Source organism: Brachybacterium squillarum M-6-3 (genome assembly GCF_000225825.1).
In the GTDB taxonomy this organism is placed as follows: Bacteria; Actinomycetota; Actinomycetes; order Actinomycetales; family Dermabacteraceae; genus Brachybacterium; species Brachybacterium squillarum.
This window is the reverse complement of record NZ_AGBX01000007.1, coordinates 56,617-114,287: the sequence shown is the minus strand read 5'-3', so window position 1 is coordinate 114,287 and position 57,671 is coordinate 56,617. Positions and strand designations below refer to the sequence as shown.

48 protein-coding genes and 1 tRNA gene (2 of these 49 only partly in view) are annotated in these 57,671 nt (G+C 73.1%); 10 read left to right on the top strand and 39 right to left on the bottom strand.

Annotated elements, in window-relative coordinates:
- Positions 1 to 630, bottom strand: partial view of a site-specific tyrosine recombinase XerD gene (locus OM98_RS10065; protein ID WP_010534497.1) — the 5' portion only. Its footprint begins 360 nt before the window's first position; 630 of the gene's 990 nt are visible here — the first part of the coding sequence; its start codon is at positions 628 to 630; its stop codon lies off the left edge, out of view.
- Entirely contained in the window at positions 627 to 1,589 is a 963-nt protein-coding gene (locus tag OM98_RS10060) for a heme o synthase (RefSeq protein ID WP_010534496.1), read from the bottom strand. Before OM98_RS10060 ends, OM98_RS10065 begins: the two co-directional genes overlap by 4 nt.
- A 359-nt stretch (positions 1,590 to 1,948) precedes the next feature.
- Between OM98_RS10060 and tkt the strand changes: the two genes are divergently transcribed.
- From tkt to pgl, 4 genes are all read left to right on the top strand, one after another.
- Positions 1,949 to 4,048 (top strand): transketolase, encoded by a 2,100-nt coding sequence (gene tkt / locus OM98_RS10055; protein ID WP_010534495.1) that lies wholly within the window; start codon positions 1,949 to 1,951, stop codon positions 4,046 to 4,048.
- Positions 4,049 to 4,142: 94 nt separating this feature from the next.
- Positions 4,143 to 5,255: a transaldolase gene (gene tal / locus OM98_RS10050; RefSeq protein ID WP_010534494.1), complete on the top strand. Its 1,113-nt coding sequence runs from the start codon at positions 4,143 to 4,145 to the stop codon at positions 5,253 to 5,255.
- A 73-nt stretch (positions 5,256 to 5,328) separates the two neighbouring features.
- Positions 5,329 to 6,891 (top strand): glucose-6-phosphate dehydrogenase, encoded by a 1,563-nt coding sequence (gene zwf / locus OM98_RS10045; RefSeq protein WP_010534493.1) that lies wholly within the window; start codon positions 5,329 to 5,331, stop codon positions 6,889 to 6,891.
- On the top strand, positions 6,888 to 8,600 hold the full coding sequence (pgl, locus tag OM98_RS10040; RefSeq protein WP_010534492.1) for a 6-phosphogluconolactonase: 1,713 nt from the start codon (positions 6,888 to 6,890) through the stop codon (positions 8,598 to 8,600). Before zwf ends, pgl begins: the two co-directional genes overlap by 4 nt.
- 172 nt (positions 8,601 to 8,772) lie before the next feature.
- Here pgl and secG read toward each other — a convergent pair whose 3' ends face one another.
- From secG to uvrA, 9 genes are all read right to left on the bottom strand, one after another.
- A complete protein-coding gene (gene secG, locus OM98_RS10035) occupies positions 8,773 to 9,021 on the bottom strand; it encodes a preprotein translocase subunit SecG (protein ID WP_010534491.1) in 249 nt (82 codons plus the stop codon).
- A gap of 179 nt (positions 9,022 to 9,200) precedes the next feature.
- Positions 9,201 to 9,977 (bottom strand): triose-phosphate isomerase, encoded by a 777-nt coding sequence (gene tpiA / locus OM98_RS10030; protein WP_010534490.1) that lies wholly within the window; start codon positions 9,975 to 9,977, stop codon positions 9,201 to 9,203.
- Positions 9,974 to 11,176: a phosphoglycerate kinase gene (locus OM98_RS10025; protein ID WP_010534489.1), complete on the bottom strand. Its 1,203-nt coding sequence runs from the start codon at positions 11,174 to 11,176 to the stop codon at positions 9,974 to 9,976. The genes tpiA and OM98_RS10025 overlap by 4 nt, the downstream gene beginning before the upstream one ends.
- Positions 11,177 to 11,323: 147 nt before the next feature.
- The gene (gap, locus tag OM98_RS10020; RefSeq protein ID WP_010534488.1) at positions 11,324 to 12,328 is read right to left on the bottom strand and encodes a type I glyceraldehyde-3-phosphate dehydrogenase; all 1,005 of its coding nucleotides are present in this window, start codon (positions 12,326 to 12,328) and stop codon (positions 11,324 to 11,326) included.
- A gap of 106 nt (positions 12,329 to 12,434) precedes the next feature.
- Positions 12,435 to 13,433, bottom strand: a complete 999-nt coding sequence (whiA, locus tag OM98_RS10015) for a DNA-binding protein WhiA (RefSeq protein ID WP_029362869.1) — start codon at positions 13,431 to 13,433, stop codon at positions 12,435 to 12,437.
- On the bottom strand, positions 13,417 to 14,529 hold the full coding sequence (locus OM98_RS10010) for a gluconeogenesis factor YvcK family protein (protein WP_010534486.1): 1,113 nt from the start codon (positions 14,527 to 14,529) through the stop codon (positions 13,417 to 13,419). The genes whiA and OM98_RS10010 overlap by 17 nt, the downstream gene beginning before the upstream one ends.
- Positions 14,526 to 15,431 carry an RNase adapter RapZ gene (gene rapZ / locus OM98_RS10005; protein ID WP_010534485.1) on the bottom strand — a complete coding sequence of 302 codons (906 nt, stop codon included), beginning with the start codon at positions 15,429 to 15,431 and terminating at the stop codon, positions 14,526 to 14,528. The genes OM98_RS10010 and rapZ overlap by 4 nt, the downstream gene beginning before the upstream one ends.
- Complete coding sequence (uvrC, locus tag OM98_RS10000) at positions 15,428 to 17,404, bottom strand: excinuclease ABC subunit UvrC (RefSeq protein WP_010534484.1); 1,977 nt, start codon at positions 17,402 to 17,404, stop codon at positions 15,428 to 15,430. The genes rapZ and uvrC overlap by 4 nt, the downstream gene beginning before the upstream one ends.
- 12 nt (positions 17,405 to 17,416) lie before the next feature.
- Positions 17,417 to 20,290 carry an excinuclease ABC subunit UvrA gene (gene uvrA / locus OM98_RS09995; protein WP_010534483.1) on the bottom strand — a complete coding sequence of 958 codons (2,874 nt, stop codon included), beginning with the start codon at positions 20,288 to 20,290 and terminating at the stop codon, positions 17,417 to 17,419.
- A 65-nt stretch (positions 20,291 to 20,355) separates the two neighbouring features.
- Between uvrA and OM98_RS09990 the strand changes: the two genes are divergently transcribed.
- The 3 genes from OM98_RS09990 (at position 20,356) to OM98_RS09980 (ending at position 23,367) form a co-directional block, all read left to right on the top strand.
- Positions 20,356 to 21,093, top strand: a complete 738-nt coding sequence (locus tag OM98_RS09990; RefSeq protein ID WP_010534482.1) for an MBL fold metallo-hydrolase — start codon at positions 20,356 to 20,358, stop codon at positions 21,091 to 21,093.
- Positions 21,090 to 22,838, top strand: coding sequence for a bifunctional 3'-5' exonuclease/DNA polymerase (locus OM98_RS09985; protein WP_010534481.1), 1,749 nt, complete (start codon positions 21,090 to 21,092; stop codon positions 22,836 to 22,838). Before OM98_RS09990 ends, OM98_RS09985 begins: the two co-directional genes overlap by 4 nt.
- Before the next feature lie 127 nt (positions 22,839 to 22,965).
- Positions 22,966 to 23,367, top strand: coding sequence for a roadblock/LC7 domain-containing protein (locus OM98_RS09980; protein ID WP_010534480.1), 402 nt, complete (start codon positions 22,966 to 22,968; stop codon positions 23,365 to 23,367).
- On the opposite strand, the gene OM98_RS15900 is transcribed toward OM98_RS09980, so the two are convergent.
- From OM98_RS15900 to coaE, 4 genes are all read right to left on the bottom strand, one after another.
- Positions 23,368 to 23,514, bottom strand: coding sequence for a hypothetical protein (locus OM98_RS15900; RefSeq protein WP_175285976.1), 147 nt, complete (start codon positions 23,512 to 23,514; stop codon positions 23,368 to 23,370).
- Positions 23,511 to 23,936: a hypothetical protein gene (locus OM98_RS09975; protein ID WP_139017686.1), complete on the bottom strand. Its 426-nt coding sequence runs from the start codon at positions 23,934 to 23,936 to the stop codon at positions 23,511 to 23,513. Before OM98_RS09975 ends, OM98_RS15900 begins: the two co-directional genes overlap by 4 nt.
- A 20-nt stretch (positions 23,937 to 23,956) precedes the next feature.
- The gene (uvrB, locus tag OM98_RS09970) at positions 23,957 to 26,062 is read right to left on the bottom strand and encodes an excinuclease ABC subunit UvrB (RefSeq protein WP_010534478.1); all 2,106 of its coding nucleotides are present in this window, start codon (positions 26,060 to 26,062) and stop codon (positions 23,957 to 23,959) included.
- A gap of 116 nt (positions 26,063 to 26,178) precedes the next feature.
- Positions 26,179 to 26,799, bottom strand: a complete 621-nt coding sequence (coaE, locus tag OM98_RS09965) for a dephospho-CoA kinase (protein ID WP_010534477.1) — start codon at positions 26,797 to 26,799, stop codon at positions 26,179 to 26,181.
- 80 nt (positions 26,800 to 26,879) lie between these two features.
- On the opposite strand from coaE, the gene OM98_RS09960 reads away from it, so the two are divergent.
- Entirely contained in the window at positions 26,880 to 27,806 is a 927-nt protein-coding gene (locus OM98_RS09960) for a trimeric intracellular cation channel family protein (RefSeq protein ID WP_010534476.1), read from the top strand.
- On the opposite strand, the gene OM98_RS09955 is transcribed toward OM98_RS09960, so the two are convergent.
- The 8 genes from OM98_RS09955 to polA form a co-directional block, all read right to left on the bottom strand.
- The gene (locus OM98_RS09955; protein ID WP_010534475.1) at positions 27,791 to 28,435 is read right to left on the bottom strand and encodes a dihydrofolate reductase family protein; all 645 of its coding nucleotides are present in this window, start codon (positions 28,433 to 28,435) and stop codon (positions 27,791 to 27,793) included. The two genes, OM98_RS09960 and OM98_RS09955, sit on opposite strands and share 16 nt — an antisense overlap.
- A gap of 65 nt (positions 28,436 to 28,500) precedes the next feature.
- Positions 28,501 to 29,277, bottom strand: a complete 777-nt coding sequence (aroD, locus tag OM98_RS09950) for a type I 3-dehydroquinate dehydratase (protein ID WP_010534474.1) — start codon at positions 29,275 to 29,277, stop codon at positions 28,501 to 28,503.
- The gene (gene aroB, locus OM98_RS09945; protein WP_010534473.1) at positions 29,274 to 30,368 is read right to left on the bottom strand and encodes a 3-dehydroquinate synthase; all 1,095 of its coding nucleotides are present in this window, start codon (positions 30,366 to 30,368) and stop codon (positions 29,274 to 29,276) included. Before aroB ends, aroD begins: the two co-directional genes overlap by 4 nt.
- Positions 30,365 to 30,949, bottom strand: a complete 585-nt coding sequence (locus OM98_RS09940; protein WP_010534472.1) for a shikimate kinase — start codon at positions 30,947 to 30,949, stop codon at positions 30,365 to 30,367. Before OM98_RS09940 ends, aroB begins: the two co-directional genes overlap by 4 nt.
- Positions 30,946 to 32,196 (bottom strand): chorismate synthase, encoded by a 1,251-nt coding sequence (gene aroC / locus OM98_RS09935; RefSeq protein ID WP_010534471.1) that lies wholly within the window; start codon positions 32,194 to 32,196, stop codon positions 30,946 to 30,948. Before aroC ends, OM98_RS09940 begins: the two co-directional genes overlap by 4 nt.
- A gap of 95 nt (positions 32,197 to 32,291) precedes the next feature.
- The gene (locus OM98_RS09930) at positions 32,292 to 33,122 is read right to left on the bottom strand and encodes an HAD-IIA family hydrolase (RefSeq protein ID WP_010534470.1); all 831 of its coding nucleotides are present in this window, start codon (positions 33,120 to 33,122) and stop codon (positions 32,292 to 32,294) included.
- A gap of 152 nt (positions 33,123 to 33,274) precedes the next feature.
- Entirely contained in the window at positions 33,275 to 34,759 is a 1,485-nt protein-coding gene (gene rpsA, locus OM98_RS09925; RefSeq protein ID WP_010534469.1) for a 30S ribosomal protein S1, read from the bottom strand.
- A gap of 266 nt (positions 34,760 to 35,025) precedes the next feature.
- The gene (gene polA, locus OM98_RS09920) at positions 35,026 to 37,716 is read right to left on the bottom strand and encodes a DNA polymerase I (protein WP_010534468.1); all 2,691 of its coding nucleotides are present in this window, start codon (positions 37,714 to 37,716) and stop codon (positions 35,026 to 35,028) included.
- A gap of 57 nt (positions 37,717 to 37,773) precedes the next feature.
- Here polA and OM98_RS09915 point away from each other — a divergent pair, with 57 nt between their 5' ends.
- Positions 37,774 to 38,280, top strand: coding sequence for a PaaI family thioesterase (locus OM98_RS09915; protein WP_010534467.1), 507 nt, complete (start codon positions 37,774 to 37,776; stop codon positions 38,278 to 38,280).
- A 32-nt stretch (positions 38,281 to 38,312) separates the two neighbouring features.
- Here OM98_RS09915 and OM98_RS09910 read toward each other — a convergent pair whose 3' ends face one another.
- Positions 38,313 to 39,662 carry a type 1 periplasmic-binding domain-containing protein gene (locus OM98_RS09910; RefSeq protein ID WP_010534466.1) on the bottom strand — a complete coding sequence of 450 codons (1,350 nt, stop codon included), beginning with the start codon at positions 39,660 to 39,662 and terminating at the stop codon, positions 38,313 to 38,315.
- Entirely contained in the window at positions 39,659 to 40,300 is a 642-nt protein-coding gene (locus tag OM98_RS09905) for an ANTAR domain-containing response regulator (protein WP_139017685.1), read from the bottom strand. The genes OM98_RS09910 and OM98_RS09905 overlap by 4 nt, the downstream gene beginning before the upstream one ends.
- 133 nt (positions 40,301 to 40,433) lie before the next feature.
- Between OM98_RS09905 and OM98_RS09900 the strand changes: the two genes are divergently transcribed.
- Positions 40,434 to 40,516 (top strand) — tRNA-Leu (locus OM98_RS09900).
- Between the two features lie 182 nt (positions 40,517 to 40,698).
- Here the strand turns inward: OM98_RS09900 and OM98_RS09895 are convergent.
- From OM98_RS09895 to metK, 14 genes are all read right to left on the bottom strand, one after another.
- The gene (locus tag OM98_RS09895; protein ID WP_010534464.1) at positions 40,699 to 41,652 is read right to left on the bottom strand and encodes a hypothetical protein; all 954 of its coding nucleotides are present in this window, start codon (positions 41,650 to 41,652) and stop codon (positions 40,699 to 40,701) included.
- Between the two features lie 518 nt (positions 41,653 to 42,170).
- A complete protein-coding gene (pyk, locus tag OM98_RS09890; RefSeq protein WP_010534463.1) occupies positions 42,171 to 43,640 on the bottom strand; it encodes a pyruvate kinase in 1,470 nt (489 codons plus the stop codon).
- 116 nt (positions 43,641 to 43,756) lie between these two features.
- A complete protein-coding gene (locus OM98_RS09885; protein WP_010534462.1) occupies positions 43,757 to 45,235 on the bottom strand; it encodes a glutamate synthase subunit beta in 1,479 nt (492 codons plus the stop codon).
- Positions 45,228 to 49,808: a glutamate synthase large subunit gene (gene gltB / locus OM98_RS09880; RefSeq protein WP_010534461.1), complete on the bottom strand. Its 4,581-nt coding sequence runs from the start codon at positions 49,806 to 49,808 to the stop codon at positions 45,228 to 45,230. The genes OM98_RS09885 and gltB overlap by 8 nt, the downstream gene beginning before the upstream one ends.
- A gap of 92 nt (positions 49,809 to 49,900) precedes the next feature.
- Positions 49,901 to 50,860 carry a prolipoprotein diacylglyceryl transferase gene (gene lgt / locus OM98_RS09875; protein ID WP_010534460.1) on the bottom strand — a complete coding sequence of 320 codons (960 nt, stop codon included), beginning with the start codon at positions 50,858 to 50,860 and terminating at the stop codon, positions 49,901 to 49,903.
- A complete protein-coding gene (gene trpA, locus OM98_RS09870; RefSeq protein ID WP_010534459.1) occupies positions 50,857 to 51,705 on the bottom strand; it encodes a tryptophan synthase subunit alpha in 849 nt (282 codons plus the stop codon). The genes lgt and trpA overlap by 4 nt, the downstream gene beginning before the upstream one ends.
- Positions 51,702 to 53,072 (bottom strand): tryptophan synthase subunit beta, encoded by a 1,371-nt coding sequence (trpB, locus tag OM98_RS09865; RefSeq protein WP_010534458.1) that lies wholly within the window; start codon positions 53,070 to 53,072, stop codon positions 51,702 to 51,704. The genes trpA and trpB overlap by 4 nt, the downstream gene beginning before the upstream one ends.
- Positions 53,069 to 53,896 (bottom strand): indole-3-glycerol phosphate synthase TrpC, encoded by an 828-nt coding sequence (gene trpC / locus OM98_RS09860; protein ID WP_010534457.1) that lies wholly within the window; start codon positions 53,894 to 53,896, stop codon positions 53,069 to 53,071. The genes trpB and trpC overlap by 4 nt, the downstream gene beginning before the upstream one ends.
- 40 nt (positions 53,897 to 53,936) lie before the next feature.
- On the bottom strand, positions 53,937 to 54,407 hold the full coding sequence (locus OM98_RS09855; RefSeq protein ID WP_010534456.1) for a DUF2752 domain-containing protein: 471 nt from the start codon (positions 54,405 to 54,407) through the stop codon (positions 53,937 to 53,939).
- Positions 54,404 to 54,643 carry an HGxxPAAW family protein gene (locus OM98_RS09850; RefSeq protein ID WP_010534455.1) on the bottom strand — a complete coding sequence of 80 codons (240 nt, stop codon included), beginning with the start codon at positions 54,641 to 54,643 and terminating at the stop codon, positions 54,404 to 54,406. Before OM98_RS09850 ends, OM98_RS09855 begins: the two co-directional genes overlap by 4 nt.
- A gap of 94 nt (positions 54,644 to 54,737) precedes the next feature.
- Complete coding sequence (locus tag OM98_RS09845) at positions 54,738 to 55,421, bottom strand: Trp biosynthesis-associated membrane protein (RefSeq protein ID WP_010534454.1); 684 nt, start codon at positions 55,419 to 55,421, stop codon at positions 54,738 to 54,740.
- Complete coding sequence (locus OM98_RS09840) at positions 55,418 to 57,004, bottom strand: anthranilate synthase component I (RefSeq protein WP_010534453.1); 1,587 nt, start codon at positions 57,002 to 57,004, stop codon at positions 55,418 to 55,420. The genes OM98_RS09845 and OM98_RS09840 overlap by 4 nt, the downstream gene beginning before the upstream one ends.
- Complete coding sequence (hisI, locus tag OM98_RS09835) at positions 57,001 to 57,384, bottom strand: phosphoribosyl-AMP cyclohydrolase (protein WP_010534452.1); 384 nt, start codon at positions 57,382 to 57,384, stop codon at positions 57,001 to 57,003. The genes OM98_RS09840 and hisI overlap by 4 nt, the downstream gene beginning before the upstream one ends.
- Positions 57,381 to 57,671, bottom strand: the 3' portion of a protein-coding gene (gene metK / locus OM98_RS09830) for a methionine adenosyltransferase (RefSeq protein ID WP_010534451.1). 918 nt of this gene lie beyond the right edge of the window; 291 of the gene's 1,209 nt are visible here — the last part of the coding sequence; its start codon lies beyond the right edge, outside the window; its stop codon occupies positions 57,381 to 57,383. The genes hisI and metK overlap by 4 nt, the downstream gene beginning before the upstream one ends.

Genomic DNA, 57,671 nt, shown 5'->3' with positions numbered 1-57,671 from the left:
GCCGCCGACGGGCACCACGCGGTGCTTGTCGCCCTTGCCGCGCAGCACGGCGGAGCGCTGCTCGCGGTCGACGTCGTCCACGTCCAGGCCCACGGCCTCGGAGATGCGGGCGCCGAGCCCGTAGAGGATCTCCAGCAGTGCCCGGTCGCGCAGGGCCCGCTCGGCGGCGTCGCGGCCGGTTCCGGGCCTGCCGGCGGCCTCCAGCAGGGCGGTGACCTCGGCGATCGGCAGCGGATGCGGGAGCCGCCGGGGCAGGGCGGGGCTCGGCACCACCCGGGTGGGGTCGCCGGTGTCCGAGGCGCGCTCGGCGTCGAGGAAGCCGTGCAGGCCGCGCACCGCGGCCATCGCGCGGGCGGCGGAGGAGACCGCCAGGGCCGCTCCCCCGTCCTCACCGCTGCGCAGCACCTGCAGGAAGGAGGCGGCGGTGGCCGGGTCCACGGAGCCGACCGCCACGCCGGCGGCCTCGAGGTGGCGCAGGTAGCGCACGAGGTCGCGGCGGTAGGCGGCCAGGGTGTTGGCGGAGAGCCCGCGCTCGATCCGCAGATGGGAGAGGTACTGCTCGAGCAGGCGCCGCGCGGTGGGGGCGAGCTGTTCCGCGGGGTCGGCGGCGGCCTCGCCGCGGCCGCTCACAGCTGCACGAAGGGGTCGATCGCGAGGGCGACGAAGAGGATCGTGAGGTAGGTGATGGAGCCGTGGAACACGGTCATCGGGGCGAGCTGCTTGCCGGTCAGGCCGCGGCGGCTGCGCAGGGCGTAGCGCACCACCAGGAAGCCGAACCAGGCGCCGGCGCCGACGGCGGCGAGGCCGTACACCCAGCCGGTGTGGCCCAGCGGGATGATCGCGAGGCTCGCGGCGATCATCGCGGCGGTGTGGCCGAGCATCTGCATGGCGACGCTGCGGCGGGAGGCGACCACGGGGAGCATCGGCACCCCGGCCTCGGCGTAGTCCTTGGTGAACTTCTCGGCGAGCGGCCAGTAGTGCGGCGGGGTCCAGAAGAAGATCACCAGGAACAGCAGCACGGCGGTCCAGGAGACGGTTCCGGTCACGGCCGACCAGCCGATCAGCACGGGCATGCAGCCGGCCACGCCGCCCCAGACGATGTTCTGGGAGGTGCGGCGCTTGAGGATCATCGTGTAGAAGACGACGTACAGCAGGATCGCGGCGACCGCGAGCACGGCGGAGACCACGTTGACCAGCAGGCCCAGCCACACGGCGGACAGCGCGGAGATCGCGATGCCGAAGATCAGCCCTGCGCGGGGCGAGATCTCGCCGGTCACCAGCGGACGGTTGCGGGTCCGCTTCATCTTCGCGTCGATGTCGCGGTCCAGGTACATGTTCAGCGCGTTGGCGCCGCCCGCGGCGAGGTAGCCGCCCACCATCGTGGTGAGGATCAGCACCGGGGAGGGGAAACCGCCCGCGGCCAGGAACATGGTGGGGATCGTGGTGATCAGCAGCAGCTCGATGATGCGCGGCTTGGTCAGCGCGAGATAGTTGCGCAGCACGCGGCGCGGGGAGCGCTCGGGGGCGGGAGCGGTGCTCGGGGAGCCCTCGTGGATCGCGGATCCTCGGGCGTCCTGGGTGGAGGTCACCGCCCACCGTCCTTCCTGACGAGGTCGCGACCGTGCGCCGCGTCGAACAGCGCCATCCTACGGGGTCCCAGGTCCCGGCACCGGCAGCGGCGGCGCCCCGCGGGGGTGAGACCTCGCACCCCGCTTGCGACCCGCACCGCCCCGGACGGCGCGGGAGGGGGACGGCGCGTCCGCTTCGCCCACCGCGAACAGGGCGGCGGAGCGTGGACGTGCCCGGCGGAACGTCCCGGGGAGGACTAGGGTGGTCGTGTCACTTCGCGCCCCGCGCCCACGCCGCGTCCTGCGCGGCGGGCGCGCCGGGCGGAGACGGCCGACCCCGCGGCGACCTCGCCGCCACCCGCCGAAAGGAATCACGACCCGTGACCGACACCTTCAAGGCCCCCGAGGGCTGGACCGATCTCGACAAGCGTGCGGTGGACACCGTGCGCGTGCTCGCCGCCGACGCGGTGGAGAAGGTCGGCAACGGCCACCCCGGCACCGCGGTCAGCCTCGCTCCCGCCGCGTACCTGCTCTACCAGGACATCATGCGCCACGACCCGACCGCCCCCCGGTGGATCGGCCGTGACCGCTTCGTGCTCTCCGCCGGCCACTCGAGTTTGACCCAGTACATCCAGCTGTACCTGGGCGGCTGGGGCCTGGAGCTGGAGGACATCGAGGCGCTGCGCACCTGGGGCTCGAAGACCCCCGGCCATCCCGAGAACTTCCACACCACCGGCGTGGAGATCACCACCGGCCCGCTGGGCCAGGGCGTCGCCTCGGCCGTGGGCATGGCGATGGCCCAGCGCCGCGAGCGCGGCCTGCTGGACCCGGAGGCCGCCGAGGGCACCAGCCCCTTCGACCACTTCACCTACGTGATCGTCTCCGACGGCGACCTCCAGGAGGGCGTGAGCAGCGAGGCCAGCTCCCTGGCCGGCACCCAGCAGCTCGGCAACCTCATCGTCATCTGGGACGACAACGAGATCTCCATCGAGGGCGACACCTCGATCGCCTTCACCGAGGACACCGCCGCTCGCTACGCCGCCTACGGCTGGGACGTGCGCGAGGTCGACTGGACGGGCGGCGGCACCGAGTACGTCGAGGACGTCGCCGCGCTGAAGCAGGCCATCGTCGAGGGCCAGCAGGTCACCGACAAGCCCACCTTCATCCGCCTGCGCACCGTCATCGGCTGGCCCACCCCCGAGGTGGCCGGCAGCCACTCCGTGCACGGCGCCGCCCTGGGCGCCGAGGCCGTCGCCGGGCTGAAGAAGGAGCTCGGCTTCGACCCCGAGGCCACCTTCGAGGTCTCCGACGAGGTCATCGCCCACACCCGCGCCCTCGCCGAGCGCGCCGCGACCGCCCGCAACGAGTGGGAGCAGCGGTACAACGCCTGGCGCGAGGCCAACCCCGAGAACGCGGCCCTGCTGGACCGGCTCGAGAACCGCGAGCTGCCCGAGGGCTTCGCCGACGCCTTCCCGACCTTCGAGGCCGACGCCAAGGGCATCGCCACCCGCGCCGCCTCCGGCAAGGTGCTCGAGGCCCTCGCCCCCGTGATGCCCGAGCTGTGGGGCGGCAGCGCCGACCTCGCCGGCTCGAACAACACCACCATGAAGGGCGAGCCCTCCTTCCTGCCCTCGGAGCACGGCTCCGACATGTTCCCGGGCAACCCCTACGGCCGCACCCTGCACTTCGGCATCCGCGAGCACGCGATGGGCTCCATCGTCTCCGGCATCGCCCTGCACGGCCTGACCCGCCCCTACGGCGGCACCTTCTTCCAGTTCGCCGACTACATGCGCGGCGCGGTCCGCCTCGCGGCGCTGATGAAGGTCCCCGCCACCTACGTGTGGACCCACGACTCCATCGGCCTCGGCGAGGACGGCCCGACCCACCAGCCGGTCGAGCACCTCGCGGCCTACCGCGCGATCCCGAACCTGTCGATCGTGCGCCCGGCCGACGCCAACGAGACCGCCGTGGCCTGGCGCGCCACCCTCGAGCGCGACGCCGGGCCGGTCGGCCTGGTCCTGTCCCGCCAGGCGCTGCCCACCTTCGACCGCGAGGAGTACGCCTCCGCCGAGGGCCTCACCCGCGGTGGCTACGTGATGAAGGACGCCGCCTCCGGCGAGCCCGAGCTGATCCTCATCGCCACCGGCTCCGAGGTGCAGTACGCCGCCGAGGCGCAGCAGCAGCTCGAGTCCGAGGGCGTCGCCACCCGCCTGGTCTCCATGCCGTCCCTCGAGTGGTTCGAGGAGCAGGACGAGGCCTACCGCGAGTCCGTGCTGCCCTCCTCGGTGACCGCCCGCGTCACCGTCGAGGCCGGCATCGCGATGCCTTGGTTCCGCCTGCTCGGGGTGCACGGCCGCGCCGTGTCCCTGGAGCACTACGGCGCCTCCGCGGACGCGAAGACCCTCTTCCGCGAGTTCGGCTTCACCGCCGAGGCCGTGGTCGAGGCCGCCCGCGACTCCCTGGCCGCCTCGCGCGCCTGATCCGCCTCCGGGGCGGGGCCGCGTCCGCGCGGCCCCGCCCCGGTCCCCCTCCGCTCGACGCAGGGCGCTCCCGCGCCCGGAAGGACGAATCCCCATGACGAGCAACCCCCGCACCCAGGCCCTCTCCGACGCCGGCGTCTCCATCTGGCTCGACGACCTCTCCCGCTCCCGCCTGCAGACCGGCAACCTCGCCGAGCTGATCGAGAGCCGCAACGTGGTCGGCGTGACCACCAACCCCTCGATCTTCCAGGCGGCCATCTCCGGCGCCGAGGACTACGACGCGGACATCGCCGCCCTCGCCGCCGAGGGCAAGGACGTCGACGCCGTGATCGAGAAGCTCACCACCGACGACGTGCGCGCCGCCGCCGAGCTGTTCTCGGACATCTACGCCTCCTCGGGCGGCTTCGATGGCCGGGTCTCCATCGAGGTCGACCCGCGCCTGGCCCACGAGACCGACGAGACCATCGAGCAGGCGAAGCACCTGCACGAGATCGTCGGCCGCGAGAACGTGATGATCAAGATCCCCGCCACCGAGGAGGGCCTGCCGGCCATCACCGCGGTGATCGCCGAAGGCATCAGCGTCAACGTCACCCTGATCTTCTCCGCCGCCCGTTACCAGCAGGTGATCGAGGCCTACCTGACCGGTCTCGAGCAGGCCGCGGAGGCCGGCAAGGACCTCTCCACCATCCACTCGGTGGCCTCCTTCTTCGTCTCGCGCGTCGACTCCGAGATCGACAAGCGCCTGGCCGAGCTGGGCGGCGAGGCCGAGACCATGCGCGGCTCCGCCGGCGTCGCCAACGCCGAGGCCGCCTTCGGCGAGTACCTGGTGGCCTTCTCCTCCGAGCGCTTCGCGGCGCTGAAGGCCCAGGGCGCGAACGTGCAGCGTCCGCTGTGGGCCTCGACCGGGGTGAAGAACCCCGAGTACCCGGACACCCTCTACGTGGACCGCCTGGTCGCCGACCCGAGCGTGAACACCATGCCGGAGAAGACCCTGGACGCGGTCGCCGACCACTCGGAGCCCGGCACCCCGCTGTCGGCCGAGACCGCCGAGAGCGGCGAGGCCGTGCTCGGACGTCTCGCGGAGGCCGGCATCGACCTGGCCGACGTGTTCGCCCTCCTCGAGCGCGAGGGCGTCGAGAAGTTCGAGCAGGCCTGGGAGGAGCTGATCTCCACGGTCTCCGCCTCGGTGGAGTCCGCCCGCTCCTGATCCCCACCCCGAGCACGGTCCGCCTCCCGCGGCGGGCCGTGCTCTCCACGTCCGAGTCCAGGAAGGGACCATCGTGACCGAATCCTCTGCGCCCAGCCCGGGGCGCGACGCGTCGGAGGGCGACAACCCGCTGCGCGACCCCCGCGACCGCCGCCTGCCGCTGGTTGCCGGACCCAGCTCGATGGTGATGTTCGGCGTCACCGGCGACCTGGCCCGCAAGAAGCTGCTGCCGGCCATCTACGACCTCACCCACCGAGGGCTGCTGCCGCCGAGCTTCGGCCTGGTCGGCTACGGCCGTCGGGACTGGTCCGACGAGGACTTCGCCGAGTACGTGCGGAAGAACGTCGAGGAGTTCTGCCGCACCGGCTTCTCCGAGAGCGTCTTCGAGCAGCTCCGCGGCGGTCTGCGCTTCGTCACCGGCACCTTCGACGACCCGGAGGCCTTCGAGCGCCTCACCGAGGTGGTCGGCGAGCTGGACCGCACCCGCGGCACCGGCGGCAACCACGCCTTCTACCTCTCGATCCCGCCGGACGCCTTCCCGCTGGTCTGCGAGCAGCTGGCGAACTCAGGCCTGAACACCCCGCGCGACGGCTCCTGGCGCCGCGTGGTCATCGAGAAGCCCTTCGGCCACGACCTGGAGTCGGCCAAGGAGCTCAACGACGTGGTGGAGAAGGTGTTCCGCCCCGAGGACGTCTTCCGCATCGACCACTACCTGGGCAAGGAGACGGTGCAGAACATCCTCGCGCTGCGCTTCGCCAACCAGCTGTACGAGCCGATCTGGAACGCCAACTACGTCGACCACGTGCAGATCACGATGGCCGAGGACATCGGCATCGGCTCCCGCGCCGGCTACTACGACGGCATCGGCACCGCGCGCGACGTGATCCAGAACCACCTGCTGCAGCTGATGGCGCTGACCGCGATGGAGGAGCCGGTCTCCTTCCGCGCCTCCGACCTGCGCGCCGAGAAGGAGAAGGTGCTGGCGGCGATCGAGCTGCCCGAGGACCTCTCCCTGCACACCGCGCGCGGCCAGTACGTCGGCGGCTGGCAGGGCGGCGAGGAGGTGCGCCCCTACCTCGAGGAGGACGGCATCCCCGCCGATTCCACCACCGAGACCTTCGCCGCGATGCGCCTGGACGTGGCCAACCGCCGCTGGGCCGGGGTGCCCTTCTATCTGCGGGCCGGTAAGCGCCTGGGCCGCCGCGTCACCGAGATCGCGGTGGTCTTCAAGCGGGCGCCGTTCCTGCCGTTCCGCTCCACGGACACGGCGGACCTGGGCCAGAACGCCATCGTGATCCGGGTGCAGCCCGACGAGGGCGTCACCATCCGCTTCGGCTCCAAGGTGCCCGGCACCCAGATGGAGGTGCGGGACGTGACGATGGACTTCGCCTACGGCATGAACTTCACCGAGGAGTCCCCCGAGGCCTACGAGCGCCTGATCCTGGACATGCTGCTGGGCGACCCGCCGCTGTTCCCCCGCCAGAAGGAGGTCGAGCTCAGCTGGCAGGTGCTCGACCCGATCACCGCCTACTGGGCCGAGAACCTGGACCCGGCCCCCTACCGTCCGGGCACCTGGGGCCCGGACACCGCCCACGAGATGCTCGCCCGCGACGGACGTACCTGGAGGCGACCGTGATCACCACCCTGACCGACACCACCGCCTCGGCGCTGGCCAAGAAGATGAACGAGATGCGGGAGACCTTCGGGGCGACCACGCTCGGCAGGGTCCTGACCCTCATCATCGTGGCCACCGGGGACGACATCGACGAGCCGCTGAAGGCCGCCGTGCAGGCCAGCCACGAGCACCCCGCCCGGGTGATCGTGGTGGACGCCGAGCCCGACGCCGAGGAGTCCGGCCTGGACGGGGAGATCCGGGTGGGCCGCGACGCGGGCGCCGGCGAGATCATCATCCTGCGGGCCCGCGGCGAGTCGATGTCCGCCCTGGACACCCTCGTGATGCCGATGCTGCTGCCCGATGCCCCGATCGTCACCTGGTGGCCGGAGCACGCCCCCTCCTCCCCCGCGCACGACGTGCTGGGGACGATGGCGCAGCGCCGCATCACCGACGCGGCCGCCTGCTCCGAGCCGCTGGCGACGCTGAAGCGGCTGCGCCGCGGCTACGTCTCCGGCGACTCGGATCTGGCCTGGTCGCGGCTGACCAACTGGCGCGGCCTGGTGGCGAGCCTCTACGAGATCCCGCCGGTCGCGACCCCCACCTCCGTCGAGGTGATGGGCGCCGAGGGCGACCCCTCCGTGGTGCTGATGGCCGCCTGGCTGCAGTCCGCGCTGGGCTCCGAGGTCTCCATCGAGGCCCCCACCGGGGACGAGGCGGGCCGCCCCGGCCTGCTCGGGGTGCGCCTGCACCGCCCTGACGGCGTGATCGGCCTGCACCGCAACGGCGAGGACACCGTCGAGCTGACCCTGCCCGGGGACGACTCGGGCCAGCACGTCACCATGCCGCAGCGCTCCCTGTACGAGCTGCTGGCGGAGGAGCTGCGCCGTCTGGATCCCGACCAGGTGTACAGCGAGGTCCTCACCCACGCCTTCAGCGGCATCGACGACGCCGCCACCTACGCCACCGGCAAGCCCGAGCCCACCGACGTGGTGGGCGCGGACGCGCAGGCCGTCGCGGCCACCGCCGCGGCGGATGCCGCCCGGGAGCTGGCCGCGGCGCTCGAGGAGCGTCCCGCCGCGCACCTGGTGGTCACCGGCGGCAGCGTCGGCACGGCCGCCGCGGCGGCCCTGCCCGCGGCGCTGGCGGAGGCCGGGGTGGACGTGTCCCGCCTGCACCTGTGGTGGGGCGACGAGCGCTTCGTCGGCGCCGACGACGCCGACCGCAACGAGGTGCAGGTGCGCAAGTCCCTGGTGGAGCCGCTCACCGCGGCCGGGCTGCCCGCCCGCAACCTGCACGTGATGCCCTCCACCGCGGACGGCATGTCGCTCGCGGACGCCGCCGCCTGGTACGGCCAGCAGCTCGACGCGGCCGGGGGCGACGCCCCCTTCCGCACCCGCGGCGAGGCCTTCTTCGACGTGCTGTGGCTGGGCATGGGCCCGGACGGGCACGTGGCCTCCCTGTTCCCAGAGCACCCGGCGCAGCGCACCTTCGGCGTCAGCGCCGTGGCCGTCGAGGACTCGCCGAAGCCGCCGCCGGAGCGGATCTCCCTGACCTGGCCGGTGCTGAACTCGGCCCGGCACGTGGGGCTGCTGGTGGCGGGCGCCGAGAAGGCCGAGGCCGCCGCCAACGGGCACCGGGAGATCGATCCCTGGTCGGTGCCGGCCTCCTCCGTGCGCGGCCTGGAGTCCACCACCTGGTACCTGGACGAGGCGGCCGCTCAGCAGTCCTGAGCACCACGGGCCGCCTCGGGATCCTCTCCCGGGGCGGCCCGCCCCCCGCCGTCCCGTGCCGCCCCGGGCGAGGATGCACGAAGGGCCGGACACCTCACGGTGTCCGGCCCTTCTGCTGTGCCGTGCCGGCTGTGCGCCGTGCCGCACGTGCCCAGCGGCGGCGCTCAGCGGCTCACAGGAAGCGTTCGAGGACGCCCAGTCCCACGCAGCTGGCGCCCCAGATCAGCGCCATGGTGACGGTGAGGCGGTTGAGGTTCCGCTCGGCGACGCCGGAGGCGCTCGCGGAGGAGGAGACGCCGCCGCCGAACATGTCCGAGAGGCCGCCGCCGCGCCCCTTGTGCAGCAGGACGAGCAGCACCAGCAGCAGGCTCGTCACGGCGAGCACCACCTGCAGGATGATCTTCAGCAGGGCGAGGTCCACGTCTGCGGTCACCTTCCACCAGGGGTCACGATTCTGAATCAGGATTCGGGGTCCGACGGCGCGTCGGACGCGCGCCTCAGGATACGGGACGGGCCGGGCCCCGTGGGGACCCGGCCCGTGCCCGGGGCACCGCCTGTGTCGGCTGTCTCAGCCGAGGCGCCGGCGGTGCCGGGGATCGATCAGGCGGCCCGGTAGCCGACGATCTTGGCGAACTCCTCGGCCTTCAGCGAGGCGCCGCCCACGAGGGCGCCGTCCACGTCGGGGCGCTCCATCAGCTCGGCCACGTTGGAGGACTTCACGGAGCCGCCGTAGAGCACGCGGACCGCGTCGGCGGCCTGGTCGCCGTGGGCGGTGCGCACCCAGTCGCGGACCGCGGCGCAGACCTCCTGCGCGTCGTCCGGGGTGGCGACCTCACCGGTGCCGATGGCCCACACGGGCTCGTAGGCGATCACGAGGCCGCCCACCTGCTCGGCGGTGAGGCCCTCCAGGCCGCCCTCGACCTGCGCGAGGGTGTACTCGACCTGCTTGCCGGCCTTGCGCTCGTCCAGGCCCTCGCCCACGCAGAGGATGGGGGTGAGACCGGCGGCCAGGGCGGCGTTCACCTTGGCGTTGGTGACCTGCTCGGTCTCGCCGTGGTACTCGCGACGCTCCGAGTGGCCGACGGCCACGTAGGTGCAGCCCAGCGCGGTGAGCATCGGGCCGGAGACCTCGCCGGTGTAGGCGCCGGACTCGTGGGCCGAGAGGTCCTGGCCACCGTAGGCGATCGGCAGCTTGCCGGCGTCGACGGCGGTCTGCACGGTGCGGATGTTCACGAACGGCGGCAGCACGGCCGCCTCGACGCCGCCGAGGTCCTTGCCCTTCAGCTGCCCGCCGAGGTCCTCGACCAGGGCCAGGCTCTGCTTCCAGTCGAGATTCATCTTCCAGTTGCCCGCCATCAGGGGGGTACGGTCGCTCACTTGGTGCCTTCCTCGAGGATTGCGATGCCCGGCAGCTCCTTGCCCTCGATCAGCTCGAGGCTCGCACCGCCGCCGGTGGAGATGTGCGAGAACGCGTCCTCGTCGAAACCGAGAGCGCGCACGGCCGCGGCGGAGTCCCCGCCGCCGACCACGGTGTAGCCCTTCGCGTCCGCGAGGGATTCGGCCACCGCGAGGGTGCCCTTGGCGAAGGCCTCGAACTCGAAGACGCCCATGGGGCCGTTCCAGAACACGGTGGCCGCATCGGCGATCTTCTCACCGAACAGCTTCGCGGTCTCCGGACCGATGTCCAGGCCCTCCTGGTCCGCGGGGATGCCGTCGGCGGGCACGATGGTGGCCGGGGCGTCGGGCGCGAAGTCGGGCGCGACGACCGTGTCCACGGGCAGCACCAGCTCCACGCCGTTCTTCTCGGCCCGGTCGAGGTACTCGGCGACGACGTCGACCTTCTCCTCGTCCAGCAGGGACTTGCCGACCTCGAGGCCGCGCGCCTTCTGGAAGGTGTAGGCCATGCCGCCGCCGATGAGGATGCGGTCGGCCTTGCCCAGCAGGTTGTCGATCACGGCGAGCTTGTCGGCGACCTTCGCGCCGCCGAGGACCACCACGAAGGGCCGCTCGGGACTCTCGGTGACCTTGCGCAGGGACTCGACCTCGCGGCGCACCAGCTCCCCGGCCGCGGAGGGCAGCAGGGTGGCCAGCTCGTAGACGGAGGCCTGCTTGCGGTGCACGACACCGAAGCCGTCGGAGACGAAGGCGTCGCCGAAGCGGGCCAGGGCCTGCGCGAACACGAGCCGCTCGGCATCGGCCTTGGCGGTCTCCCCGGGGTTGAAGCGGAGGTTCTCGAGGATGGCGACCTGGCCTTCCTCGAGGTCGTTGACGACGTCCTGGGCGCTCTCGCCGACGGTGTCGGTGGCGAAGGCGACGTCCTGGCCGAGCAGCTCGGACAGGCGGCGCACCACGGGCTTGAGGGAGTACTTGTCCTCGGGGGCGCCCTTGGGGCGGCCGAGATGCGAGATGACCACGACCTTCGCGCCGGCCTCGGTGAGGCGGGTGAGGGTCGGCAGGGCCGCGCGGATGCGGCCGTCGTCGGTGATGGTGGAGCCGTCCAGCGGCACGTTGAGGTCGGCGCGGACGATCACGCGCTTGCCGCGCAGGTCGCCGAGGGACTCGATGGTCTTGAGCACGGGTGCTTCCTTCGATTCGGGGCTCATCGCCCGGGGATCGGGACGAATCGGGCCCGGGGACGGGCGGAGCCCGCCGGTCGCCGACCTGTGAGGGGGCGAGCGGCGGGCTCCGGGGTGGTCCGTGTCGTCAGGGTGACGACGGGCGGATCAGAGGGACTTGCCGACGAGCGCGGAGAGCTCGACGAGGCGGTTGGAGAAGCCCCACTCGTTGTCGTACCACGCGAAGATCTTGACCATGTTGCCGTTCACCTTGGTGAGCTGCGCGTCGAAGATCGAGGAGTGCGGGTCGCCCTGGATGTCCTTGGAGACGATCGGGTCCTCGGTGTAGCGCAGGATCCCCTTCAGCGGGCCCTCGGCGGCCTTCTTCACCGCGGCGTTGACCTCCTCCGCGGTGACCTCGCGGGAGGCCTCGAAGGTGAGGTCGGTGATGGAGCCGGTGGGGACCGGCACGCGCAGCGAGTAGCCGTCCAGCTTGCCCTTGAGCTCCGGCAGCACCAGGGCGACGGCCTTGGCGGCGCCGGTGGTGGTGGGGACGATGTTCAGCGCGGCGGCGCGGGCACGACGGGGGTCCTTGTGGGGGCCGTCCTGCAGCACCTGGTCCGAGGTGTAGGCGTGGATGGTGGTCATCAGGCCCTTGACGATGCCGAACTCGTCGTTCAGCACCTTCGCGACCGGCGCCAGGGAGTTCGTGGTGCAGGAGGCGTTGGAGATGATGTTGTGGGCGGAGGGGTCGTAGTCGCCCTCGTTCACACCGATGACGAAGGTCGCGTCCTCGTTCTTCGCCGGGGCGGAGATGATGACCTTCTTGGCGCCGGCCTCGAGGTGGGCCTTGGCCTTCTCGGCGTCGGTGAAGATGCCGGTGGACTCGATGACGACGTCCGCGCCGATCTCGCCCCAGGGCAGCTTGGCCGGGTCGCGCTCGGCGAAGGCCTTGAAGGTGTTGTCGCCGATGGTGATCGACTCGTCGTCGTGGGAGACGTCGTCGGGAAGCACGCCACCGATGGAGTCGTACTTGATGAGGTTCGCGAGGGTCGCGTTGTCGGTGAGGTCGTTGACGCCGACGATCTCGATGTCAGCACCCTGCTCGAGGGCGGCGCGCACGAAGTTGCGCCCGATACGACCGAATCCGTTGATTCCGACCTTAGTGGTCACGGTTCCTCCTTGTTCCGCAGCTGATCTGCGAAGTATGGACAGGTGGCGCGCACGCCGTCGTACGCTCGGAGGACGCCGGTCGGAACCGACGACCATGTGGATACTATCAATGACCGCCGTCGGGCGACGGGGGCAATTGGTCCTCGTCCACTCCGTGGTCAGTGCCCGGGATGCCGAGATCGCTCGCCTGCTTGTCGGCCATGGCCAGCAGGCGGCGGATCCGCCCCGCCACCGCGTCCTTGGTCATCGGCGGATCGGCCAGCCGGCCCAGCTCCTCGAGGCTCGCCTGGCGGTGCTCCAGCCGCAGGGTCCCGGCGGTGCGCAGGTGCTCGGGGACCTCGTCGCCGAGGATCTCCAGGGCCCGCTCCACCCGCTGCCCGGCCGCGACGGCCGCGCGGGCCGAGCGCCGCAGGTTGGCGTCGTCGAAGTTCGCCAGCCGGTGCGCGGTGGCCTTGACCTCGCGGCGGGTGCGGCGCTCCTCCCAGGTCATCACGGCCTGATGGGCGCCCATGCGGGTGAGCAGCGCGGAGATCGCGTCGCCGTCGCGCAGCACCACCCGGTCGGCGCCGCGGGCCTCGCGGGCCTTGGAGGCGACGCCGAGGCGGCGGGCCGCGCCGACCATCGCGAGCGCCACCTCGGGGCCGGGGCAGGACAGCTCGAGCGCCGCGGAGCGGCCGGGCTCGGTGAGGGAGCCGCGGGCCAGGAAGGCGCCGCGCCAGGCGGCCTCGGCGTCCACGGCGGCGCCGCCGACCACGGCCGGGGGCATGCCGCGCACGGGCCGGCCGCGGGCGTCCAGCAGGCCGGTCTGGCGGGCCAGCATCCCGCCCTCGCGCTCGACGCGCACCAGGTAGTGGGTGGAGCGGCGGATCCCGGAGGGGGCGAGCACGGCCAGCTCGGCGCGGTGGCCGTACATCTCGGCGATGATCGCGTGCAGACGGCGGGCCACGGCGGCGGAGTCCAGCTCGGCCTCGACCACCACCTTCCCGGCGACCAGGTGCAGGCCCCCGGCGAAGCGGAGGATCGCGGAGGCCTCGGCCTTGCGGGCGGAGGGCCGGGTGATCTCCAGGTGGCTGAGCTCCTCCTTGGCGTCAGCGGTCAGCGCCATCGGGGTCCTCCTCGGTCTCGGGCGTCCCTGCCGCGGCGGGGGTAATGCGGGTGGTGGGCGCCGTGGGGGTGCCGCGCCCGGGCAGGACGTCCCCGAGGACGTCCGCGAACAGGTCGCGGTAGGCGGCGGCGAGGCGCACCGGGTCGTGGTTGGGGGTGCCGTCGCCGGTGGAGACCTGGCGCAGCAGGGCGCGGATCCCGCGGGCCTGGGCGGCCTCGGACAGGGCGAGGGCGTCGTCGAGCACGGTGGGGTCGGCGACCAGCGCGTCGAACCGGATGCCGGGGGCGTGGTCCACGAGCACGTCGAGCATGTCCAGGCTGCTCATGCCCTCGGACTCCTGCTGGCCCACGGAGAGGTTGGTGGTCACGCACAGCCGGGCGGGCCCCCCGCGCAGGGCGTCGGCGATCTCGGGGATCATCAGGTGCGGCAGCACGGAGGTGTACCAGGAGCCGGGGCCGACGATCACCCAGTCGGCGCGGCCGATCGCCTCGATCACCTCGGGGGCGACCCGGGGGTGGGGCGGGTCCAGCCGCAGCTGCTCCACCCGGCCCTCGGCGGTGGCGACCTGCCACTGGCCGCGCACGGTGCGCAGGCCCTCGGAGGCGGTGCGCACGTCGGCCTCGATGTCCAGCGGCTCCAGGGCCATCGGCAGCACGCGGCCGCGGGCGCCGAGCAGCTCCCCCATCTGGTCCAGGCCCTCGATGGGGTCCTCGAGGATCTGCCACAGGGCGACGATCAGCAGGTTGCCGAGGGCGTGGCCGTCCAGCTGGCCGGAGGTGTCGAAGCGGTGCTGGATCACCTCGCCCCAGATGGAGCCCCACTCGGAGTCCTCGCAGAGGGCGGCCAGCGCCATCCGCAGGTCTCCGGGCGGGAGCACGGGCATCTCGGTGCGGATGCGGCCGGAGGAGCCGCCGTTGTCGGCGACGGTGACCACGGCGGTGATCTCGTCGGCCAGCAGGCGCAGGGCGCGCAGGTTCGCGGCGAGACCGTGGCCGCCGCCGAGGGCGACCACGCGCAGCGGGGCGGGACCGGCATCGCGGGCCCGGCGGCGGCCGGGGCGGGGATGCGGGGTGCGGGAGCGGTCGGCGAGGCTCATTCGCGCCCCAGGTCCCGGTGGCGGATCCGTACGGCGTGTCCGGCGTGCCGGAGCTGCTCGGCGATCTTCTCGGTCACGGCCACGGAGCGGTGCTTGCCGCCGGTGCAGCCGATCGCGAGGGTCGTGAAGTGCTTGTTCTCGGAGCTGTAGCCGCGCAGCACGGGGGTGATCATCTCCAGGTACTTCTCGACGAACTCGGCGCCGTTGTGGTCGCTGAGCACGAACTCGGCGACCTCGGGGTCGGTGCCGCGCTTGGGCTTGAGCTCGGGGATCCAGTACGGGTTGGGGATGAAGCGCACGTCGCTGACGTGGTCCGCCTCCAGCGGGATCCCGTACTTGAAGCCGAAGGACAGCAGGGTGACGGTCAGGCGCTGCTCGGCCGTGGAGCCGAAGGTCTGGCGCATCGTCATCATCAGCTGGTGGACGTTCAGCGGGGAGGTGTCGATGACCAGGTCGGCGCTGCGCCGGTAGGGGGCGAGCATCTCCCGCTCCCGGCGGATGCCCTCGAGCACGCCCTCCTCCCCCTGCAGCGGGTGGGGGCGGCGCACGGAGTCGAAGCGCCGCACCAGGGTGGACTCGTCGGCGGTGAGGAACAGCAGCCGCAGGCGCAGGTCGGCCTTGCGCAGCTCGGCGACCACGTCGGCCAGCTCGGAGAAGAAGGGGCCGGACCGCGGGTCGACGACCACGGCGAAGCGGGTGACGCGGCCCTCGGCGGAGGCCTGCAGCTCGTACAGGGTGGGGATGAGCTGCGGGGCGATGTTGTAGACGACGTACCAGCCCATGTCCTCGAGGGCATGGGCGGCGGTCTCGCGGCCGGCCCCGGCGAGGCCGGTGATGATGACGACCTCCCCGCGGACGTCGCCCTCGCTGTCCAGCGGGTCGAGGGTCTGCTCAGTGCTCACCGTTGCGGTCCTTCCGGGTCGTGCGCGGGGTGGGGGGGATCGAGGATCTCACCGGTGGCCATGTCCACGGCCAGGTCCGCGGTGTCGCTCTCCCCCGCGGTCCGATCCTCCGGCTGATCGTCCGCGCCCCGCTCGGATCGTAGCGCGGCGGTGATCTGCTCCGCGAGCGCGGGGCCGATCCCGTCCACCTCCTGGAGCCGCTCGGGCTCGGCCTCGCGGATCGCGGAGACGGTCACGAAGCGGTCCAGCAGGGCCCGGCGGCGGGCGGGGCCGAGGCCGGGGATGCCGTCCAGCGCGCTGGCCTGCATGGCGCGGCCGCGCTTGGAGCGGTGATAGGTGATCGCGAAGCGGTGGGCCTCGTCGCGCAGGCGCTGCACCAGGAAGAGGGCCTCGCTGGTGCGGGGCAGGATCACCGGGTACTCGTCGCCGGGCAGCCAGATCTCCTCGAGCCGCTTGGCGATGCCGGCCAGGGCGATGTCGGTGACGCCGAGGTCGTCGAAGGCCTGCTGGGCGGCGGCGACCTGCGGGGGCCCGCCGTCGACCAGGATCAGCGAGGGCGGGTAGGCGAAGCGCCGCGCCTCCTCCTCGGTCTGCGGGGGCGGTTCGAGGTGGTGGCGCAGGCGACGGGAGATCACGTCGTACATGGAGGCGGTGTCGTCGCGGGCGGCGGCCCCGGAGACCGAGTAGCGGCGGTACTCGCTCTTCTTGGGCAGGCCGTCCTCGAAGACCACCTGGGAGCCGACGACGTTCGTGCCCTGCGAGTGGGAGATGTCGAAGCACTCGATGCGCAGCGGCGGCTCGGGGAGGTCGAGGGCCTCGCCGAGGTCCTCGAGCGCCTTGGTGCGGGCGGTGAGGTCGCCGGTGCGGCGCAGCCGATGCAGCCGCAGCGCCTCCTCGGCGTTGGTGGTGACGGTGCCCAGCAGGTCCTTCTTCTCGCCGCGCTGGGGGACGCGCACCTCCACGGGGTGGTCGATGAGCTCCTTGAGCAGGTCCCGGTTGGTGGGCTGGACGGGCACCAGCACCTCCCGGGGCGCGGCACCCTCGGCGTAGAGGGTGGTCATGGCGCGCTCGACGAGGGCCGCCGTGTCGGACTCGTCGAGGATCTCGGCGGTCCAGCCGCGCTGTCCGCGGATGCGGCCGCCGCGCACGTGGAAGACCTGGACGGAGGCCTCCAGCTCGTCCTGGGCGATGCCGATGAGGTCCGCGTCGGTGGCGTCGGAGAGCACGACGGAGTTCTTGGACATCACGGCGTCCAGGGCCTGCAGGTCGTCGCGCAGGCTCGCCGCGGTCTCGTAGTCCATCGCGGCGGCGGCCTCCCGCATCCGCTGCTCGATCCGGCGGGTGTAGGTGCCGGTGTTGCCGGCCATGAAGTCCGCGAACTGCTCGGCCAGGCGCCGGTGGTCCTCGACGGAGATCTCCCCCGTGCAGGGCGCGGAGCACTTGCCGATGAAGCCCAGCAGGCAGGGGCGCCCCGAGCGCTCGGCGCGGCGGTACACCCCGGCGCTGCAGGAGCGCACCGGGAACACCCGCAGCATCAGGTCCATCGTCTCCCGGATCGCGCCGACCTGCGGGTAGGGGCCGAAGGTGCGGTCGCCCTTGGCGCGGGGGCGGCGGGTGATCTGCACCCGCGGCACCTTCTCCCCCATCGTCAGCACCAGGTACGGGTAGGACTTGTCGTCGCGGAACTTGACGTTGAACCGCGGGTCGTACTCCTTGATCCAGGTGTACTCGAGGGTGAGGGCCTCCACCTCGGTGCCGACCACGGTCCACTCGACCCGGTTCGCGGTGGTGACCATGCGCCGGGTGCGCTCGTGCAGCACCGAGAGGTCCTGGAAGTAGTTCGAGAGCCGCTGGCGCAGGTTCTTGGCCTTGCCGACGTAGATGACGCGCTCGTCGGCGTCCCGGAAGCGGTAGACGCCCGGGGAGGTGGGAACGGTGCCGGCCGCGGGCCGGTAGGTGGAGGGATCCGCCATGCCGCGCCCGGGTCAGCGGGCGGCCGCGGTGCGGGTGCCGCCGCGGCCCCCCTCCAGCATCGGGGCCAGGAAGCGCCCGGTGTAGGAGCCCTCGACGCGGGCCACCTGCTCGGGGGTGCCGGTGGCGACGATGCGGCCGCCGCCGGAGCCGCCCTCGGGGCCGAGGTCGATGAGGTGGTCCGCGGACTTGATGACGTCGAGGTTGTGCTCGATGACGATCACCGTGTTGCCCTTGTCGACCAGCCCGTTCAGCACCTCCAGCAGCTTGCGGACGTCCTCGAAGTGCAGGCCCGTGGTGGGCTCGTCGAGCACGTAGATGGTGCGGCCGTTGGAGCGCTTGTGCAGCTCCGAGGCGAGCTTGACGCGCTGCGCCTCCCCGCCGGAGAGGGTGGTGGCGCTCTGGCCCAGGCGCACGTAGCCCAGGCCCACGTCGACCAGGGTCTGCATCTGGCGGCGGATCGCGGGGACCGCGTCGAAGAACTCGAGGGCCTCGGCGATGGACATCTCCAGCACCTCGGCGACGTTCTTGTCCTTGAAGTGCACCTCGAGTGTCTCGCGGTTGTAGCGCTTGCCCTTGCAGACCTCGCACTGCACGTACACGTCGGGCAGGAAGTTCATCTCGATCTTCAGGGTGCCGTCGCCGGAGCAGGCCTCGCAGCGTCCGCCCTTGACGTTGAAGGAGAAGCGTCCGGCGGTGTAGCCGCGCACCTTCGCCTCGGTGGTCTGGGCGAACAGGGTGCGCACCCGGTCCCAGACCCCGGTGTAGGTGGCCGGGTTCGAGCGCGGGGTGCGGCCGATCGGCGACTGGTCGACGTGGACCACCTTGTCGAGGTGCTCGAGGCCGGTCACCCGCTTGTGCTTGCCCGGCACGATGCGGGCGCGGTTCAGCTCCTTGGCGAGCACCGAGTAGAGGATGTCGTTGACCAGGGTGGACTTGCCGGAGCCGGAGACGCCGGTGACGGCGGTCAGCACCCCGAGCGGGAAGGAGACGTCCTGCCCGGTGAGGTTGTTGGCGGCGGGCCCGACGACCTTGAGGGACTTGTTCTTGCTGATGGCGCGGCGGGTGATCGGCAGCGGGATCTCCAGCTCGCCGGAGAGGTAGCGGCCCGTCAGGGACTCGGAGTTCTCGCGCAGGGCCTCGACGGTGCCGGAGTGGACGACGTGGCCGCCGTGCTCGCCGGCCAGCGGGCCGATGTCCACCACCCAGTCTGCGGCGTTGAGGGTGTCCTCGTCGTGCTCGACCACGATCAGGGTGTTGCCGAGGTCCCGCAGCCGGGTGAGGGTGGCGATGAGGCGCTCGTTGTCGCGCTGGTGCAGGCCGATGGAGGGCTCGTCCAGCACGTACAGCACGCCCACCAGGCCGGAGCCGATCTGGGTGGCCAGGCGGATGCGCTGGGCCTCGCCGCCGGAGAGGGTGCCGGCGGCGCGGGCGAGGGTGAGGTAGTCCAGGCCCACGTCCAGCAGGAAGCCCAGCCGCGAGCGGACCTCGCGCAGCACCTCGTCGGCGATCGCGGCCTGCCGCTCCCCCAGCCGCAGCTCGGTGGCGTAGTCCAGGGCATCGCGGATCGACATGTCGCAGACCTCGGCGATGGACCTCCCGCCGACGGTCACGGCCAGCACCTCGGGGCGCAGCCGGGCTCCACGGCAGGCGGGGCAGGCCACCTCGCGCATGAACTGCTCGTAGCGGTCCTTGGCCCAGTCGGACTCGGTGTCCGAGTGGCGCCGCTCGAGGAAGTGCATGACGCCCTCGAAGCCGGTGGAATAGGTGCGCTCGCGGCCGAAGCGGTTGCGGTAGCGCACATGGACCTGGTGGTCCTTGCCGTGCAGCAGGGCGTCGCGCGCCCGCTCGGGCAACGCCCGCCACGGGGTGTCCAGGGAGAAGCTGAGCTCCTCGGCGAGAGCCTGCATCATCTCCTGGTGGTGGTCGCTGGAGCCCATCGACCAGGGGGCGATGGCGCCCTCCGCGAGGGTGAGGTCCTCGTCGGGGACGACCAGCTCGGGGTCCACCTCCAGGCGGGAGCCGAGGCCGGTGCACTCGGGGCAGGCGCCGTAGGGGGCGTTGAAGGAGAAGGTGCGCGGCTCGATGTCGTCGATCGCGATGGGATGGCCGTTGGGGCAGGCCCGCTTCTCGGAGAAGCGGCGGGAGCGCTCGGGGTCGTCCTCGGGGCGGTCGACGTGGTCCACCACCAGGATCCCCTCGGCCAGCCGCAGGGCTGTCTCGACCGAGTCGGTGAGGCGGCGGCGGGCGTCGGGCTTCGCGGCGAGGCGGTCCACCACCACCTCGATGGTGTGCTTGAACTTCTTGTCGAGGCTGATCTCCTCGTCCAGGCGGCGCACCTGGCCGTCGATGCGGGCGCGGGCGTATCCCTGGGAGCGCAGGGAGCTCAGCAGGTCGGCGTGCTCGCCCTTGCGGCCCTGCACGATCGGGGCCATCAGCTGGAAGCGGGTGCCCTGGTCCAGCTCGAGCAGGGTGTCCACGATCTGCTCGGCCGAGGAGGAGGAGACCTCCTCGCCGCAGACCGGGCAGTGCTGCACGCCGGTGCGGGAGAACAGCAGACGGAGGTAGTCGTAGACCTCCGTGATGGTGCCCACCGTGGAGCGCGGGTTCCGGTTGGTGGACTTCTGGTCGATCGAGACGGCCGGGGAGAGGCCCTCGATGAGGTCGACCGAGGGCTTGTCCATCTGCCCGAGGAACTGGCGCGCATAGGCCGAGAGGGACTCGACGTAGCGCCGCTGGCCCTCGGCGAAGATGGTGTCGAAGGCCAGCGAGCTCTTTCCCGAGCCCGAGAGCCCCGAGAAAACGACCAGCGTGTTCCGGGGGATCTCGATGTCGATGTTCTTGAGGTTGTGCTCCCGCGCACCGCGGACCGTCAGCGTATTCGTCACACCGTCATCCTACGGACGGGCCCCGACGAACGACCGCGCCCAGGGTGCTGCGAGATACTTCCGACATGCAGAACGACACGCATCCGACCCCTCCGCCCGAGCCCGCGCCGTACCCCGCCGACGGCCACGTCGAACCGGGCGGTCCGAGCGCGGTGCGACGCCTGCCGGGGCTCGTGCTGCGCAAGGCCTCGGTGGGACCGATGGACAACAACACCTACCTGCTGCGCTGCCCCGCCACCGGGGAGCGGCTGCTGGTGGACGCCGCCGCGGAGCCGCAGCGGCTGCGGGCCCTGCTGGCCGAGGACGCCGCCGAGGCGGTCGCGGAGGGCGAGCCCACACCGCGCCTGACGGGGATCCTCACCACCCACGCGCACCACGACCACGTCGGCGCCCTCGCCGAGCTGGCCGCCGCGACCGGCGCCCCGGTGCTCGCCGGGCAGGACGACGCCGCCGACCTGCCCGTGCCCGTGCAGCGGCCGCTGCGGGACGGCGAGACCATCTCCCTGGGCGCGACGCGGCTCGAGGTGATCGGCCTGCGCGGACACACCCCCGGCTCGGTGGCGGTGCTGTGGCGAGGCGGGGAGGCCGGCGACCATCTGCTCACCGGGGACTCCCTGTTCCCCGGCGGCGTCGGGAACACCGGGGTCGACCCGGAGCGCTTCGCGCAGCTGCTGGGGGACGTGACCGCGCGGATCTTCGACCGGCTGGGCGACGGCACCAGGGTGTACCCCGGCCACGGCGACGACACCACGCTCGGCGCCGAGCGGCCGTCCCTGCCCGCGTGGCGCGAGCGGGGCTGGTGACCGCTGCCCGCCCCGACCGCTGCCTTGTGGGACGCGCCCCCGACGGCGGATGGGCGCTGGTCGATCTCGACGCGGCGGGGAGCCGGCTCGGCGAGAGCGCCTGCACCACGGCGGAGCTGCCCGCGGTGATGGCGCGGCGGGAGGCGGAGGACGGTCCGCGCTGGGTGCTGTCGGACACGCGCACGGTGTACCCGCGTCTGCTCGCCGCCGGGGTGCGCCTGGCCCGGGCGCACGACCTGCGCCTGGTCCACACCATCCTGCGCGGCTCCACGGTGGTGACCGACCCCGCCGCGCTGCGGGCGGCGCAGCTCTGGGAGGTCCTCCCGGTCGCGATCCCGGAGCACTCCGCCACCCCCGCCGCCGGGGCGACGCTGTTCGAGCTGGAGCCCGGCGGGCGCGCCGGCGCCGCCGTGCCCGAGGAGACCGGCGAGATGCTCGCCGAGACCGCCCGCCAGCAGCGGGCCATCGAGACCTCGGCCGAGCCCTCACGGCTGCGGATGCTCACGGCCGCCGAGTCCGCCGGGGCGCTGGTGGCCTGCGAGCTGCAGGCCGCCGGAATCCCCTGGGACGTGGCCGAGCACGACCGCATCCTCGCCGCGGATCTGGGGCCGCGCCCCCGACCGGGCCAGGTGCCGGCCGCGATGGCCGAGGTGGGCGCCGAGGTGCGCGCGGCGCTCGGCGAACCGCTGCTGTCCCTGGACTCCCCGCCGCGGCTGCTGCGCGGGCTGCGCCGGGCCGGGATCGACGTGGCCTCGACCTCCCGCTGGGAGCTGGAGGGGATCGAGCACCCCGCGATCGCCCCGCTGCTGCGCTACAAGAAGCTGTCCCGGCTGCTCACCGCGAACGGCTGGACCTGGATGGAGGAATGGGTCCACGACGGCCGCTACCGGCCCGTGTACGTGCCCGCCGGGGTGGTCACGGGGCGCTGGGCCTCCAGCGGCGGCGGGGCGCTGCAGATCCCCCGCCAGCTCCGCCCGGCCCTGCGCGCGGACGCGGGGTGGCGCCTGGTCGGGGCGGACGTCTCCCAGCTGGAGCCGCGGGTGCTGGCCGCCATGTCCGGGGACCGGGCGATGGCCGAGGCCGGGGCCGGCCGCGACCTCTACGCCGGGATCGTGGACGCCGGCATCGTCGCCACCCGTCAGGAGGCGAAGATCGCCGTGCTGGGGGCGCTGTACGGCGGCACCACCGGGGACAGCGGCCGCCTGGTGCCCCGCCTGCGCAGCACCTTCCCGGCCGCGATGTCCCTGGTGGACGAGGCCGCCGCCACCGGGGAGCGCGGCGGCACCGTGACCACCTGGCTGGGCCGTTCCTCCCCGGCCCCCGAGGAGGCCTGGCGGCGCGCCCAGGCCGCCGCGAACAGCGTCGACGCGGCGCCCGGGGAGCAGGAGCGCTCCCGCCGGGAAGCCCGCGACCGGGGCCGCTTCACCCGCAACTTCGTCGTGCAGGGCACCGCCGCCGAGTGGGCGCTGGCGTGGATCGCAGGGATCCGTCGCCGGCTGGCCGCGCTGCCCGAGGTGCCCGCCGCCGAGTCCGCCGTGCCCTCGGGGCCGGTGTTCGCGCGCCGCGCGCACCTGGCGTTCTTCCTGCACGACGAGGTGATCGTGCACGCTCCCGCCGCACAGGCCGAGCAGGCGGCCGCCGCGATCCGGGAGGCCGCCGCCGAGGCGGGGCGCCTGCTGTTCCCCCGCTCCCCCGTCGACTTCCCGCTGGACCTGCAGATCACCGAGCGCGCCGCCTCGAAGTAGTCGCCCCGGGGCCCCGTGTCTCGCGGCCCCGTCCGGGGGTGGTGCGCGCCCGCGCCCCGGGGCAGGCTGGCCCGATGAGCACCGCGACCGAGGGGCCCCGGGAGGGGCCGCCGCCGACCCGACGCTGATGGACCCGGCGATCGCGCGGGACTGGACCCTGTGGTCGCCCCTGGTGGGCCGCACGTCGATGACCCCCATCGAGTCGGCCGTCGCGGCCGTGCCCGAGCTGACCTCCGCGATCCTCGCCACCGCCGACGGCCTGCGGATCTGCTCCCGGGGCCTGGAGGACGAGGCGCAGGTGCTGGATCCGGAGCGCGGCGGCGGGCTGTCGAGGATGTTCGGCCCCGTGGTGTCCCACACCGTCGGGGACGCCCACACCGTGGTGCACAGCCTGGTGGTGCCGCCCTTCGGTCAGCTGCTGCTGGGGGTGTCCGCCCGCGAGGTGCAGCTCGGCACGCTGATGGTGACCGCACGACAGGCGGCCCGCGAGGTGGCCTACGCCCTCGGGGAGTCCACAACCGGACTGTGATCAGGCGGCGGTGCGGCCGTCGTCGCTCGCCGCCGGGACGACGGTGATGCCGGCCTCGGCCCGGGTCCTGCGCACCGCGGACGCGGTGGACTCGTCCTCGAGGGCGAGGGTGAGGGCCATCGCCAGGCCGCACCCGAGGCCGATCACGAGCCGGGGGCCGGGACCCGCCGGGCGCGCAGCCTCCGGTCCAGCCAGCCGTCCAGCCGGTACCCGGCCAGTCCCGCGCCGATCATCCCGGCGCCGGCCGCGAGGGCGAGACCCGCGCGGAGCCCGGCCGGCAGCAGGATCTCCTGGTGCTGGTCCTGGTCCTGGTCCTGGTCCTGGGTCGGGGCGTCGCGTGCGTCGGCCTCGCGCGCCCCCTGGCCGACAGTGTCGCCGTCGAGCAGGGTGTCGACGCGGACTGAGCGGGAGGCCGCGGCGACGGTCCCCGCGGTGAGGCCTGCGGGCAGGACCACCAGGGCGGCCCGGAGCGCCCACGGCAGGCGCACCGGTGGGATCGTCGAGATCGCCCCGCCCACCGCGCCGCCGATCAGGGCATCGCGGAGCCGTGATCGCGGAGATTCACCCATCAGCCCCATCGGAACCGTGCTCATGAGGACCGCTGCACCCGCCGGAGTTCCTTCTTCAGCTCCGAGACCTCGTCGCGCAGCCGGGCTGCGACCTCGAACTGCAGGGACTCGGCCGCCTGGTGCATCTGCGCGGTCATCTCGTCGATCATGCCGGTGAGGGAACCGACCGGGTCGTCCCCGAGGTCGACGGTGCGCCCGGAGACCGCGTCCACGGCCTGCGAGCGGGCGCGGTCCCGGGCGACGCGCTCCTTGCCGGAGCGGTAGTCGGTGGACATCAGGGTGTCGGTGTCGATGTCCTCGCGGGCCAGCATGTCGGTGACGTCGGCGATGCGCTTGCGCAGCGGAGCCGGGTCGATGCCGCGCTCCTCGTTGTAGGCGATCTGCTTGGCGCGGCGGCGGTTGGTCTCGTCGATCGCCTGCTGCATGGAGTCGGTGACCCGGTCGGCGTACATGTGGACCTGGCCGGAGACGTTGCGGGCGGCACGGCCGATGGTCTGGATCAGGGAGGTGCGCGAGCGCAGGAAGCCCTCCTTGTCGGCGTCGAGGATCGCCACCAGGGAGACCTCGGGCAGGTCCAGGCCCTCGCGCAGCAGGTTGATGCCCACCAGCACGTCGAACTCGCCTTGGCGCAGGGAGCGCAGCAGCTCCACCCGGCGCAGGGTGTCGACGTCGGAGTGGAGGTACTGCACCTTGATGCCGTTCTCCAGCAGGTAATCGGTGAGGTCCTCCGCCATCCGCTTGGTGAGCGTGGTGACCAGCACCCGCTCGTCCGCCTCGACGCGCTGGTGGATCTGCTCGAGCAGGTCGTCGATCTGGCCCTTCACGGGCTTCACGATCACCTCGGGGTCCACGAGGCCGGTGGGGCGGATGATCTGCTCCACGACGCCGTCGGAGCGGTCCAGTTCGTACTGCGCCGGGGTCGCGGAGAGGTAGACGGTCTGCCCGGTGCGCTCGGTGAACTCGCCGAAGGTCAACGGACGGTTGTCCAGGGCGCTGGGCAGGCGGAACCCGAAGTCGACCAGGGTGCGCTTGCGGGAGCGGTCCCCCTCGTACATCGCGCCGATCTGGGGGACGGTCACGTGGGACTCGTCGATGACCAGCAGGAAGTCCTCGGGGAAGTAGTCCAGCAGGGTGTTGGGCGCGGTGCCGGGACCGCGGCCGTCCAGGTGCCGCGAGTAGTTCTCCACGCCGTTGGTGGAGCCGGTCTGGCGCAGCATCTCCAGGTCGTGCGAGGTGCGCATGCGCAGGCGCTGCGCCTCCAGCAGCTTGTCCTGGCCCTCCAGCTCCTCCAGGCGCTCCTCCAGCTCGGTCTCGATGGTGCCGATGGCACGGGAGAGCCGTTCGGGCCCGGCGACGTAGTGGGAGGCCGGGAAGATGTGGATCTGGTCCTCCTCCCGGATCACCTCGCCCGTCATCGGGTGCAGCGTGTAGAGGGCGTCGATCTCGTCGCCGAAGAACTCGATGCGCAGGGCGAGCTCCTCGTACATGGGGATGATCTCGACGGTGTCGCCGCGCACCCGGAAGGTGCCGCGCATGAACTCGACGTCGTTGCGGTCATACTGCATGTCCACGAAACGCCGCAGCAGCTCGTCGCGGTCCACCTGGTCCCCGCGGCTCATCCGCACCATGCGGTCCACGTACTCCTGCGGGGTGCCCAGACCGTAGATGCAGGACACGGAGGAGACCACGACGACGTCGCGGCGGGTCAGCAGCGAGTTGGTGGCGCTGTGGCGCAGCCGCTCCACCTCCGCGTTGATCGAGGAGTCCTTCTCGATGTAGGTGTCCGACTGCGGGACGTACGCCTCCGGCTGGTAGTAGTCGTAGTAGGAGACGAAGTACTCGACCGCGTTGTGCGGCAGCAGCTCGCGGAACTCGCTGGCCAGCTGCGCGGCGAGGGTCTTGTTGTGCGCCATCACCAGGGTGGGGCGCTGCAGCTTCTCGATCAGCCAGGCGGTGGTGGCGGACTTGCCGGTGCCGGTGGCGCCGAGCAGCACGACGTCCTGCTCGCCCGCCTCGATGCGGGCCGTGAGGTCCGCGATGGCGGCGGGCTGGTCGCCGGAGGGCTGGTACTCGGAGACCACCTCCAGGGCGTGTTCGGCGCGGACGAGATCGGTGACGGGGCGCATGCTCCCAGCCTACGGGCGGGCCCCGACGAACGAGCACCCGCGGCCTGCGCCGGCGGCGAAACCCCGACGGGCGACGGGGCGACGGCGGGTCGGGACGAGGGGCTGCCGGGAACCGGTCAGAGGGCGCGCAGCACCTCGAGGGCGCGCCGGGAGCGCGCGGCGAGGGTCTCCCGGTCCGCGGTGTTCAGGATCAGCCGGTCGGCCCGCCGGATCCGCTCCAGGTCGCTCACCTGCGCGGCCATCACGGACTCGACATAGGCGCGGTCCCGCCCGCGGTCGCGGACCACCCGGTCGATGCGGTCGTCCCGACGCGCCAGCACGACCGCCACCCCGGCGTACCGTCCGTCCCGGTCGTGGCCCTTCTCCAGCAACAGGGGGCTGTCGTGGACCACCAGCTCCTCCCCGGCCGCCCGGGCCTCGGCCTCCTCGGCGGCGACGGCGTCGTCCACCCGGCCCAGCACGATCGCCTCCAGCTCCGCACGGGCGGCGTCGTCGGCGAAGACGAGCGCGGCGAGGCGGGCGCGGTCGATGGTGCCGGAGGCCGCGCGGTACTCCTCGCCGAAGCGGGCCACGGCCTCCTCCAGCCCCGGGCCGGGAGTGTCGAGCACCGCTCGCGAGTGGGCGTCCAGGTCGATCACCCGCACCCCGGCCTCCCGCCACAGCGCGGCGACGGTGGACTTCCCGGAGCCGATGCCGCCGGTCAGGCCGAGCCGAGGCGGGAGGGGTGCAGAGCTCATGCCACGATCGTACGGACCATCGCGGGTCGGGGCCGTCACACCGGGTTGGGGCGCTGGTCACGGCCCGATACGGTGCTGGCGTGGCTCCCCTCGACCTGCTCGTGAACAACGAGCTCCTGCGCGTGCTCGATCTGCTGGGCGTGTTCATCATGGGCGTCGCCGCGGGGGCGCTGGCCTCCCGGCTGAACTTCGACGCGGTGGGCTTCGCCTTCATCGGCATCGTCTCCGGGCTGGGCGGCGGCATCGTCCGCGACCTGATCCTGGACTACGGCACCCCCGCCGCCTTCTCGGGTCCCACCTACCTGGCCTGCGCCCTCGGCGGCGCGGCCTTCTCCTTCCTGATCTCGACGGACGGCACCTGGTGGCGGCGCCTGGTGAGCGTGCTGGACATCGCCGCGATGGCGCTGTGGGCCGCGACCGGCACCGCGAAGTCGCTCGGCTACGGGCTGGACGCGATGCCGGCGATCCTGCTGGGGGTGACCAGCGCCGTCGGCGGCGGCGTGATCCGCGACGTGATGGTCGGCCGGATCCCCGCGATCTTCGGCGGCGGCCCGCTGTACGCCACCGGCGCGCTGCTCACGGCGATCCTCACCTGGGGCGTGGTCGCGCTCGGCCTCGCCTCCCCCTGGGTGCTGCTGGCCGTGGCCTGCGGGGCGACGCTGGCGGGCCTGGCGGCATGGCGCCGCTGGACGCTGCCCGCGCACCAGGAGTGGCAGGTGACCATGTCCGCCTCGCAGATGAAGGCGCTGGTGCGCCGCACCCGCCGGGCGGAGCGGCGCCGGGTGGCGCTGGAGACCGGGGCGATCCCGGTGCTGGACGAGTCCGGGGACCTGCTGGCCGAGGACGTCATCGAGGACGAGGACGCGGCCGCCTACCAGCGCCGCACCTTCGGCCACCTCTCCCCCGCCTCCCCCTCCGAGGCCGGCGAGGTGCTCGAGGACGGCGAGGCGCGCGCGGACGACCCGGGGATCGAGGACGAGGGCCCGGAGGCTCAGTCCCGCCAGTAGAAGTGGTGGGTGACGCCGCTGGGGCTCGGCACCGACTCGTGGTGGAAGGCGCCCTCGAGGTCCTTCGGGGAGCGCCACAGCCGCAGCCCGTGGCCGGCCTCGAAGGGCGCGACCGCCAGGTGCAGGTCGTCCACCAGGTCCGCGGCCAGGAAGTCCAGCAGGATGCGGACGCCGCCGCCCAGGCGCACGTCCTGCCCGTCGGCCAGTTCGGTCGCGACCGCGAGGGCCTCGGCGGGCGGGGCGTCCAGGAAGTGGAAGGTGGTCTCCCCGAGGGTGAGCTCGGGCCGCGGGTGGTGGGTGAGCACGACGACGGGGGTGCGGAACGGCGGCTCCTCACCCCACCAGCCGACCCAGTCGTGATCGGTCCAGGGACCGCGCTGGGGGCCGAACTTGTTCCGCCCCATGATCTCGGCGCCGATGCCGCGGGAGAAGTCCGCGACGATCCGGTCGTCGAGCCCGCGGGTGCCGCCCCCGTCCTCCCGCCCGGGGAAGGAGGCGGTGGCGAAGGCCCAGGCGTGCAGGCGACCCACGTCGATCGATCCCATCGGCTGCTCGAGGCTCTGGTCCTCGGCGGCGCCGATGCCGTCACGGGTGACGGAGAAGTTCTGGACGCGAAGTCTCGGGCTCATGGCGCGAGCGTAGACCCGGGTGCTTCCGGCCCGCGAGAGGTCGTCCGCGGAGCGTGCCCCGACGCTCAGGGGGCGAGCAGGTCCATCGTCCGGGACAGCACGTCGGCGGGGATCTGTCCGGGCGCGGAGGCCTCGCCGACGGTGCCGAAGGTCGCGGCGGAGCCGAACACCTCGCCGGCCACCCGGGTGACGGTCCCGAGGCGGCCCATGCTCATCGTGATCACGGGGCCCTCGGGGACGACGGCGACGGTGGCCGCGAGCAGCGCGATCACGTCGGCCGGGGACTGCGGCATCACGGCGATCTTGGCGACGTCCAGGCCGCGCGCGTGCATGGCCCGCAGGCGTCGCTCGATCTCGGCCTGCGGAGGCGTGGCCGCGAAATCGTGGTTCGATCCCACCACCACCGTCCCGGCCTCGTGGGCGGCCGCCACCAGCTCCGCGACCACGGCCGGATCGCGGAAGGCCTCCACGTCCACCAGCTCCACCGCGGTCACGGGGATCAGGGACAGCAGCAGCTCGCGGTAGCCAGCGTCGGAGAGCTCGCGGTCCCCGCCCTCGGCAGCGGTGCGCAGGGTCAGCAGCAGCGGGGCCGCGGCGATCCCCGCGTCATCGAGCGCCGCGCGCAGTACGAGCAGGGCCTCGGCGACCGCCGCGCCCAGCTGCTCGACGGGCAGCTCGGGCCGAAAGCGGTCGATGCGCCACTCGACCAGGTCCACATCGTGCCCGGCGAGGGAGCCGGCAGCGCTCAGCAGGGCGGGCTCCTCGGCGGCGGTGAGCGGCACGATCACGGCCGGCCGGCCCTCCCCGAGGACCAGATCGCGGATCCGGACCGAGGTGGTCACCGGGGCTCCTCGTCGGCCGTGACGGCGGCGTAGGCGGCCAGCAGCAGCGAGGGGTCGGGGCCCTCGAGCCGGGAGGTGCGGCCGATGCGGTCCAGCACCACGAAGCGCAGCAGCCCGGCGCGGGTCTTCTTGTCGCGCTTCATGGCGTCCTCGAGCTTGGGCCACTGCCGGTCGCGGTAGGTGGTGGGCAGGCCCAGCGCGGTGAGGATCGCGCGGTGGCGGTCCACGTCCTCCTCCGGCAGCTTCCCGGCGAGGTGGGAGAGCTCGGCGGCGAACATCATGCCGACGGCGACGGCGGCGCCGTGGCGCCACTGGTAGCGCTCGTTGCGCTCGATCGCGTGGCCGAGGGTGTGGCCGTAGTTCAGGATCTCCCGCTCCCCCGCCTCGCGCAGGTCCGCGGAGACCACGCGGGCCTTGACACGGATGGCCCGCTCGACGATCTCGCGGAAGGCCTCGCTGGTCACGTCCAGGGCCGCGGCGGGGTCGGCCTCGACGACCTCGAGGATCCGGGTGTCCTCGATGAAGCCGGCCTTGACCACCTCGGCGAGGCCCGCGGCGACGTCATTCCGGCCGAGCCCGGCGAGCACGTCGAGGTCGGCGATCACGGCGATCGGCGGGTGGAAGGCCCCCACCAGGTTCTTGCCCTCGGAGGTGTTGATGCCGGTCTTCCCGCCGACGGCGGCGTCGACCATGGCGGCGACGGTGGTGGGGGCCTGCAGCACGTCGATGCCGCGCAGCCAGCTGGCGGCGACGAAGCCGGCCAGGTCGGTGGCGGCGCCGCCGCCCAGGCCGATCACCAGGTCGGTGCGGGAGATCTCGGCCTGGCCGCAGACGGCCCAGAGGAATCCGGCGACCTGCGCGGTCTTGGCCTCCTCGCCGTCGGGGACCTCCGCCAGGAAGGCCTCGCGGCCGGAGGCGACCAGGGACTCGCGCAGCTGGTCGGCGACGGTGCGCAGGCTCGGCTGGTGGATCACCACGATGCGGCGGGCACGCTCGGGCACCCACTGCGGGATCTCGGGCAGCAGGCCGCGGCCGACCACGACCTCGTAGCCGCCCGTCGGGGTGGTGACGGGGATGGTGGTGGTGCTCATGCGGTCTCCTGCTCGGTCGTCGGGGTCGGGGTGGTCGGGCCAGGGGCGGTGGGGTCCGGAGCGGGGTTCTGGAGGGTGCGGGCGATGCGGCGGGCGACGTGGCGGGGCGAGCCGACGGAGGAGTCGACGCTCCAGCGGGCGGCCTGCCGGTACAGCGGCATCCGGGCGGCGGCGATCTCCCGCCAGCGGGCCAGGGGGTCCGGGCCCTCCAGCAGCGGGCGCCCCCGGCCGCCGTGCAGGCGCCGGGCGACGGCGGTCTCGTCGACCTCGAGGAGCACGGTGGCGTGGCCGCGGACGGCCTCGCGGGAGGGGTCGTGCGTGAGGGCGCCGCCGCCGAGCGCCAGCACCCCGGGGAAGCCGACCAGTGCGTCCTGCAGGGCCTCGTGCTCGCGGGCGCGGAAGCCGTCCTCGCCCTCGGCGGCGAAGATATCGGGGATGCTGCGGCCGTCACGCTCGACGACCAGGGCGTCGAGGTCGGCGAAGGGCACACCCAGCAGGGCGGCGAGCTCGCGGCCGACGGTGGTCTTGCCCGAGCCCATCGGCCCGATCAGGACCACGACCGGAGCGGTCGCCGCGGTCACGGCGCGGGAACCCCCGCGGCCTCCTGCGCCGCGAGGCCGGCGGCCTGCAGCTCCTGGGTGCGGGCGAGGTGGGCGCGGATCTCCTCCACGCTGTCCCCGCCGGTCTTCTCGAGCAGGGCGTCGGCGAGGGCCAGGGCCACCATCGCCTCGGCGATCACGGCGGCGGGGGCGACGGCGCAGACGTCGGAGCGCTGGTGGTTGGCGGTGGCCTCACCGCCGGTGGCGACGTCGACGGTGCGCAGGGCCCGCGGCACGGTGGAGATGGGCTTGAGGGCACCGCGCACGCGGATCACCTGGCCGTTGCTCATGCCGCCCTCGAGGCCGCCGGCGCGGTTGGTGACGCGCGGGTACTCCCCCGCGGCCTCGCCGGGGAGGATCTCGTCGTGGGCGACGGAGCCGCGGCGGGCGGCGGTGGCGAAGCCGTCGCCGATCTCGACGCCCTTCATCGCCTGGATCGACATCATCGCCTGGGCGAGGCGGCCGTCGAGCTTGCGGTCCCACTGGGTGTGGGAGCCGAGCCCGACCGGCACCCCGTAGGCCAGCACCTCGACGACGCCGCCGAGGGTGTCGCCGTCCGCCTTGGCGGAGTCGACCTCGGCGACCATCGCGGCGGACGTCTCGGGGTGGAAGCAGCGCAGCGGGTCGGCGTCCAGGGCGTCGCCGTCGGAGGGGGTGGGCAGCGGGGCGTCCTCGGGGACCCGCACGGGGCCGACGGAGAGACTGTGGGACACCAGGCGGATTCCGGCGGCCTGCTCCAGCAGGGCGGCGGCGACGGCCCCGGCGACCACACGGGCGGCGGTCTCGCGGGCGCTGGCGCGCTCGAGGATGGGACGGGCGTCGCGGGCGCCGTACTTGAGCATCCCGGAGAGGTCGGCGTGGCCGGGCCGGGGCCGGGTGAGGGGCCGGTTGCGGGCGATCTCCCGCTCGTCGCCGGTGCCGGCGTCGATCAGCAGGTCCTCGCGCTCGACGGGGTCGGCGCTCATCACCTTCTCCCACTTGGGCCACTCGGAGTTGGCGACCTCGATCGCGAGCGGGGAGCCCATGGTGAGGCCGTGCCGGAGACCGCCGTGGACGGTCAGCGCGTCCTGCTCGAACTTCTGGCGGCTGCCGCGACCGTAGCCGAGGCGGCGCCGGGCCAGCACCGAGCGCAGGTCCTCGCTCGTCAGGGCGATCCCGGCGGGGACGCCGTCGAGCAGGGAGATCAGGGAGGGGCCGTGGGATTCCCCGGCCGTGAGCCAGCGCAGCATGGCCCGATTATCTCATGCGGGCAGGTCAGGACGCGGCGCGGTCCCAGGCGGCACGGGAGCGGGAAGGGCGGGGCCTGCAGCGCGGCCCGGCGTGGTCAGTCCTCGCCGAGCTCCTCGGAGATCTCCGGGGTCATCCGCTCCACCAGCGGCACCACCTCGGCGACGCCCTCGAGCACCGCGGTGGGCCGGTAAGGGAACTTCTCGATGTCGACCCGGTGGGTGGAGCCGGTGAGCACGAGGATCGAGCGCATGCCGGCCTCGAGGCCGGACTTCACGTCGGTGTCCATGCGGTCGCCGATCATCACGGAGGTCTCCGAGTGGGCGCCGATGCGGTTGAGCGCGGTGCGCATCATCAGCGGGTTGGGCTTGCCGATGTAGTACGGCTGGATGCCGGTGGCGGCGGTGATCATCGCCGCGACGGCGCCGGTGGCGGGTAGAGGACCCTCGGCGCTGGGGCCGGTGACGTCCGGGTTGGTGGCGATGAACTTGGCGCCCTGGCCGATCAGGCGGATCGCCCGGGTGATGGCCTCGAAGGAGTAGGTTCGGGTCTCCCCCAGCACCACGAACTCCACGTCGGTGTCCGAGAGGATGAAGCCCTCGTCGTGCATGGCGCTGGTGAGGCCGGCCTCGCCGATCACGTAGGCGGCGGCGCCAGGCGTCTGCTCGGCCAGGAACCGCGCGGTGGCCAGCGCGCTGGTCCAGATCGACTCCTCGGGCAGCTCGATGCCGGCGCGGGAGAGCCGCGCGGAGAGGTCCCGCGGGGTGAAGATCGAGTTGTTGGTCAGCACCAGGAAAGGGCGTCCCCAGCGCTGCAGCTCCGAGATGAACTCGGGGGCTCCGGGGAGGGCGGACTGCTCGTGCACCAGCACGCCGTCCATGTCGGTGAGCCAGGAGTGGATCGGGGCGTCCTCGAGCTTGGTGGGCATGGGCGCAGTCTGCCATCACCGGGCCGGAAAGGCACCCAGGTCGGGCCGTAGCCCACCGGGTCCGGACATGCCGCGACCCGGCCCCCGTGGTGGGGACCGGGTCGCGGATCAGCTCGGGTCCGGGGCCGACGCGGGGGCGGCCCCGGGGCCGATCAGTTGCCGGTGAGGCGGGCGCGCAGCGCGGCCAGCGCCTCGTCCGAGGCGAGGGTGCCCTCGTCCGCGGAGGCGGACTGGTAGGAGGACGCGTTCTGCGCGGCCGGGGCCGGGGTGGAGGACGAAGCGCTCTGGCCACCCTGGGCGGCGGACTCCTCGTCGGCCTTCTGTGCCTCGGCAACCTGCGCCTTGTGGGCGGTCCAGCGCTCGTAGGCGGCCGCGTACTGGCCCTCCCACTCCTCGCGCTGGGAGTCGTAGCCCTCGAGCCACTCGTTGGTCTCCGGGTCGAAGCCGTCGGGGTACTTGTACTCGCCGTTCTCGTCGTACTCGGCGGCCATGCCGTACAGCGCCGGGTCGAAGGTCGAGTCGTCGCCCTCCGGGTCCACACCCTCGTTCGCCTGCTTGAGAGACAGCGAGATGCGGCGACGCTCGAGGTCGATGTCGATGACCTTGACGAAGACGTCCTGGTCGACGGTGACGACCTGCTCGGGCAGATCCACGTGGCGCTGGGCCAGCTCGGAGATGTGCACCAGGCCCTCGATGCCGTCCTCGACACGCACGAAGGCGCCGAAGGGGACCAGCTTGGTGACCTTGCCCGGCACGACCTCGCCGATGGCGTGGGTGCGGGCGAAGAGCTGCCAGGGATCCTCCTGGGTGGCCTTCAGCGAGAGGGACACGCGCTCGCGGTCCATGTCGACGTCCAGGACCTCGACCTTGACCTTCTGTCCGACCTCGACGACCTCGGAGGGGTGGTCGATGTGCTTCCAGGACAGCTCGGAGACGTGCACCAGGCCGTCGACGCCGCCCAGGTCCACGAAGGCACCGAAGTTGACGATGGAGGACACGGCGCCCTCGCGCACCTGGCCCTTCTGCAGGGTCTGCAGGAAGTCCGAGCGGACCGCGGACTGGGTCTCCTCGAGGTAGGCCCGGCGGGACAGGACCACGTTGTTGCGGTTCTTGTCCAGCTCGATGATCTTCGCCTCGATCTCCTGGCCGACGTAGGGCTGCAGGTCGCGGACGCGACGCATCTCCACGAGAGAGGCCGGGAGGAAGCCGCGCAGGCCGATGTCGACGATGAGGCCGCCCTTGACGACCTCGATGACGCGACCGGTGACGACGCCTTCGTCCTCCTTGATCTGCTCGATCGTGCCCCAGGCGCGCTCGTACTGGGCGCGCTTCTTGGACAGGATCAGGCGGCCTTCCTTGTCCTCCTTCTGGAGGACCAGGGCCTCGATCTCGTCGCCGACCTCGACGACCTCATCGGGGTTGACGTCATGCTTGATGGACAGCTCGCGCGAGGGGATGACGCCCTCGGTCTTGTAGCCGATGTCCAGGAGGACCTCGTCGTGATCGACCTTCACCACGGTGCCTTCGACGATGTCGCCATCGTTGAAGTACTTGATGGTGGCATCGATGGCGGCCATGAGCTCGTCGGCGCCGCCGATGTCGTTGATGGCGATCTGGGGGGTCGTGGTCTCGGTCATGTAGGTAAGGACTCCGTCGGGACAGGAATGAGTAGGAACGATGGACGTGCGCCGCCCTGGGCCGGGCCGTGACCTCGGGGCTCGGGGGCTCCTGCGGCACGCACCCGATGGCTCGGGACGGATCGCGCGCGGGCACCCGGGAGTGGGCACGGGGGCGCGCAGACCGTCAGTAGCCTAGCAGGGCACGGCCTGGACGGCGAGGGTGTGGGGGCGACGGGCGGGACCGATGTGACCGCCCGCACCCGGGGCGCCGGCGGTGCCCTGGATCAGTGGGCGGCGGCCAGCCAGTTCTCGCCGACGCCGATGCCGACCTCGAGCGGGACGGACAGCTCGAAGGCCTCGCCCATGCCGGTCGCGACCAGCTCGCGCAGCCGCTCCTCCTCGCCCTCGGCGACGTCGAGCACGAGCTCGTCGTGCACCTGCAGCAGCACCCGGGATGCGAGCTCGGCCTCGGCGAGGGCGTCCTGCACCCGCAGCATGGCCAGCTTGATGATGTCGGCGGCGCTGCCCTGGATCGGGGAGTTCAGCGCCACCCGCTCTGCGTTCTCGCGCCGCTGCCGGTTGTCGCTGGTGAGGTCCGGCAGGTAGCGGCGGCGGCCGAGGATCGTCTCGGTGTACCCGGTGGAGCGGGCGGTCTCCACGCTCTGGCGCAGGTAGTCGCGCACCCCGCCGAATCGTTCGAAGTAGCCGTCGCGCAGGGCGGTGGCCTCTGACTGGGAGATGCGCAGCTGGCGGGAGAGCCCGAAGGCGCTCAGCCCGTAGGCCAGGCCGTAGCTGACCGCCTTGGTCTTCGAGCGCATCGCGCCGTCGACGTCCTCGGGGTCCACGTCGAAGACGCGGGAGGCGACGAAGCGGTGCAGGTCCTCCCCGGAGCGGAAGGCCTCGATGAGCCCCTCGTCCTCGGACAGGTGCGCCATGATCCGCATCTCGATCTGCGAGTAGTCGGCTGTCATCAGCGCCGCGTAGCCCTCGGAGCGGTGGAAGGCGGAGCGGATGCGCCGTCCCTGCTCCGTGCGGGTGGGGATGTTCTGCAGGTTCGGGTTGTTCGAGGAGAGCCGACCGGTGGCCGCGATGGTCTGGTGGAAGGTGGTGTGGATCCGCCCGGACGGGGAGATGAAGCGACGCAGGGTGTCGATGATCTGCCGCATCTTGGTGACGTCGCGGTGGGCCAGCAGGTCCGCCAGGAAGGGGTGCCGGGTCTTCTCGAAGAGGTCCGCAAGGGACTCCGCGTCGGTGGAGAAGCCGGTCTTGGTGCGGCGGGTGCGGGGCATCCCGAGCCGCTCGAACAGCACCTCCTGCAGCTGCTTCGGGGAGCCCAGGTTGATGCGGTCCCCGTCGACGTGGGAGTAGGCGGACTCGGCGACGCGCTCCTGCTCGGCGGCGTGCTCGGTGTCGAGCTCGGCGAGCACCTGGTCGTCCACGGCGATGCCGACGGCCTCCAGCTCGGCGATGACGTGGGCGAGCGGCAGCTCGAGGTCGTCGTGCAGGGCCAGGGCGTCGTGCGCCTCGAGGTCGGTGCGCAGCAGCTCGGCCAGGCGGCGCACGGCGTCGGCGGCGCGGCCGAGCTGCTCGGCGCCGGTGTCGCTCGCGTCGAGGTCCAGTTCCTGCTGGGCGGCGGCGGTGGCGACCTGCAGGTCCTCCTGCAGGTGACGCAGGGCGAGGGCCGCGAGGTCGACGGGCCGCTGGTCGGGGCGGCAGAGGAACTCGGCGATGGAGAGGTCGGTGTGCCAGCCGGCGACCTTCAGCCCACGGCCGGCCAGCTGGTGGGCGGCGAGCTTGGTGTCGTGCGCGGACTTCGGGATGCCCGTGTCCTCGAGCCAGCCGGCCAGGGCCCGCTCGGCGGTGTCGTCGAGGGCGCCGAGGTCGATCACGGCGAGGTCGTCCGCGGTGGACAGGGCCAGCGCGGAGGCGTCGCCCTCCCCCAGCTCCCAGCTGCCGTCCACGGCCAGGGCCGCGCCGCCGGCGAAGGCGCCCTCCAGCAGGCCCGGCAGGGCCGAGGAGTCGGGGCGCTGCAGCTCGGGCAGGTCGCTGGTGGTCTCCGCCGCGGCCATCTCCTCGCCCGCGAGCAGCGCGCCGGGCAGGTCACGGCGGATGGTGGGGCCGAAAGCGAGCTCGTCGAAGACGGCGTGCACGGTGCTCGCGTCGCCGCGGCCGAGCTCGCAGCGCTCCAGCTCCCCGGGAAGGTCCAGGTCGGTGACGGCGGCGTTCATGCGACGGTTGCGGCGCACGTCCTCGAGGTGGTCGCGCAGGTTCTGGCCGGCCTTGCCGGTGATCTCCTCCGCGGAGGCGAGGATGCCGTCGAGGTCGCCGTACTTCACGATCCACTTGGCGGCGGTCTTCGGACCCACGCCGGGCACGCCGGGCAGGTTGTCGGCGCTCTCCCCCACCAGGGCGGCGAGATCCGGGTAGCGCTCCGGGGGGATCCCGTACTTCTCCTCGACCGCCGCGGGGGTCATGCGGCGCATCTCGGTGACGCCCTTGATGGGCTGCAGCAGGGTGACCTGTTCGGTGACCAGCTGGATGGCGTCGCGGTCGCTGGAGACGATGGAGACCGCCCCGCCGCCGGCCGCGGTGCGGGTGGCGAGGGTGGCGATGATGTCGTCGGCCTCGTAGTCCTCGACGGTGAACCAGGCGACACCGAGGGCGTCGAGCACCTGCTGGATCAGGCCGATCTGGCCGGAGAACTCCGGCGGGGTCTCGTCGCGGCCGGCCTTGTACTGGTCGTAGATGCGGTCGCGGAAGGTGCCGCCGGGCAGGTCGAAGGCGACGGCGAGGTGGGTGGGACGCTCGGAGGCGACCACGTTGATGATCATCCGGGTGAAGCCGTAGACCGCGTTGGTGGCCTGGCCGCGGCCGTCGCTGAAGCCGTCCGCCGGGAGCGCGAAGAAGGCCCGGAAGGCCATCGCGTGCCCGTCGATCAGGAGGAACCGGGTCTCACTGCGCTCGTCACCGCTCATGACCGCCATCCTCCCATGCGGCCCCGACAGAGCAGCTCGCTGTGGCAGGCTCGCCCCATGACCGACACCCCGCGTCCCGACGGATCCACCCCCGCAGCCCCCGAGTCCGCGCCGAGCCCGAGCGGCACCGGGAGCGACGCGGGGCAGGAGGCGCTGCTGGCCCGGCTCACCGCGGCGATGGAGGGCACGCTGCTCGAGCGCACCGGTCAGCGCATCGTCTCCCTGGACGCCTCGGGCGGCGTGATGACGATGCCGGTCGCGGGCAACACCCAGCCCGCCGGGCTGCTGCACGGCGGCGCCACGATCGCCCTGGCCGAATCGGTGGCCTCGATGGCCGCCATCCTCCGGGCGCGCGACGTGCACGGCGAGGGCGCGCAGGCGGTCGGCACCTCGGTCTCGGCCCTCCACCACCGATCCGGTCGCAGCGGCGAGGTCACCGCCACCTGCCGGGTGATCCACGCCGGCCGGCAGCTCGCCAGCTACCTGGTGGAGGTGCACGACGATCAGGAGCGCCTGCTCAGCACCGTGACCGTGCAGACGATGCTGCTGCCCCCGCGCGGCTGAGGCGCCCTCTCGCGGGTCGACGGGCCGCGGAGTCACTCCTCCAGCTCGAGGGTGCGCGGCTCCTCCTCGACCGCGGCGCCGCTGGCGTCGTAGGAGATCGGGGTGACCTCGGCACGGACCGGGTCGCCGCTCTCCCCCAGCACCAGCTCCCCGGTCACGCCGCGATAGGCGGTGCTCGGGGTGCGGCTCGCGGTGCGGGCCTCCCGGATCAGGGCCGCGCAGTCCGCCGCGGTCGTGCAGGCCTGGGCGCCCGTGAGCAGTCTCGGGAGGGCGGTGGCCAGCGCGCTGCCGCGCCGGGAGGCGGCGGCCTCGGCGGCGAGGGCCGCGAGCACGACCGCGTCGTAGGCCTGCTGGGTGCGTCCCGGGCGCGGGTGCCGCAGCTCCGCATCGGCGTTCAGCAGCAGGTTCGCGAAGTCCTCGGGCAGGGCGCCGCCCATCCGGAAGCCGGTCACCTGGTCCAGGGTGCCCTCGGGGAGCTCCTCGGCGGTGCGGTCGATCGTGGCGCGGGGGAACAGGCACACCGGCGGTGCCTGCTTCTCCTCCTGCTCGGCGGCGGTGTGCAGCGCAGCGAGCAGGGCGCCGGCCTCGTCCCCGCCGTGGAGGATCAGCAGGGCCGTGGGCTCGGCGAGCACGGCCTGCACGATCTCCCCGCGGCGGGCCTCGTCGGGGCCTCCGACGGGGTAGCGGTGCTCGGCGAGCACGGCGCCGCCTGCCGGATCGAGCACGCGGGACAGCTCCTCGGTGAGGCTGGTGCCGGCGGCGGTCTCCTCGGTGAGGACGGTGACGGTGCCGGGGGCCGTGCCGTCGTCCCCGGTGTCGACCGCGAGCGCGTCCTCGGCGAGGTGCACGGCGAGCATCCGCATGCTGGGACTCAGCCGCAGCAGCATCCCGGCGGTGTCGACCTCCGCCGCGCGCACGCTCATCCCGCTGGTGGTGAGGTCGAGGACGGCCAGGCCCTGTTCGCTGAGCGCGGGCAGGGCGGCGGCGAGGGTCTCCTCGTCGAGGCTGCTGATGACGGCGCTCGCGCCCGCCTCCGCGAAGCCCTGGACGATCCCGACGAGGTCGTCCTCGGGGCCGTCGACGAGCTTCCTGTCGAGCAGTCGGGCGCTGTGCCCGAAGACGCCGTCGGCGCTCGCGTTCACGTCGATCATCGCCTCGGCCAGGGCGGTGGCGATGCTCTCCTCCCCGTCGGCGAGAGGGCCGGCGGCCGAGCCGAGGGAGGCGAGGATCAGGGGCTCGTCCGGGGTGGGGACGGGCGCGGCGGTGGGGGCAGGCTCCTCCGCCTGCTCGCGGGCGCAGGCCCCGAGGCCCAGCGCGAGGGCGGCGACGGCCGCACTCCGGCCCAGTTCCCGACGAGCGGGACGGGCCGGAGCGGGGGTCACTCCTTGCCCTGGCCGCCCAGCTGGTCGACGACCGCGTCAGCGACCTCGCGCATGGTGAGGCGGCGGTCCATCGAGGTCTTCTGGATCCAGCGGAAGGCCTCGGGCTCGCTGAGGCCCATGTTGGTCTGCAGCAGGCCCTTGGCGCGGTCCACCCGCTTGCGGGTCTCGAAGCGCTCCCCGAGGTCGGCGATCTCGGTCTCGAGCTGCACGATCTGCGCGTGCCGGGAGATCGCGATCTCCACGGCGGGCAGCAGGTCCGCGGGGGTGAAGGGCTTGACCACGTAGGCCATGGCACCGGCGTCGCGCGCCCGCTCGACCAGCTCGGACTGGGAGAAGGCGGTGAGCATGACCACGGGGGCCAGGTTCTCCTCGCCGATCTTCTCGGCCGCGGTCACGCCGTCGGTCTGCGGCATCTTCACGTCGAGCACGACCACGTCGGGTCGCAGCTCGCGGGTCTTGGAGATCGCGCTCTCCCCGTCCCCGACGGCGGCGACGACCTCGAAGCCGGCCTCGGTGAGGGTCTCCACGATGTCCATGCGGATGAGGCTCTCGTCCTCGGCGACGACCGCGGTGCGGGTGCGGGCCTCGGCGTCCTGGTCCGGGGTCGCGTCGGGATCGGTGGTGGTCTCGTCGTTCATGTCACCCTGTGTCTCGGTGGGGTCCGGCACCACCCGGTCAGCGCCACGCCGCGGGGGCGCCGACGGACCGGGGTGCACAGGACCGATGGTCATCACCCGTATCCTAGTCCAGGCCCTTGTCGCCTGGGGCCGAGCCGGGTTGGCGGAATGGTAGACGCGGCGCACTCAAAATGCGCTGTCCGCGAGGGCGTGCGGGTTCGAGTCCCGCACCCGGCACCCCGCCCCTCCCTGCCCGGACGGCCCGGCCCGGTCGTCCCGCCCGCCCCTGACCCCGCGCACCTTCCCCGCTGGGCCCCAGTCCTCCCCACTTCCCCCGTCGAGATCTACGTTCGGGTTGTCCTGGGTACTCACGGCAACCTGAACGCAGATCTCGACGCCTCCCCGGGCGGAAAGCCGACTCATCGCGGGCTCCATCCGCGGCTGCGCAGCGCTTCCGTGATGCGGTGCACTGCGCGCGCGCCGCCTGCTCTGAGGTCGCGAGCGGTCGTGCGCACCTCGATCCAGCCGTGCCGACGGCGGCGCTCGCCGCGTTCGATGTCGCGCTCCAGCTGCCCGGGAGTCAGATGGCTCGGGCCCTCGTGCTCGGCACACACGCGCCACTCATCCCAGCTCGAGTCGGGGACACCGGGATCCACCCCATCCCCGTGGATGCGCTCGTTCCGTCGCGGCGGTGGGAGCCCCGCTCGAGCGCACGCCAGCCGCAGTCGGGTCTCGGCGGGTGAGTCGGATCCCACCCGGATCAGCTCCACGGCATCACGGAGGGCACGGGCGCCCCGTCCGGACCAGTCCCGGAGCACGGCCCGGAGGTCCTCGACCGTCGCGTACGGCTCGTCACGACCCTCGAGGCCCGGTCGCGGGACCCGAACCAGGTGGTCCCCGATGATCACGAGGTGATCGACGGGCAGGACGGCACCAAGGTCGCGCCAGGTGGTGACGCGAGTCGTCAGGCGAAGTCCGGTGCGGAGCACCACCTGGGCAGGGGCGTACTCCCGGTGATGCCAGATGATGCCCGGGCGGGGCCTGCGGTGCGATCCCGCCTCGTTCAGTTCGAGGGCCTCCTCCCGGAGCGGGGACCGATCGCCGCGGCGTCCCTGGTCCGGGGGAAGCGGGAGCCCCCAGAGATGCGCTGCGGTCAGCCCGCAGGCCACGATGGTCGGGCGCCCCCGCTGGAGCGCGGCGACGACGTCGCGGACCGTGTAGGGCACGTCGCGCCGCGCACGGAAACCCCGAACGACGGTGAGGATGTCCGGGGCACGGAGCCGTTGCGGGCCGACGCCGAGGGCATGCGCCTCACCCGTCGTGAACACCGGCGCCAGCGGCACGTCGTCGAGGGGGCGGATCCGTGAGGACATGGATGCAGTGAACCGCGAGCGTTCGCCTCGCTCCGGACTCGTCCCCAGCGGCCTGATCAGGCACGGGTGAGCGGTCCCTCCCCGTCGACAGGTCCGTGAGAGCGAAAGAGGGAGAGCTGAGAGAAGTAACGCACCGTGGCGGTGAGGACCGCACGCGAAGCGAGGATCGCGCAGCGCGGGACCCGCACGACAGTGCTCGTTCCCGGATCACCAGGTGCTGGCGACGGTCCGGGAGAACCGGGGTCCCCCGGTGTCTCCCGGATGCTGCTGGACAGCGCGAGGTTCCAGGTGCCGTAGCTTGCCCGGATGGTGGGCTCGGTCCGGGTGCGCACCGCCACGTTCGAGAACGACGTTCGGGTTGCCATCAGGCCCCAGGACAACCCCAAAGGCGTTCTCGACGGCGGATCGGGCGCAGGGGCCGGGATGGGTGGGGGCGGGGCGATCGGACCGGCCCCGGGCATGGCGGCGCCCCCGTCGGAACGGGTCCGGCGGGGGCGTCGCGGGGGATCAGCGGGTGATCAGTTCTTCTCGCCGGAAGCGATGCTGTCGGCCTCGATCTTGGCGGACTCGGTGCCGTCCAGGTCGCCGATGCGGTGCACGCGCAGCGAGTTGGTGGAGCCGTGCACCCCGGGGGGCGAACCGGCGGCGACGATGACCAGGTCGTTCTTCTGCAGACCCTTCTGCTCGCGCAGGAGGTCGTCCACGACCTGCACCATCGCGTCGGTGTCCTTCTGCATCGGCACCAGGTAGGCCTCGATGCCCCAGGAGAGCGCGAGCTGGTGCTGCACCTCCTCGTAGGGGGTGAGCGCGATGAGGGGAATGGTCGGGCGCAGGCGCGCCAGACGGCGGGCGGTGTCGCCGGACTCGGTGAAGGTCACCAGGTACTGCGCGGAGAGCTGGTCGCCGATCTCCGCGGCCGCGCGGGTGATGGCGCCGCCGCGGGTGTGCGGGATGGTGCCCAGCGGCATGATCCGGTCGGCGCCGTTCTCCTCCGTGTTGGTGATGATGCGGGCCATGGTCCGCACGGTCTCGAAGGGGTAGGCGCCCACGCTGGTCTCGCCGGAGAGCATGACCGCGTCCGCGCCGTCCAGGATGGCGTTGGCACAGTCGGAGGCCTCGGCGCGGGTGGGGCGCGGGCTGGTGATCATCGACTCGAGCACCTGGGTGGCCACGATGACCGGCTTCGCGTTGCGGCGGGCCAGCTCGATGGCGCGCTTCTGCACGAGCGGCACCTGCTCCAGGGGCAGCTCCACGCCGAGGTCGCCGCGGGCGACCATGATGCCGTCGAAGGCGCCGACGATGGAGCGCAGCGCGCGGACGGCCTGCGGCTTCTCGATCTTGGCGATGACGGGGACACGGCGGCCCTCCTCCTGCATGATGCGCAGGACGTCGTCCATGTCGTGGGCGTCGCGCACGAAGGACAGGGCGACCAGGTCGCAGCCGAGGTTCAGGCCCCAGCGGAGGTCGTCGATGTCCTTCTCGCTCATGGCGGGCACGGAGACGGCGACGCCGGGCAGGTTGATGCCCTTGGAGTCGCTGACCGGGCCGGGGACCTCGACGACGGTGGTGACGTCGGTGTCGGAGACGTCGGTGACGCGCACCGAGACCTTGCCGTCGTCGATCAGCAGGACGTCGCCGGGGCGGCAGTCGCCGGGCAGGCCCTTGAAGGTGGTGGAGACGCGCTCCTTGGTGCCCGCGATGTCATCGGTGGTGATGGTGAAGGTGTCCCCCACCGCGAGCTGATGCGGGCCGTCGGAGAACTTGCCGAGGCGGATCTTCGGCCCCTGCAGGTCCACGAGCACGGCCACGTTGCGGCCGAGGTCCTCCGCCGCGCGGCGGATGTTCTCGTAGACCTTCTCGTGATCGTCGTGCGAGCCGTGGCTGAGGTTCATCCGGGCCACGTTCATCCCGGACTCGATCAGCGTCTTGATCTGCTCGTAGGTGTTGGTCGCCGGACCGAGTGTGCAGACGATCTTCGCTTTTCGCATGTCAACCCATCTGTCGTTGGAGGTAAGGGCTGCGGCCCGGCCGGCGCCCACTGCGCAGGGGTGAACGCGCGCACAGTGCCGGCGGACCGCAGCATCGCGTCGTCGCCCCTAGTCTTTCACACCGCGATGGCCCGCTCCCCGGACCTCACGGGCGCGGGGAGGTTGGTGCCGCCCATCAGGTGGCGGTCCACGGCGGCGGCGCAGGAGCGGCCCTCCGCGATGGCCCACACGATGAGGCTCTGGCCGCGGGCGCAGTCGCCGGCGGTGAACACGCCCGGGACGCTGGTCTCCCACTCCTGGTCGTGGACGATGTTGCCGCGACCGTCGAGCTCGATGCCGAGCGTGTCGACCAGGCCTTCCTGCTGGGGGCCGGTGAAGCCCATCGCGATGAGGACCAGGGTGGCGGGCAGCACGGTGTCGGTGCCCGGGGTGGGCAGCCGCTTGCCGTCCCGGTACTGGGTGCGGGCGACCTTGAGGCCGGTCACGCCGCCGTCCTCCCCCACCTCGAAGCCGGTGGTGGAGGCGAGGAAGGAGCGGTCGCCGCCCTCCTCGTGAGCGGTGGAGACCTCGAACAGCACCGGGTGCATGGGCCAGGGCTGGTCCTCGGTGCGCTCGGTGGGCGGCTGGGTGCCGATGGCGAGCGTGGTCACGGAGCGGGCGCCCTGGCGCAGGGCGGTGCCCAGGCAGTCGGCGCCGGTGTCGCCGCCGCCGATGATCACCACGTCCTTGCCCTCGGCGGAGATGGCGTCCTCGAGGGTGTCGCCCTCCACCTGCCGGTTGGCCTGGGTGAGGTAGTCCATCGCGGGATGGATGCCGGTGGCCTCGCGGCCGGGGACGGGCAGGTCCCGGGGGCGGGAGGCGCCGGTGGTGACGACGACCGCATCGAAGCGGGCGCGCAGGTCCTCGACGGAGATCGCGCCCTCGCCGCTGCCGCCGACGTCCACGCCGGTGCGGAAGCGGGTGCCCTCGGCGCGCATCTGCTCCAGGCGACGCTCGATGTGGCGCTTCTCGAGCTTGAACTCGGGGATGCCGTAGCGCAGCAGGCCGCCGAGGCGGTCGTCCCGCTCGAAGACGACGACGGAGTGCCCGGCGCGGGTGAGCTGCTGGGCGGCGGCGAGCCCGGCGGGGCCGGAGCCGACGACGGCGACGGAACGGCCGGTCTGGCGCGGAGCCTCGACGGGCTGCACCCAGCCCTCCTCGAAGGCGCGGTCCACGATCGAGACCTCGACGTTCTTGATGGTCACGGCCGGCTGGTTGATGCCCAGCACGCAGCTGGACTCGCAGGGCGCGGGGCAGGCGCGGCCGGTGAACTCGGGGAAGTTGTTGGTGGCGTGGAGACGCTCGATGGCCTCCTCCCAGTCGCCCCGGTACACCAGGTCGTTCCACTCGGGGATCAGGTTGCCCAGCGGGCAGCCCTGGTGGCAGAAGGGTATGCCGCAGTTCATGCAGCGTCCCGCCTGCCGGGAGACGACGTCCAGGGTGCCCTTCTCCCGGGCCTCGTAGACCTCGCGCCAGTCCATCAGGCGCACGGGCACCGGACGGCGGGTGGGCAGCTCGCGATCGCGCGTGCGCAGGAATCCGCGGGGATCAGCCATGGGTCGCCTCCATGATGGTGTTCCAGACTTCGTTCGAGTTGGGGTCGATGCCGGCGGCGAGGGCGTCCTCGCGGATGCCGGTGATGCGCAGGAAGGCGCGCGGGGAGATCTCGGTGAGACGTCCCAGCAGCTCCTCCTCGTCGGCCAGCAGGGCCGTCGCGCGGTCGGAGCCGGTGCGGCGGGCGTGCTCGCGGATCTCGGAGAGCACGAACTCGCGGTGGTCCTCCCGCACCGGGCCGATCTCGAAGGTCGCGGCCTCGGCGGGGTTCACGTCCCGCTCGTCCAGGTCGAGGACGAACAGGGTGCCGCCGCTCATGCCGGCCCCGAGGTTGCGTCCGGTGGGGCCGAGGATCACGACGGCGCCGCCGGTCATGTACTCGGCGCCGTGGTCGCCGATGCCCTCGACGACCAGGGTCGCCCCGGAGTTGCGCACCCCGAAGCGCTCCCCCGCGGCGCCCGCGAGGTAGAGACGGCCGCTGGTGGCGCCGTAGGCGCAGGTGTTGCCCGCGACGGCGGCGGAGGTCAGGGAGGCGGCGGTGCCGGCGCCGTGGCCGATCGCGATGATGCCGCCGGAGAGGCCCTTGCCGACGTAGTCGTTGGTGTCGCCGCGCAGCTGGATGGTCACGCCGCGGGGCAGGAAGGCGCCGAGCGACTGGCCGCCGGTGCCCTCGAGGTCCAGCAGGATCGCGTCCTCGGCGAGGCCCTCGGCGCCGGTGCGGCGGGTGACCTCGTGGCCGAGCAGGGTGCCGGTGGAGCGCTGCACGTTGCGGATGGTGTCCGTGAGGTGCACGGAGGACTCCCGGCCCTCGATGACGGCTTCGGCGGCCTCGATCCAGGGGTGGTCGGCGGCCTGGTCCAGGTGGTGGTCCTGGCCGCGCAGGCGGCGCACGTGGTCGCCCTCCTTGATCTCGGGGGCGGCGAGGATCGCCTCCAGGTCCAGCCCGCGGTGCTTGGCGGTGGCCAGCGCGTTGCGGGCCTGCTCGCCGTCCTGCAGGCCGAGCAGGTCGGTGCGGCCGATGGCCTCGTCCAGGGAGCGCAGGCCCAGGGCGGCGAGGTGCTCGCGGACCTGCTCGGCGATGAACTCGAAGAAGGTCACCACGTGGTCCGCGTGGCCGGTGAAGCGGGCGCGCAGCTCGGGGTTCTGGGTGGCCACGCCGACGGGGCAGGTGTCCAGGTGGCACACGCGCATCATGACGCAGCCGGAGACCACCAGCGGGGCGGTCGCGAAGCCGTACTCCTCGGCGCCCAGCAGGGCGGCGATGACCACGTCGCGGCCGGTCTTCATCTGCCCGTCGACCTGCACGGTGATGCGGTCGCGCAGCCCGTTCAGCAGCAGGGTCTGCTGGGTCTCGGCGAGGCCGATCTCCCAGGGGGTGCCCGCGTGCTTGAGGGAGTTCATGGGGCTGGCGCCGGTGCCGCCGTCGTGCCCGGAGATCAGCACCACGTCGGCATGGGCCTTGGAGACGCCGGTGGCGACGGTGCCCACGCCGAAGCGGGAGACCAGCTTGACGTGGATGCGCGCCGCGGGGTTGGCGGACTTCGCGTCGTGGATCAGCTGGGCCAGGTCCTCGATCGAGTAGATGTCGTGGTGAGGCGGCGGGGAGATCAGGCCGATGCCCGGGGTGGAGTGCCGGGTGCTGGCGATCCACGGGTAGACCTTCTCCGGGGGCAGCTGGCCGCCCTCGCCGGGCTTGGCGCCCTGGGCCACCTTGATCTGGATGTCCTTGGCGAAGGTGAGGTACTCGCTGGTCACCCCGAAACGGCCGGAGGCGATCTGCTTGATCGCGCTGGAGCGCTCGGGGTCGCGCAGGCGCTCCGGGTCCTCGCCGCCCTCGCCGCTGTTGGACATGCCGCCCAGGCGGTTCATGGCGATGGCGAGGGTCTCGTGCGCCTCCTGGGAGATGGAGCCGTAGCTCATCGCCCCGGTCATGAAACGCCGGGTGATCGACTCGACGGGCTCGACCTCCTCGATCGGGATCGGGGTGGCCTGCTCCTTCTGCAGCTGCAGCAGACCGCGGATGGTCATCAGCCGCTGGGTCTGGTCGTCGATGTCGTCGGTGTACTGGCGGAACTCGTCGTACTGCCGGCTGCGGGTGGAGTGCTGCAGGCGGAAGACGGCCTCGGGGGTGAACAGGTGCGGCTCGCCCTCGCGGCGCCACTGGTACTCACCGCCGACGGGGAGGCGGCGGTGCGCGGGGCGTCCGCCCTCCACGGGGTAGGCCAGGGCGTGGCGGGCCGCGTTCTCGGCGGCGATGACCTCGAGGTCGATGCCGCCGATGCGGGAGATGGTGCCGGGGAACCAGGCCTCCACGAGCTCCTGGGACAGGCCCACGGCCTCGAAGATCTGCGCGCCGCGGTACGAGGCGACGGTGGCGATGCCCATCTTGGACATGATCTTCAGGACGCCCTTGCCGAGGGCGTAGTTGAGGTTGTGGACGGCCTGCTCCGCGGTGAGGTCGTTGATGACGCCGCGGCGCACCAGGTCCTCGACGCTCTCCATCGCCAGGTAGGGGTTCACGGCGCTGGCGCCGTAGCCGATGACGAGCGCGGCGTGGTGGACCTCGCGCACGTCGCCGGCCTCGACGATCAGGGCGGCGCGGGTGCGGCGGCCGGTGCGGACCAGGTGGTGCTGGATGGCGCTGGTCAGCAGCAGCGAGGGGATCGGGGCGAGCAGGGCGTTGGCGTCGCGGTCCGAGAGGATCAGGAAGGTGGCGCCCTCGTCGATCGCGGTGACGGCCTCCTCGCACAGCTCCCGCAGGCGATCCTCGAGGGCCCGCACGCCGCCGGCCACGTGGTACAGGCCCTTCAGCCGCACGGCGCGGAAGTCCGCGGTGTGGGCGACGGACTGGATCCCGGCGATCGTGGCGAGCTGGTCGTTGTCGATGATCGGGAAGTCCAGGGCGAGCTGCCGGGCGTGCTCGGGGGTCGCGTCCAGCAGGTTGCCCGAGGCGCCGATGGTCACGCCCAGGCTGGTGACGATCTCCTCGCGCAGCGAGTCCAGCGGCGGGTTGGTGACCTGCGCGAACATCTGGGTGAAGTAGTCGAACAGCAGTCGCGGACGGTCCGAGAGCACCGCGATGGGGGTGTCGGTGCCCATCGCGCCGATGGGCTCGGCGGCCTTGGTGGCCATGGGGGCCAGCAGGATCCGCAGCTCCTCCTCGGTGTAGCCGAAGGTCTGCTGGCGGCGGACCACGGAGGAGCGGGAGTGGGTGATGTGCTCGCGCTGCGGGAGGTCCTTCAGGTGGACCTTCTTCTCGGCGACCCAGTTGCCGTAGGGCTCGGCGGTGGCGATCTCGTGCTTGAGTTCGTCGCTCTCGACCACCCGGTGGTTCTCGAGGTCCAGCAGGAAGATCTCGCCGGGGGCGACGCGGCCGGTGCGGACCAGCTGGTCGTGGGGGATGTCCAGCAGGCCGGTCTCGGAGCCGAGCACGACCAGGTCGTCCTCGGTGATCCAGTAGCGCAGCGGACGCAGGCCGTTGCGGTCCAGGCGGGCGCCGACGTGGGTGCCGTCGGTGAAGACGAGGGAGGCGGGGCCGTCCCACGGCTCCTGCAGGGCCGCGTGGTACTCGTAGAAGGCCCGCAGCTCCGGGTCCATCGAGTCGTCGTTCTCCCACGGCTCGGGCACCAGCATCATCAGGGCGTGCGGCAGGGAGCGGCCGGAGAGGTGCAGCAGCTCGAGCACCTCGTCCAGGCTCGCCGAGTCGGAGGCCCCCGCGGAGTTCACCGGCAGCAGGCGGGTGAAGTCCTCGCCGAAGACGCCGGTGTCCATGACGCCCTCGGCGGCGCGCACCCGGTTGCGGTTGCCGATCACGGTGTTGATCTCGCCGTTGTGGGCGAGCACCCGGAAGGGGTGGGCGAGAGGCCAGGCCGGGAAGGTGTTGGTGGAGAAGCGCGAGTGGACGATCGCGACCTCGGAGACGAGGCGCTCGTCCTGCAGGTCGGGGAAGAAGGCGTCGAGCTGCCCGGGGGTGAGCATGCCCTTGTAGACCATCACCCGGGTGGACAGGGAGGGGAAGTACGCGGCGGTGGTGTGCTCGACCCGGCGGCGCAGGGCGAAGGCGGCGCGCTCGAGCGCGAGGCCGCTCCGCTCCCCTGCCGTGTCGACGAGGAAGACCTGCACGAAGCGGGGCTGCACGGCGCGGGCGGAGGGGCCGACCAGGCCCTCGGTGATCGGGACCTCGCGAGTGCCGAGCAGGGTGAGCCCCTCCTCGCCGGCAATGGTCTCCAGCGCGGCGAGGGCCTCGGCGCGCTCGGTCTCGTCCTCGGGCAGGAAGGCGGTGCCGGCGACGTAGGCGCCGAGCTCGGGCAGCTCGAGGCCGCTGACGGCGCGCAGGAAGGCGTCGGGCATCTGCACGAGGATGCCGGAGCCGTCGCCGGTGTTCTCCTCGGCGCCGACGGCGCCGCGGTGGTCGAGGTTCCGCAGCGCGGTCAGGGCGCCCTCGACGATGTCGTGGCCGGGGGTGCCGCGCAGGGTGGCGACCATGCCGACGCCGCAGGAGTCCTGCTCGCTCTCGGGACGGTAGAGGCCCTGGGCGGGAGGGAAGGCGGAGTAGCGGGAGTCGAGGGGGATCATGTGCGCTGCCCTTCTGTGCTCGGGTCGACGGTCGCGGGGACCGGACCGGGTTCGCGGGGTGGTGGCGCCGGGGCGCGTGGGTCGGGCCGGCCTCAGCGGCCGGGGTCTCGGGGCCGGGGCGCCCGGGAGCCGGGGTCCTCCCGGGCAACGGCCTCGGTGGTGCGGCTCGCGGAGGCAACGTGGGTGGCGTCCTGGTCCTGGGACGGCGCGGGATCGGGGATCTCCCCGGAGCCGTCAGCGGCCTTGGCCTCCCAGCCGCGGCGGCGGTACCGCGCGGTGAGGATGGCGATCATCGCGACGGCCACCAGGGCCATCACGATGGCGACGAGGGTGTGGATGCGCAGCGGGCCGACCATGAGGACCGGTTCGCTGCGGATCGCATCGATGAACGCCCGGCCGGTCGAATAGACTCCCACGTAGGCCCAGAACACGCGGCCGCCGCCGAGGTCGAAGCGGCGCGCGAGGGCCAGCAGCACGATCACGCCCACCAGGTTCCACAGCTGCTCGTAGAGGAACGTGGGGTGGTAGGTGCCCGGGTCGCAGCCGGCGATGGTGGTGCCGTTGGTGACGCAGGTGACGTCCCAGGCCCACCAGGCGTCCAGCGGCGGGCCGTAGAGCTCCTGGTTGAACCAGTTGCCGAAGCGGCCCAGGATCTGGGCGACCATCAGGGTGGGGGCGACGGTGTCGGCGAGGGTCGCGAAGGAGACGCCCTTGGCCCGGGCCATCACCCAGGCGGCGAGGGCGCCGCCGGCGACGGCCCCGTAGATCGCGAGGCCGCCCTGCCAGATGTACAGCACGGCGATGGGGTTGCCGCCCTCCCCGAAGAAGGGCTCCGGCGAGGTGAGGACGTGCCAGACGCGGGCGCCGATGATGCCGGCGATGATCGCGGCGAAGGAGATGTCGAAGAGGTCGTCGCCGTCGCCGCCGCGGGCCTCCCAGCGCTTCGTGGCCCACCACAGGGCCACGCCGATGCCGGCGAGGATGCACAGGGCGTAGAAGTGGATGGTCAGCGGGCCCAGGGAGATCGCGGAGAGCGGGGAGCTGGGGATCACGGCGCCACCCCCTGCCGGGCGCGGTCGATCCCGCCGCGGAGGTCGTCGACGGTCGCGGCCAGGGGCGCGAGGTCGCCGCGCTCGGCCTCCAGCAGCGCGCGCACGAAGGCGGAGCCGACGATGACGCCGTCGGCGTAGGCGCCGACCTGGGCGGCCTGCTCGCCGGTGGAGACGCCGAGTCCGACGCAGACGCGCTCGGCGCCGGCGGCGCGGGTGCGGGCGACCAGGCCCTCGGTGGCGTCCGAGACGCTGCTGCGGGTGCCGGTGACGCCCATGGTGCTGGCGGCGTAGACGAAACCGCGGGTCTGCGAGACGACGTAGGAGAGCCGGTCCGCCGGGGAGGAGGGGGCGACCAGGAAGACCCGGTCCACGCCGTGCTCCTCGCTGGCGGCGATCCAGTCGGCGCCCTCGTCAGGGATCAGGTCGGGGGTGATCACACCGGCCCCGCCGGCGCCGGCGAGGTCACGGGCGAAGGCGTCGGTGCCGTGGGCCAGCACCGGGTTCCAGTAGCTCATCACCAGGATCGCGGCGCCGCGGCCGGAGAGGGCCTCGACGGCCTCGAGCACGTGGCGGGTGCGGGTGCCACCGGCGAGGGCGGCCCCGGCGGCGCGCTGGATCACGGGCCCGTCCATCACCGGGTCGGAGTAGGGCAGGCCGAGCTCGATCACGTCGGCGCCGTGGTCGATCAGGGTGCGGGCGGCGTCGATCGATCCGGGCAGGTCGGGGTAGCCGACGGGCAGGTAGCCGACCAGCGCGGGGCGGCCCTCGGCGCGCGCGGCATCGATGGCCTCGGCGGAGCGGAGACGCCCGGTGTCGGCGGGGCCGGTGCTGCCGGTGGCGCTCATCGCTGCTCCTCCCGCTGCGGGTCGAGGGTGGCGCGGGCGCGGGCGGCGAGGGCCTCCAGGTCGCCGGGGGCGGCGGCACGGGCGGGGGTCCCGGGGGCGGTCGCGGCGCCGTCCTCGTCGATCAGGCCGAACCAGCGCGAGGCGGTGTCCACGTCCTTGTCGCCGCGGCCGGAGAGGCTCACCAGGATGGTGGCGTCCGGGCCCAGCTCCTCCCCCAGGGCGAGAGCACCGGCGAGGGCGTGGGCGGACTCGATGGCGGGCATGATGCCCTCGGTCATCGAGAGCAGGGTGAAGGCGTCCATCGCGGCGGTGTCGTCCACGGCGCGGTACTCGGCGCGGCCGGAGGCGGCGAGCCAGGCGTGCTCGGGGCCGACGCTGGGGTAGTCCAGGCCCGCGGAGACGGAGTGGGAGGGGACGGTCTGACCGTCCTCGTCCTGCATCACGAAGCTGCGGGCGCCGTGGAGCACGCCGGGGGTGCCGCCGCCGATCGTGGCGCTGTGGCGACCGGTCTCCACGCCGTCGCCGCCGGCCTCGCAGCCGATCAGGCGCACGGCCGGGTCGTCGAGGAAGGCGTGGAAGATGCCCATCGCGTTGGAGCCGCCGCCCACGCAGGCGACGACCGCGTCGGGCAGGGCACCGGTGGCCTCGAGCACCTGGGCGCGGGCCTCCTCGCCGATGATGCGGTGGAAGTCGCGCACCATGGTCGGGAAGGGGTGGGGCCCGGCGACGGTGCCCAGCAGGTAGTGGGTGGTCTCGACGTTCGCCACCCAGTCGCGGAAGGCCTCGTTGATGGCGTCCTTGAGGGTGCGCGAGCCCTGGGCGACGGGCACCACCTCGGCGCCGAGCAGGCGCATCCGGGCGACGTTCAGCGCCTGCCGCTCGGTGTCCTCCTCCCCCATGTAGATCGTGCAGTCCAGGCCGAACAGGGCAGCGGCGGTGGCGGTGGCCACGCCGTGCTGCCCGGCGCCGGTCTCGGCGATCACGCGGGTCTTGCCCATACGGCGGGTGAGCAGGGCCTGCCCGAGCACGTTGTTGATCTTGTGGGAGCCGGTGTGGTTGAGGTCCTCGCGCTTGAGCAGCACGCGGGCGCCGCCGGCGAGCCGCGAGAAGCGGGGCGCATCGGTGAGCAGCGAGGGGCGCCCGGTGTACTCGGCGCACAGACGGCGGTACTCGTCCAGGAACTCGGGGTCGAGCAGGGCCTTCTCGTAGACCTCGCGGAGCTCGTCGAGGGCGGGGACGAGGGCCTCGGGCAGGAAGCGGCCGCCGAAGTCCCCGAAGTAGGGGCCCTCGGCGGAGCGCAGGGCGCCCTCGGGGCGGCGCAGGTCGGGGGTGACCGCGTGGGCGGCGCGGGGGTCGTGCAGGGTCATCGGGTCGCTCCCGTCTCACGGCCGCGGCGGGGCACCTCGCGGAAGGCGGCGACGGTGCCGGGCACGTCGCCGGAGATCACCAGCGCCTCCCCCACCAGCACGGCGTCCGCGCCGGTGGCGGCGTAGTCCTCGACGTCGCCCACGTGCCGCACGGCGGACTCGCCGATCGCCAGCGGGCCGGCGGGGATCTCACGCAGCAGGTCGTGGGCGCGCTCGGCGGAGACCTCGAGGGTCTTCAGGTCGCGGGCGTTGACACCGATCAGCGCCGGATCCAGCGCCAGGGCGCGCTCCAGCTCGGCCGCCGTGTGGGTCTCGACCAGGGCCTGCATGCCGAGCTCGCGGGCCTGGGCGCCGAGCTCCTGCAGCTGCGCGTCGGTCAGGGCGGCGACGATCAGCAGGATCAGGTCGGCGCCGTGGGCGCGGGCCTCGAGCACCTGGTAGGGCTCGACCATGAAGTCCTTCCGCAGCACGGGCACGTCGACGCGGGCGCGGACGGCATCGAGGTCGTCCAGGGAGCCGCGGAAGCGGCGCGACTCGGTGAGCACGCTGATGGCGCTGGCCCCGGCCTCGGCATAGGCGCCGGCCAGGGTCGCGGGCTCGGGGATCGCCGCGAGGTGGCCCTTGGAGGGGCTGGCCCGCTTGACCTCGGCGATCAGGCCGAGGGTGGCGCCGTCGCCGCGCAGGGCGGCCGCGGCGTCGCGGACGGGGGCGGCTGCGGCGGCGCGCTCGGCGAGCTCGGCCTCGGACGTGCGGGCGCGACGGTCGGCGAGATCCTCGCGCACTCCGGCGATGATCTCGTCCAGGACGGTTCCGGTGAGGGTCACGGCGTGCTCCTCCGGGGACGGGGGCGTGATCCGCGCGGGATCAGGCGCCCACGAGGGACGTGGGGGCGATGAACCAGAAGGCCGGGAGGTTCCGCAGGACGGTGAAGATCCCGACGATCGCGGCGAGCACGAGGACCACGCCCGGCGAGGGCATCAGGTCGGTCGTGCGTCCCTGCACTCGCCGTGCCGTCCAGAATACGAAACCGGCGACGGTCAGCGGCAGGGCGACCACGATGAGGACGTTGTTGCGCAGGGCGAGCAGCAGGTCGCCGGCCAGCAGGGCGTGGACGGCACGGGTGGCGCCGCAGCCGGGGCACTCGATCCCGGTGAGCTGGTGCACGAGGCACAGCGGCACGTGGGTGCTGAAGGGGTCGAAGACCACCTGCAGCAGGAGGGTCAGCGCGGCGCCGCCGAGGACGATGCCGAGCGGGAGGAGGGCGCGGTGCGGTCCGCCGGGGCGGGTCCCGGCGGCGGCCGCGGGGCCGCGCTCCGGGCGCACCGCGGAGCTCACGAGGTCGCTGCCTTGGCGCGCTTCTTCCCGAGACCGGCCAGGGACATCACGATGCCGGCGACGACGGCGAGGAGCATCACGCCCGCACCGATCGCCATCACCGGGTAGGCGGCCATGATCATGCCGACGGCGGCGATGACGGCACCGATGACGACGCCCAGGGACAGGGTCCAGGCGGCCGGGGTCTTGCCCTCGTTGTGGGGCGGGGTCGGCGGCACGGCGTAGGTCTTCGGCATGGTCCTTCTCCAGTTCGGGACGGCGTCGCGATCATTCTGCCACGGCGACACCTCCCGTCCCGCGCAGGCACGGGGCGGGCGGCGCGGGGGTGGCTCAGCTGTGACCCGCGGCGTGACGCGGGTCATCCTCCTCGCTGGGATCCTCCCCGCGGGTGAGGGCGTCCCAGGCGGCGGCCGGGTCCTCCCCCGGGTCGATGCGGGCGGGCCCGGCCAGGGCCGCGCTGCGGTGGCGGCTGCCGCGGGGCCAGCGCCCGCCGACGACGAGGACCACCACGCCGAGCAGGACGACGAGGGCCGCGGCGCCGGAGGAGAGCAGCGGCCAAACGGTGGCCTCGGCCTGCACGGAGCCGCCGACCACGCCGGTGGCCTCGGCGACCGCACCGGCCGCCGCGGCGGCGGGGTCCTGCCGGGCGCCGACGGCGGACAGGGCGGCGCCGATGCCGGTCAGGACCATCACCGGACCGGTGACGACACGGACCCAGCGGGAGGACAACGAGGTCGCCACGGACGCGGCGAGGGCGGCCAGGGCGAGGGCGAGCACGGCGGGGGCGACGTCCCCGCCGCTGATGGCGAGGGACTGCTCGGTGCCCGTGAGATCGGGGGCCAGGGCCTGCACCCAGACGGGTCGGGTGCTGCCGGCCAGCAGGGCGGCGGCGAGGATGCTCGCGAGCACCACCGGAGCGCGGCCCAGCAGACGCGGCGCCCCTCCCCCGGCGGGGCGCGCGCTCCCGGCGGTGTCGACCGCCGCGGCGGCGTCGGTCCCTCCCGCGGCCCTCATGCCCGGCGCAGGGTGTCGGCGGAGGCCACGGCCCGCAGCGCGGCGGCGGCCTTGGACTGGGTCTCGCGGTGCTCGGCGGTGGGCCGCGAGTCGGCCACCACCCCGCCGCCGGCCTGCACGTGGGCGGTGCCGTCCTTCAGCACCGCGGTGCGGATGGCGATGGCCATGTCCATGTCCCCGGCGAAGTCGATGTAGCCGACGGTGCCGCCGTAGACCCCGCGCCGCACCGGCTCGAGCCGGTCGATGATCTTCATCGCGGAGGTCTTGGGCGCGCCGGAGAGGGTGCCCGCAGGGAAGGTGGCGCGCAGGGCGTCGTCGGCGCGGGCGTCCTCGCGGATCCGCCCGGTGACGGTGGAGACGATGTGCTGGATGTGCGAGAAGCGCTCGACGTGCATGAAGTCGCGCACCACCACGGTGCCGGGCTCGCAGAACCGCTGCAGGTCGTTGCGGGCCAGGTCCACCAGCATCAGGTGCTCGGAGCGCTCCTTGGGGTCGGCCAGCAGGTCCTCGGCGAGCTCGAGGTCCTCCTCGGGGGTGTCCCCGCGGGGCCGGGAGCCGGCGATGGGGTGGGTGGTGGCGGTGCGGCCGCGCACGGTCACCAGCGACTCCGGGCTGGCGCCGACCACGTCGATGGGCTCGCCCGCGGCGTCGCAGCTGCGCAGCAGGTACATGTAGGGGCTGGGGTTCATGCGCCGCAGCACCCGGTACACGTCCAGCGGGTCCGCCGCGGTGGGCAGCGAGAAGCGCTGGGAGGGCACCACCTGGAAGGCCTCGCCGTCGACGATGTCGCGGACGGCCTCGCGCACGGCGGCCTCGTAGTCGAGCTGGGCGGTGCGGGCCTTGGGCTCCAGCTCGGTGACGGTGCGGTACACCTGCGGACCGGTCGCGACGGGACGGTGCAGGGCCTCGCGCATCGCCTCCAGCCGGGAGACGGCGTCGTCGTAGGCGGCCTCGACCCGGTCGTCGGTGCCGTCGATGTTCAGGGCGTTGGCGACCAGGAGGGCGGTGCCGTCGTGGGCGTCGTGCACCACCACGTCCTGGGCCAGCAGCATCGAGAGGTCGGGGATCCCGATCTCGTCGGGCGGCACGTCCGGGAGCGTCTCCCAGTGGCGCACGGCGTCGTAGGCGACGAAGCCGACCAGGCCGCCGGTGAAGGGCGGGAGCTGGGGCATCCGGGCGGCGCGGAAGGCCGCGGTGATCTCGGCGAGGGCCTGCATCGGGTCGAGGTCGGCGGAGAGCCCGGCCGGGACGTCGCCGAGCCAGTGGGCGCGGCCGTCCTTCTCGGTGAGCACGGCGCGGGCGCGGGTGCCGATGATGGACCAGCGGGAGGCCTCGCCCTCCCCGGCGGACTCCAGCAGGAAGCTGCCGCGGGGGTCCTCGCCATCGGTGAGGCGGCGGTAGAGGGAGACGGGGGTGTCCTCGTCGGCGAGCAGGCGCAGGGTGACGGGCACGATGCGCTGGCGGGCGGCGAGGGCACGGAAGGTCTCGCGGTCCGGCCAGACCTCGCCGAGGAGCTCCCCCTCGATCCCGCCGACCAGCTCCGGGTACGGCTCGGGGGCGACGGTGGGATCGGGGGTGCTCATGCGGGGCGCTCCGAGGGGTCGAGGACACGGGCGGGCAGGTCCCCGCCGTCGAAACAGGTGGGGGTGCCACGGTGGCAGGCGGGGCCGAGCTGGTCGACCCGCAGCAGCAGGGTGTCGCCGTCGCAGTCCAGGGCGAGGGAGCGCACGTACTGCAGGTGTCCGGAGGTCTCGCCCTTGACCCAGTACTCCTGCCGGGAGCGGGACCAGTAGGTCGCCAGACCCGTGGTGAGGGTGCGGTGCAGGGCCTCCTCGTCCATCCAGCCGACCATCAGCACCCGGTCGTCGCCCGCGTCCTGCACCACGGCGGTGACCAGACCCGCCGGGTCCTTCTTCAGGCGCGCCGCGATCTCGGGGGCCAGCGCGGAGGGGCTCGCCGTCACAGGGCGCGCTCCAGCTCGCTCGCGCGGTCGGTGCGCTCCCAGGTGAACTCGGGCAGCTCGCGGCCGAAGTGGCCGTGCGCGGAGGTCAGGTGGTAGATCGGGCGCAGCAGGTCGAGGGCGTCGATGATCGCGGCGGGGCGCAGGTCGAAGACCTTGCGCACGGCCTGGGCGATCTGGTGGTCGGGCACGGTGCCGGTGCCGTGGGTGTCCACGTACAGGCCCACGGGGGCGGCCACGCCGATCGCGTAGGCCACCTGCACCTCGCAGCGCTCGGCCAGGCCGGCGGC

Excerpts from the sequence above, each read along its gene's own strand:
- OM98_RS09845 (WP_010534454.1), bottom strand. The coding sequence starts at position 55,421 with ATGAGGGCCGCGGGAGGGACCGACGCCGCCGCGGCGGTCGACACCGCC.
- aroC (WP_010534471.1), bottom strand. The coding sequence starts at position 32,196 with ATGCTGCGCTGGCTCACGGCCGGGGAATCCCACGGCCCCTCCCTGATC.
- trpA (WP_010534459.1), bottom strand. The coding sequence starts at position 51,705 with ATGAGCGCCACCGGCAGCACCGGCCCCGCCGACACCGGGCGTCTCCGC.
- trpB (WP_010534458.1), bottom strand. The coding sequence starts at position 53,072 with ATGACCCTGCACGACCCCCGCGCCGCCCACGCGGTCACCCCCGACCTG.
- OM98_RS09990 (WP_010534482.1), top strand. The coding sequence starts at position 20,356 with ATGCAGAACGACACGCATCCGACCCCTCCGCCCGAGCCCGCGCCGTAC.
- OM98_RS09850 (WP_010534455.1), bottom strand. The coding sequence starts at position 54,643 with ATGCCGAAGACCTACGCCGTGCCGCCGACCCCGCCCCACAACGAGGGC.
- OM98_RS09955 (WP_010534475.1), bottom strand. The coding sequence starts at position 28,435 with ATGAGCCCGAGACTTCGCGTCCAGAACTTCTCCGTCACCCGTGACGGC.
- polA (WP_010534468.1), bottom strand. The coding sequence starts at position 37,716 with ATGAGCGGTGACGAGCGCAGTGAGACCCGGTTCCTCCTGATCGACGGG.
- OM98_RS09885 (WP_010534462.1), bottom strand. The coding sequence starts at position 45,235 with ATGGCTGATCCCCGCGGATTCCTGCGCACGCGCGATCGCGAGCTGCCC.
- OM98_RS10010 (WP_010534486.1), bottom strand. The coding sequence starts at position 14,529 with ATGAGCCTCGCCGACCGCTCCCGCACCCCGCATCCCCGCCCCGGCCGC.
- pyk (WP_010534463.1), bottom strand. The coding sequence starts at position 43,640 with ATGCGAAAAGCGAAGATCGTCTGCACACTCGGTCCGGCGACCAACACC.
- tal (WP_010534494.1), top strand. The coding sequence starts at position 4,143 with ATGACGAGCAACCCCCGCACCCAGGCCCTCTCCGACGCCGGCGTCTCC.
- rpsA (WP_010534469.1), bottom strand. The coding sequence starts at position 34,759 with ATGACCGAGACCACGACCCCCCAGATCGCCATCAACGACATCGGCGGC.
- gltB (WP_010534461.1), bottom strand. The coding sequence starts at position 49,808 with ATGATCCCCCTCGACTCCCGCTACTCCGCCTTCCCTCCCGCCCAGGGC.
- uvrC (WP_010534484.1), bottom strand. The coding sequence starts at position 17,404 with ATGGCGGATCCCTCCACCTACCGGCCCGCGGCCGGCACCGTTCCCACC.
- OM98_RS09915 (WP_010534467.1), top strand. The coding sequence starts at position 37,774 with ATGACCGACACCCCGCGTCCCGACGGATCCACCCCCGCAGCCCCCGAG.
- OM98_RS09975 (WP_139017686.1), bottom strand. The coding sequence starts at position 23,936 with ATGGGTGAATCTCCGCGATCACGGCTCCGCGATGCCCTGATCGGCGGC.
- OM98_RS09905 (WP_139017685.1), bottom strand. The coding sequence starts at position 40,300 with ATGAACGACGAGACCACCACCGATCCCGACGCGACCCCGGACCAGGAC.
- OM98_RS09980 (WP_010534480.1), top strand. The coding sequence starts at position 22,966 with ATGGACCCGGCGATCGCGCGGGACTGGACCCTGTGGTCGCCCCTGGTG.
- OM98_RS09840 (WP_010534453.1), bottom strand. The coding sequence starts at position 57,004 with ATGAGCACCCCCGATCCCACCGTCGCCCCCGAGCCGTACCCGGAGCTG.
- whiA (WP_029362869.1), bottom strand. The coding sequence starts at position 13,433 with ATGGCGCTGACCGCTGACGCCAAGGAGGAGCTCAGCCACCTGGAGATC.
- coaE (WP_010534477.1), bottom strand. The coding sequence starts at position 26,799 with ATGAGCTCTGCACCCCTCCCGCCTCGGCTCGGCCTGACCGGCGGCATC.
- aroB (WP_010534473.1), bottom strand. The coding sequence starts at position 30,368 with ATGAGCACCACCACCATCCCCGTCACCACCCCGACGGGCGGCTACGAG.
- OM98_RS09930 (WP_010534470.1), bottom strand. The coding sequence starts at position 33,122 with ATGCCCACCAAGCTCGAGGACGCCCCGATCCACTCCTGGCTCACCGAC.
- OM98_RS09895 (WP_010534464.1), bottom strand. The coding sequence starts at position 41,652 with ATGTCCTCACGGATCCGCCCCCTCGACGACGTGCCGCTGGCGCCGGTG.
- uvrB (WP_010534478.1), bottom strand. The coding sequence starts at position 26,062 with ATGCGCCCCGTCACCGATCTCGTCCGCGCCGAACACGCCCTGGAGGTG.